At 72.3% G+C, this 55668-nt stretch carries 55 protein-coding genes, 1 pseudogene and 1 riboswitch (1 of these 57 running past the window's edge); of the genes and pseudogenes, 25 read left to right on the top strand and 31 right to left on the bottom strand.

Going from position 1 to position 55668, the window contains the following annotated elements:
• The 3 genes from GTY47_RS11875 to GTY47_RS11865 all read right to left on the bottom strand — a co-directional run.
• On the bottom strand, positions 1-619 hold the 5' portion of the coding sequence (locus tag GTY47_RS11875) for a hydroxyurea phosphotransferase (RefSeq protein WP_010036013.1). It extends 269 nt beyond the left edge of the window; 619 of the gene's 888 nt are visible here — the first part of the coding sequence; the start codon lies at positions 617-619; the stop codon falls past the left edge of the window.
• Positions 620-710: 91 nt separating this feature from the next.
• Positions 711-1691 (bottom strand): zinc-binding dehydrogenase, encoded by a 981-nt coding sequence (locus GTY47_RS11870; RefSeq protein WP_010036012.1) that lies wholly within the window; start codon positions 1689-1691, stop codon positions 711-713.
• Between the two features lie 43 nt (positions 1692-1734).
• Entirely contained in the window at positions 1735-2895 is a 1161-nt protein-coding gene (locus GTY47_RS11865) for an FAD-dependent oxidoreductase (RefSeq protein ID WP_010036010.1), read from the bottom strand.
• A 140-nt stretch (positions 2896-3035) separates the two neighbouring features.
• On the opposite strand from GTY47_RS11865, the gene GTY47_RS11860 reads away from it, so the two are divergent.
• Positions 3036-3728: a pentapeptide repeat-containing protein gene (locus GTY47_RS11860; RefSeq protein ID WP_231911157.1), complete on the top strand. Its 693-nt coding sequence runs from the start codon at positions 3036-3038 to the stop codon at positions 3726-3728.
• A gap of 95 nt (positions 3729-3823) precedes the next feature.
• Here GTY47_RS11860 and GTY47_RS11855 read toward each other — a convergent pair whose 3' ends face one another.
• Positions 3824-4324, bottom strand: coding sequence for a hypothetical protein (locus GTY47_RS11855; protein ID WP_010036006.1), 501 nt, complete (start codon positions 4322-4324; stop codon positions 3824-3826).
• 7 nt (positions 4325-4331) lie between these two features.
• On the opposite strand from GTY47_RS11855, the gene GTY47_RS11850 reads away from it, so the two are divergent.
• Entirely contained in the window at positions 4332-5753 is a 1422-nt protein-coding gene (locus tag GTY47_RS11850) for a M1 family metallopeptidase (RefSeq protein ID WP_063738894.1), read from the top strand.
• Positions 5754-5760: 7 nt separating this feature from the next.
• On the opposite strand, the gene GTY47_RS41605 is transcribed toward GTY47_RS11850, so the two are convergent.
• Both GTY47_RS41605 and GTY47_RS11840 read right to left on the bottom strand, forming a co-directional pair.
• Positions 5761-6285, bottom strand: coding sequence for a GNAT family N-acetyltransferase (locus GTY47_RS41605; RefSeq protein WP_010036001.1), 525 nt, complete (start codon positions 6283-6285; stop codon positions 5761-5763).
• Between the two features lie 92 nt (positions 6286-6377).
• Entirely contained in the window at positions 6378-6953 is a 576-nt protein-coding gene (locus GTY47_RS11840; protein WP_010035999.1) for a TerD family protein, read from the bottom strand.
• A 146-nt stretch (positions 6954-7099) separates the two neighbouring features.
• Here GTY47_RS11840 and arfB point away from each other — a divergent pair, with 146 nt between their 5' ends.
• Positions 7100-7537, top strand: a complete 438-nt coding sequence (arfB, locus tag GTY47_RS11835; RefSeq protein WP_029180907.1) for an alternative ribosome rescue aminoacyl-tRNA hydrolase ArfB — start codon at positions 7100-7102, stop codon at positions 7535-7537.
• On the opposite strand, the gene GTY47_RS11830 is transcribed toward arfB, so the two are convergent.
• Complete coding sequence (locus GTY47_RS11830; RefSeq protein ID WP_010035991.1) at positions 7534-8028, bottom strand: GNAT family N-acetyltransferase; 495 nt, start codon at positions 8026-8028, stop codon at positions 7534-7536. The two genes, arfB and GTY47_RS11830, sit on opposite strands and share 4 nt — an antisense overlap.
• A 45-nt stretch (positions 8029-8073) precedes the next feature.
• A complete protein-coding gene (locus tag GTY47_RS11825) occupies positions 8074-8658 on the bottom strand; it encodes a flavin reductase family protein (RefSeq protein ID WP_029180906.1) in 585 nt (194 codons plus the stop codon).
• A gap of 372 nt (positions 8659-9030) precedes the next feature.
• On the opposite strand from GTY47_RS11825, the gene cdgB reads away from it, so the two are divergent.
• Positions 9031-10692 carry a diguanylate cyclase CdgB gene (cdgB, locus tag GTY47_RS11820; protein ID WP_010035985.1) on the top strand — a complete coding sequence of 554 codons (1662 nt, stop codon included), beginning with the start codon at positions 9031-9033 and terminating at the stop codon, positions 10690-10692.
• 119 nt (positions 10693-10811) lie between these two features.
• Positions 10812-11762 carry a hypothetical protein gene (locus tag GTY47_RS11815; RefSeq protein WP_010035983.1) on the top strand — a complete coding sequence of 317 codons (951 nt, stop codon included), beginning with the start codon at positions 10812-10814 and terminating at the stop codon, positions 11760-11762.
• 151 nt (positions 11763-11913) lie between these two features.
• Here the strand turns inward: GTY47_RS11815 and GTY47_RS11810 are convergent, their stop codons facing one another.
• The 3 genes from GTY47_RS11810 to GTY47_RS11800 form a co-directional block, all read right to left on the bottom strand.
• Positions 11914-12843 (bottom strand): 1-phosphofructokinase family hexose kinase, encoded by a 930-nt coding sequence (locus GTY47_RS11810; RefSeq protein ID WP_010035980.1) that lies wholly within the window; start codon positions 12841-12843, stop codon positions 11914-11916.
• Between the two features lie 123 nt (positions 12844-12966).
• Positions 12967-14178: an N-acetylglucosamine-6-phosphate deacetylase gene (gene nagA / locus GTY47_RS11805; protein WP_029180905.1), complete on the bottom strand. Its 1212-nt coding sequence runs from the start codon at positions 14176-14178 to the stop codon at positions 12967-12969.
• Positions 14178-15119, bottom strand: a complete 942-nt coding sequence (locus GTY47_RS11800; protein ID WP_029180904.1) for an ROK family protein — start codon at positions 15117-15119, stop codon at positions 14178-14180. Before GTY47_RS11800 ends, nagA begins: the two co-directional genes overlap by 1 nt.
• Positions 15120-15252: 133 nt before the next feature.
• On the opposite strand from GTY47_RS11800, the gene GTY47_RS11795 reads away from it, so the two are divergent.
• Both GTY47_RS11795 and GTY47_RS11790 read left to right on the top strand, forming a co-directional pair.
• Complete coding sequence (locus tag GTY47_RS11795) at positions 15253-16506, top strand: extracellular solute-binding protein (RefSeq protein WP_010035967.1); 1254 nt, start codon at positions 15253-15255, stop codon at positions 16504-16506.
• A 35-nt stretch (positions 16507-16541) separates the two neighbouring features.
• Positions 16542-16793, top strand: coding sequence for a DUF3263 domain-containing protein (locus GTY47_RS11790; protein WP_010035965.1), 252 nt, complete (start codon positions 16542-16544; stop codon positions 16791-16793).
• 19 nt (positions 16794-16812) lie between these two features.
• On the opposite strand, the gene otsB is transcribed toward GTY47_RS11790, so the two are convergent.
• The 3 genes from otsB to GTY47_RS11775 all read right to left on the bottom strand — a co-directional run bounded on the left by otsB (position 16813) and on the right by GTY47_RS11775 (position 20074).
• Entirely contained in the window at positions 16813-17661 is an 849-nt protein-coding gene (gene otsB / locus GTY47_RS11785; protein ID WP_010035964.1) for a trehalose-phosphatase, read from the bottom strand.
• Between the two features lie 6 nt (positions 17662-17667).
• Complete coding sequence (locus GTY47_RS11780) at positions 17668-19056, bottom strand: trehalose-6-phosphate synthase (RefSeq protein ID WP_010035961.1); 1389 nt, start codon at positions 19054-19056, stop codon at positions 17668-17670.
• A 73-nt stretch (positions 19057-19129) separates the two neighbouring features.
• Complete coding sequence (locus GTY47_RS11775) at positions 19130-20074, bottom strand: glucosyl-3-phosphoglycerate synthase (RefSeq protein ID WP_010035959.1); 945 nt, start codon at positions 20072-20074, stop codon at positions 19130-19132.
• A gap of 155 nt (positions 20075-20229) precedes the next feature.
• Positions 20230-20385, top strand: a riboswitch (SAM riboswitch).
• An 18-nt stretch (positions 20386-20403) separates the two neighbouring features.
• Between GTY47_RS11775 and thrC the strand changes: the two genes are divergently transcribed.
• The 6 genes from thrC (at position 20404) to GTY47_RS11745 (ending at position 27795) form a co-directional block, all read left to right on the top strand.
• A complete protein-coding gene (gene thrC / locus GTY47_RS11770) occupies positions 20404-21690 on the top strand; it encodes a threonine synthase (protein WP_010035957.1) in 1287 nt (428 codons plus the stop codon).
• 128 nt (positions 21691-21818) lie between these two features.
• Positions 21819-22094, top strand: a complete 276-nt coding sequence (locus tag GTY47_RS11765; RefSeq protein WP_010035955.1) for a ubiquitin-like small modifier protein 1 — start codon at positions 21819-21821, stop codon at positions 22092-22094.
• Between the two features lie 447 nt (positions 22095-22541).
• Positions 22542-22745 carry a cold-shock protein gene (locus GTY47_RS11760; RefSeq protein WP_010035953.1) on the top strand — a complete coding sequence of 68 codons (204 nt, stop codon included), beginning with the start codon at positions 22542-22544 and terminating at the stop codon, positions 22743-22745.
• Positions 22746-23213: 468 nt separating this feature from the next.
• Complete coding sequence (groL, locus tag GTY47_RS11755) at positions 23214-24836, top strand: chaperonin GroEL (RefSeq protein ID WP_010035948.1); 1623 nt, start codon at positions 23214-23216, stop codon at positions 24834-24836.
• A gap of 180 nt (positions 24837-25016) precedes the next feature.
• Complete coding sequence (locus tag GTY47_RS11750; protein WP_010035946.1) at positions 25017-26144, top strand: NADH:flavin oxidoreductase; 1128 nt, start codon at positions 25017-25019, stop codon at positions 26142-26144.
• A 100-nt stretch (positions 26145-26244) separates the two neighbouring features.
• On the top strand, positions 26245-27795 hold the full coding sequence (locus GTY47_RS11745) for a carboxylesterase family protein (RefSeq protein WP_010035944.1): 1551 nt from the start codon (positions 26245-26247) through the stop codon (positions 27793-27795).
• A gap of 3 nt (positions 27796-27798) precedes the next feature.
• Here GTY47_RS11745 and GTY47_RS11740 read toward each other — a convergent pair whose 3' ends face one another.
• The gene (locus tag GTY47_RS11740; protein ID WP_010035942.1) at positions 27799-28371 is read right to left on the bottom strand and encodes a hypothetical protein; all 573 of its coding nucleotides are present in this window, start codon (positions 28369-28371) and stop codon (positions 27799-27801) included.
• A 216-nt stretch (positions 28372-28587) separates the two neighbouring features.
• Here GTY47_RS11740 and GTY47_RS11735 point away from each other — a divergent pair, with 216 nt between their 5' ends.
• Entirely contained in the window at positions 28588-30672 is a 2085-nt protein-coding gene (locus GTY47_RS11735; RefSeq protein ID WP_010035940.1) for a hypothetical protein, read from the top strand.
• Between the two features lie 82 nt (positions 30673-30754).
• Here GTY47_RS11735 and GTY47_RS11730 read toward each other — a convergent pair whose 3' ends face one another.
• Complete coding sequence (locus tag GTY47_RS11730) at positions 30755-31372, bottom strand: TetR/AcrR family transcriptional regulator (protein ID WP_010035938.1); 618 nt, start codon at positions 31370-31372, stop codon at positions 30755-30757.
• A gap of 105 nt (positions 31373-31477) precedes the next feature.
• Between GTY47_RS11730 and GTY47_RS11725 the strand changes: the two genes are divergently transcribed.
• Positions 31478-32407, top strand: a complete 930-nt coding sequence (locus tag GTY47_RS11725) for an alpha/beta hydrolase (RefSeq protein WP_010035935.1) — start codon at positions 31478-31480, stop codon at positions 32405-32407.
• A 7-nt stretch (positions 32408-32414) separates the two neighbouring features.
• On the opposite strand, the gene murQ is transcribed toward GTY47_RS11725, so the two are convergent.
• Entirely contained in the window at positions 32415-33347 is a 933-nt protein-coding gene (gene murQ / locus GTY47_RS11720) for an N-acetylmuramic acid 6-phosphate etherase (RefSeq protein ID WP_010035933.1), read from the bottom strand.
• Positions 33348-33401: 54 nt separating this feature from the next.
• Positions 33402-34364 (bottom strand): MurR/RpiR family transcriptional regulator, encoded by a 963-nt coding sequence (locus GTY47_RS11715; protein WP_029180900.1) that lies wholly within the window; start codon positions 34362-34364, stop codon positions 33402-33404.
• A 55-nt stretch (positions 34365-34419) separates the two neighbouring features.
• Between GTY47_RS11715 and GTY47_RS11710 the strand changes: the two genes are divergently transcribed.
• Positions 34420-34803, top strand: a complete 384-nt coding sequence (locus GTY47_RS11710; protein ID WP_010035929.1) for a hypothetical protein — start codon at positions 34420-34422, stop codon at positions 34801-34803.
• Positions 34800-35075, top strand: a complete 276-nt coding sequence (locus GTY47_RS11705; protein WP_010035927.1) for a DUF4031 domain-containing protein — start codon at positions 34800-34802, stop codon at positions 35073-35075. Before GTY47_RS11710 ends, GTY47_RS11705 begins: the two co-directional genes overlap by 4 nt.
• 60 nt (positions 35076-35135) lie before the next feature.
• Here GTY47_RS11705 and GTY47_RS11700 read toward each other — a convergent pair whose 3' ends face one another.
• On the bottom strand, positions 35136-36176 hold the full coding sequence (locus tag GTY47_RS11700; protein WP_010035925.1) for a GNAT family N-acetyltransferase: 1041 nt from the start codon (positions 36174-36176) through the stop codon (positions 35136-35138).
• A 34-nt stretch (positions 36177-36210) separates the two neighbouring features.
• Complete coding sequence (locus GTY47_RS11695) at positions 36211-36873, bottom strand: hypothetical protein (RefSeq protein ID WP_010035923.1); 663 nt, start codon at positions 36871-36873, stop codon at positions 36211-36213.
• 47 nt (positions 36874-36920) lie between these two features.
• On the opposite strand from GTY47_RS11695, the gene GTY47_RS11690 reads away from it, so the two are divergent.
• Together GTY47_RS11690 and GTY47_RS11685 are read left to right on the top strand one after the other, a co-directional pair.
• Positions 36921-37601: a maleylpyruvate isomerase family mycothiol-dependent enzyme gene (locus GTY47_RS11690; RefSeq protein WP_040902667.1), complete on the top strand. Its 681-nt coding sequence runs from the start codon at positions 36921-36923 to the stop codon at positions 37599-37601.
• 102 nt (positions 37602-37703) lie between these two features.
• Entirely contained in the window at positions 37704-38396 is a 693-nt protein-coding gene (locus GTY47_RS11685; RefSeq protein ID WP_010035919.1) for a copper homeostasis protein CutC, read from the top strand.
• Positions 38397-38499: 103 nt separating this feature from the next.
• Here GTY47_RS11685 and GTY47_RS11680 read toward each other — a convergent pair whose 3' ends face one another.
• On the bottom strand, positions 38500-40539 hold the full coding sequence (locus tag GTY47_RS11680) for a UvrD-helicase domain-containing protein (protein ID WP_010035916.1): 2040 nt from the start codon (positions 40537-40539) through the stop codon (positions 38500-38502).
• A 267-nt stretch (positions 40540-40806) separates the two neighbouring features.
• Between GTY47_RS11680 and GTY47_RS11675 the strand changes: the two genes are divergently transcribed.
• Complete coding sequence (locus GTY47_RS11675; RefSeq protein ID WP_010035914.1) at positions 40807-40995, top strand: hypothetical protein; 189 nt, start codon at positions 40807-40809, stop codon at positions 40993-40995.
• A 33-nt stretch (positions 40996-41028) separates the two neighbouring features.
• Here GTY47_RS11675 and GTY47_RS11670 read toward each other — a convergent pair whose 3' ends face one another.
• Positions 41029-42672 carry a DNA repair helicase XPB gene (locus GTY47_RS11670; protein ID WP_010035909.1) on the bottom strand — a complete coding sequence of 548 codons (1644 nt, stop codon included), beginning with the start codon at positions 42670-42672 and terminating at the stop codon, positions 41029-41031.
• Between the two features lie 199 nt (positions 42673-42871).
• Here GTY47_RS11670 and istB point away from each other — a divergent pair, with 199 nt between their 5' ends.
• Complete coding sequence (istB, locus tag GTY47_RS11665; protein ID WP_010035907.1) at positions 42872-44113, top strand: IS21-like element helper ATPase IstB; 1242 nt, start codon at positions 42872-42874, stop codon at positions 44111-44113.
• Here the strand turns inward: istB and GTY47_RS11660 are convergent.
• The 3 genes from GTY47_RS11660 to GTY47_RS11655 all read right to left on the bottom strand — a co-directional run bounded on the left by GTY47_RS11660 (position 44091) and on the right by GTY47_RS11655 (position 47216).
• A complete protein-coding gene (locus GTY47_RS11660; protein WP_010035905.1) occupies positions 44091-44279 on the bottom strand; it encodes a hypothetical protein in 189 nt (62 codons plus the stop codon). The two genes, istB and GTY47_RS11660, sit on opposite strands and share 23 nt — an antisense overlap.
• Positions 44280-44377: 98 nt before the next feature.
• Entirely contained in the window at positions 44378-44509 is a 132-nt protein-coding gene (locus GTY47_RS41600; RefSeq protein ID WP_267880833.1) for a hypothetical protein, read from the bottom strand.
• Positions 44510-44681: 172 nt separating this feature from the next.
• The gene (locus tag GTY47_RS11655) at positions 44682-47216 is read right to left on the bottom strand and encodes a helicase C-terminal domain-containing protein (RefSeq protein ID WP_010035902.1); all 2535 of its coding nucleotides are present in this window, start codon (positions 47214-47216) and stop codon (positions 44682-44684) included.
• 153 nt (positions 47217-47369) lie between these two features.
• On the opposite strand from GTY47_RS11655, the gene GTY47_RS11650 reads away from it, so the two are divergent.
• Together GTY47_RS11650 and GTY47_RS11645 are read left to right on the top strand one after the other, a co-directional pair.
• Positions 47370-48386: a membrane protein gene (locus tag GTY47_RS11650; RefSeq protein WP_010035901.1), complete on the top strand. Its 1017-nt coding sequence runs from the start codon at positions 47370-47372 to the stop codon at positions 48384-48386.
• A 43-nt stretch (positions 48387-48429) separates the two neighbouring features.
• Positions 48430-49053 carry an HAD family hydrolase gene (locus GTY47_RS11645; RefSeq protein ID WP_029180899.1) on the top strand — a complete coding sequence of 208 codons (624 nt, stop codon included), beginning with the start codon at positions 48430-48432 and terminating at the stop codon, positions 49051-49053.
• Here the strand turns inward: GTY47_RS11645 and GTY47_RS11640 are convergent.
• The gene (locus GTY47_RS11640; RefSeq protein WP_010035898.1) at positions 49032-49280 is read right to left on the bottom strand and encodes a hypothetical protein; all 249 of its coding nucleotides are present in this window, start codon (positions 49278-49280) and stop codon (positions 49032-49034) included. The genes GTY47_RS11645 and GTY47_RS11640 overlap by 22 nt on opposite strands.
• 164 nt (positions 49281-49444) lie before the next feature.
• On the opposite strand from GTY47_RS11640, the gene GTY47_RS11635 reads away from it, so the two are divergent.
• A complete protein-coding gene (locus GTY47_RS11635; RefSeq protein WP_010035896.1) occupies positions 49445-49828 on the top strand; it encodes a cold-shock protein in 384 nt (127 codons plus the stop codon).
• A 7-nt stretch (positions 49829-49835) separates the two neighbouring features.
• Here the strand turns inward: GTY47_RS11635 and GTY47_RS11630 are convergent, their stop codons facing one another.
• The 4 genes from GTY47_RS11630 to GTY47_RS11615 all read right to left on the bottom strand — a co-directional run bounded on the left by GTY47_RS11630 (position 49836) and on the right by GTY47_RS11615 (position 53482).
• Complete coding sequence (locus GTY47_RS11630; protein ID WP_010035891.1) at positions 49836-50723, bottom strand: 1,4-dihydroxy-6-naphthoate synthase; 888 nt, start codon at positions 50721-50723, stop codon at positions 49836-49838.
• Positions 50713-51489: a futalosine hydrolase gene (locus GTY47_RS11625; RefSeq protein WP_078602762.1), complete on the bottom strand. Its 777-nt coding sequence runs from the start codon at positions 51487-51489 to the stop codon at positions 50713-50715. Before GTY47_RS11625 ends, GTY47_RS11630 begins: the two co-directional genes overlap by 11 nt.
• A gap of 23 nt (positions 51490-51512) precedes the next feature.
• Positions 51513-51986 carry a DUF2771 domain-containing protein gene (locus GTY47_RS11620; RefSeq protein ID WP_173937278.1) on the bottom strand — a complete coding sequence of 158 codons (474 nt, stop codon included), beginning with the start codon at positions 51984-51986 and terminating at the stop codon, positions 51513-51515.
• Positions 51987-52048: 62 nt separating this feature from the next.
• The gene (locus GTY47_RS11615) at positions 52049-53482 is read right to left on the bottom strand and encodes an MFS transporter (protein ID WP_010035888.1); all 1434 of its coding nucleotides are present in this window, start codon (positions 53480-53482) and stop codon (positions 52049-52051) included.
• Between the two features lie 282 nt (positions 53483-53764).
• Here GTY47_RS11615 and GTY47_RS11610 point away from each other — a divergent pair, with 282 nt between their 5' ends.
• Complete coding sequence (locus tag GTY47_RS11610) at positions 53765-54679, top strand: DUF3027 domain-containing protein (RefSeq protein ID WP_010035886.1); 915 nt, start codon at positions 53765-53767, stop codon at positions 54677-54679.
• A 27-nt stretch (positions 54680-54706) separates the two neighbouring features.
• On the opposite strand, the pseudogene GTY47_RS11605 reads toward GTY47_RS11610, so the two are convergent.
• Positions 54707-55418, bottom strand: a pseudogene (locus GTY47_RS11605) (hypothetical protein).
• Positions 55419-55668 lie beyond the last annotated feature (250 nt).

Raw genomic sequence — 55668 nt, 5'->3', positions numbered from 1 at the left:
GGTCGGAGGCGAGGACGTTCTCGTCGTGGAGGTCCCAGTGGAGGAGCCGGTCGCCGGGTTCGTCGACGACCTCGCGTACGGCGGCGGCGCAGTCGGCGACGAGGCGGCGGGCCTCGGGGTCGGGGATGCGGTCGAGTGCCCACGGGGTCTGGTCGACCATGGCCCGGGCGATGTCGCCGAGGCGGCGCATGCCGGGCGGGGCGGGGAAGGAGGTGAGGTGGGCGAGGAGTTCGGCGATGGTGACGACGGCCTGGTGGGTGTCCGGGACGTGGGACAGCATCCGGGTCTCGTCGAGACGCTCCAGCAGCATCGTGCCGGTGGGCTCGTCGTGGTCGAGGAGACGGACCGCTCCGTCGCCGTCCCAGACGCGCAGCGCGACCGGTTCGCCCTCGCTCTCCTCGTCGAGGATCTGGAGCTTGAGGACCGCGGTGCTGCCGTCGGCGCGGCGGACCGGGAGGACCAGGGCGGACACGCCGTGCATGGGCTGCCCGTCGGGCTCCAGTCCCCAGCGGTCGAGGAAGCAGGCCGTCAGGTCCGGCAGTTCCTCGATGAAGGCGCGGCCCGCCTCGCCGTTGTACTTCTCCTGTGACGCTGCCAGTGCCCTGGGAATGTCGATCACTCTGGGCACGGTAGTGGGGTGCGCCGGGCGGGTCATGTGAATTAAGCCCGGCTGGAATGCCCAGAGCCGGCCGGTCCGGCCGGGCGTCGCGTCACGGCTCCAGGACCACCTTCCCGATCGTCCCCCGGGTCTCCAGCGCCCGGTGCGCGGCCGCGGCCTCGCGCAGCGGGAAGCGTTGTACGGCCGGGGTGAGCCGGCCGGCGGCGGCCTGGGTGAGGGCGCGCAGTTCGAGGGTGCGTACGGGGTCGGGGCCGCCGGCCTTCCGGAGCATCACGGGCCCGAGGACCTGTTCTGAGACGCCGTCGACGAGGTAGGGGCCGCCGTCCTGGATGCCTTCCGCGGACCAGCCGAAGACGATGTGCCTGCCGCCGGGGCCGAGCAGGGCGACGGCCTCGCGGGCCACGTCGCCGCCTACGCCGTCGAAGACCACGGTCGCGGCCCGGCCGCCGAGGTGGGCACGGACCTTCGCGGGCCAGGCCGGGTCCTTGTAGTCGACGGCGAGATCGGCGCCGGCCGCCTGCACGCGGGCGACCTTCTCCGGCCCGCCCGCGAGGCCGACGACGGTGGCGCCGGCGTTCTCGGCGTACTGCACGAGGAGCGTGCCGATGCCGCCGGCCGCGGCCGGGACGATGACCACCGAGTCGGGGCCGAGCTCGGCGAACTGGAGGATCCCCATCGTCGTACGGCCCGTGCCGATCATGGCGACGGCCTCGGCGAAATCCAGGTTCTGCGGGATCTCGTGCAGTCGTTCGACCTCGGTGACGGCCAGTTCGGCGTAGCCTCCGGGGACGAAGCCGAGGTGGGCGACGACCCGCTTGCCGAGCCACAGGTCCGCGACGCCCTCGCCCAGGGACTCGACGACGCCGGCGACCTCGCGGCCCGGGATGGTGGGCAGCGGCGTCGGCTCGGGCGCCGGTCCCTTTCCGCCCTCGCGCAGGGCGGTGTCCAGGAGGTGGACGCCCGCCGCCCGTACGGCGACACGGACCTGGCCGGGGCCCGGCCGCGGGTCCTCGACCTGCTCGTAGGTGAGGTTCTCGGCCGGGCCGAAGGCGTGCAGGCGTATGGCGTGCATCGGGGCTCCTCGTGTCGTAGCGGTCTGAGGCCAGCCTTCAACCTCAAGCTTGCTTGAGGTCAAGCTCCCGCCGGCCGAGGGCCAGGGACACCGCCGTCAGGGCGCTGTTGAAGGAGACCTCCGACAGCACGCCCGGGGCCGCGACCTGGTCGCCGGCGAGGTAGACACCGTCGCCCCGGTCCACGGAGGGCCGGTCGCGCCAGCTGGTGCCGGGCAGGTCCACCGCGCCCGTACGGCCGTTCGCGACGGCCTCGCGCCGCCAGGTGACGCGCTCGCGCCAGCCCGGGAAGCCCAGGTCGAGCAACTGCTCGGCGCGGGCGGTGCCGTCGGCCTTGGACTCGTGCGGGGCGATGGGGAGGTGCCCCTGGATCAGCTGCTCGTCGGCCGGGGCGAGGCTGCGGTCCTGGGCGGTGAACCGTTCGAGCCAGCCGGGCGCGTCGAGGTCGGAGACCACGAAGGCGTCCCCGCGCCGGGTGCGCACGGCGAGGTCGACGAGGACGGCACGGCCGCTCGGCCAGGTCAGCGAGTCGTCGCCGAGCAGCCGCCGGGCGGCGTCGAGGGAGGTGGCGACGACGACCGGCGTGTCGGTGGGGAGCGTGTCGACGCGGGACAGGGTCTCGATCCGCACGCCCAGGTTCCAGGCGCGGGCGGCCATCCGGTCGATCAGGGTGGCCCAGCCCCCGCGCGGGTAGTGCGCCTCGGGCGGCAACTTGGTGGCGCGGCGCAGGCGCTCCTGCACGAACGCGGCCGACAGGGAACCGGGGTCGTGGTGGAAGAGGGCGACGGCCGAGTAGTGGGCGGCGGCCCGGGCCCCCTCCTCGCCGGCGATGCCGGTCGCCCAGGTCAGGAAGTCGGCGTCCACGGGCGCCTGTTCGGCGGTCCGGCGCAGCAGCTTCAGCATCGGGAAGGGCGGGGTGCGGCGCAGCGCGCCGTGGTGCCGCAGCCGCAGCCGGGCGGCCTCGAGGGGCGGGAGCGGGGCGAGCGGCCCTATGAGGTCGCGCTGCTTGAGCCAGGCCCAGTGCGGGCCGCCGTTGTAGAGGGCGTGCGGGCCCTCGTTCGTGCGGTAGGGGCCCTCGGCGGTGCGGGCCCGGCCGCCGAGGGTGTGGTGGGCTTCGTGGATGGTGACCTTGGCGCCCGCCTCGGCGGCGGTGATGGCGGCGGTCAGGCCGGCGAAGCCGCCGCCGACGACGGTGATGCGGTGCATGGCTGGAGGTCTCCCTGGGCTCGACGACACTCTTCGGCACTCTTCTGGGAGTACGACCGCCCGACGGCCCCGGAATGTGACATGGCCCGTTGCCTCCCAGGTCAGGGGCTGGTGTCAGTGGCGTGATGCAGCATGGGCGCATGGTGAGGAGTACGGCGGGCGGCAGGGGCGCGGGCGGTACGCGGGTGAAGGCGGCGCGGCGACCGGAGATCCGGCTGCCGGCGCTGGAGCCGTTCACGGGCGGCGGGCTGGAGCCGGACGGGGACCACGACGGCCTGGAGTTCCAGGGGGCGGATTTCGCGGGGCAGGACGGGTCGGGGTCCCGCTTCCTGGACTGCGCCCTGAGGGAGTGCGCGCTGGACGAGGTCCGGCTGCGGCACGCCTCCGTCCTGGACTCGGTCCTCACGGGTGTCCGGGGCGTCGGCACCGACCTCGCCGAGGCGACGCTGCGCGACGTCGAGCTGATCGACGCCCGCCTCGGGGGGACGCAGATGCACGCGGCGGTGCTGGAGCGGGTGCTGATCCGCGGCGGCAAGATCGACTATCTGAACCTGCGCATGGCCCGGCTCAGAGACGTCGTCTTCGAGGGCTGCGTCCTCGTCGAGCCGGACTTCGGCGGTGCCCGCCTGGAGCGCGTGGAGTTCGTGGACTGCGCGCTGAAGGGCGCCGACCTCCAGGCGGCGACCCTCAAGGACGTCGATCTGCGCGGGGCCGTGTCACTGGAGATCAGCCGGGGGCTGGACCGGCTGTCCGGGGCGGTGATCAGTACGGGCCAGCTGCTGGACCTGGCGCCGGTGCTGGCCGTGCAGTGGGGGATCAGGGTGGAGGACTGACGGCCCGGGGCGAGCGGCACCCGACTCAGCGGCGGCCCGCACGGGGCCCCGGGAGCAAGGGTGACGGAAGGCGGATCTTCACGGAAGGCGGGTGCTCACGGAAGACGGGGGAAACGCGCCTGGAGCGTCCAGATCGCCGGGTTCTCGGCGAGATCCTCGTGCAGGTCCGTGAGGTCGGCCAGGAGGTCGTGCAGGAAGTCGCGGGCCTCGCGGCGCAGTTCGGCGTGGGAGAAGGTCAGGGGAGCCTCCTCCGCCGGCATCCAGTCGGCCTCGATGTCCACCCACCCGAAGCGGCGCTCGAAGAGCATCCGGTCGGTCGACTCGGTGAAGTCCAGCTCCGCCCGCTGCGGCCGGGACGCCCGGGAGCCCGCCGGGTCCCGGTCGATCCGCTCCACGATGTCGCACAGCGCCCACGCGAAGTCCAGCACCGGCACCCATCCCCAGGCTGTGGACAACTCCCGGTCCTGTTCGGTGTCCGCCAGGTAGACGTCACCACAGAACAGGTCGTGCCGCAGGGCGTGGACGTCCGCACGGCGGTAGTCGGTCTGCGGTGGGTCGGGGAAGCGGTTGGAGAGGGCGTAGCCGATGTCGAGCACGGGTGTGATGGTGTCACGCGCCCATAAGATCGCGATCGTGGCCCGAACTGTACGTCTTGTCCCTGCCCTGCTCGTCTGCACCCTCGCCGTCACCGCGTGCGGCGGCGGAGTGCACGGCACCCCGGGCGGCTCCGGCGTACGCGACCCGTACTTCCCGAAGGCCGGCAACGGCGGCTACGACGTCACCCACTACGGCCTGCGCCTCGCCTACGACCCGGACGCACACCACCTCACCGGCACGGCCACCCTCACCGCCCGGGCCAACGAGACCCTCTCCGCCTTCAACCTCGACCTGCTCGGTCTGAAGGCCGGGAAGGTCACCGTCGGCGGCCAGACCGCCCGCTGGAACCGTGCCGGGCAGGAGCTCACCGTCCGGCCGCGCGAGGATCTCGGTCAGGGCGAGACGTTCCGCGTGACCGTCGAGTACTCCGGGGCGCCCGAGACCGTCACCGACCCGGACGGCTCCCAGGAGGGCTGGCTGCGCACGACGGACGGGGCGCTCGCGCTGGGCGAGCCCACCGGGTCGATGGCCTGGTTCCCCGGCAACCACCACCCGTCCGACAAGGCGGCGTACGACCTCACGGTGACCGTGCCGCACGGGCTGCGGGCCGTGTCCAACGGGGAGTTGCGCGGCGAGAGGACCGCGCGGGGCCGGACGACGTTCATCTGGCACACCGCCGAGCCGATGGCGAGCTACCTCGCGACACTCGCCATCGGCGACTTCGACATCAGCCGCTCCACCGCCCGGGACGGTCTGCCCTCGTACACGGCCGTCGACCCCGCGGAGAAGGAGGAGAGCCGCGCGGTCCTCGCGCGCATCCCCGAGGTCCTGCGCTGGGCGGAGCGGCGGTTCGGCCCGTACCCCTTCTCCTCCACCGGCGCGATCGTCGACCGGGTGGCCGACGCCGGCTACGCCCTGGAGACCCAGACGCGCCCCGTCTTTCCCGGCGCCCCCGGCATCACGCTCCTCGTCCACGAGTTCGCCCACCAGTGGTACGGCGACTCCGTGACGCCGGAGAGCTGGCGGGACATGTGGCTGAACGAGGGGTTCGCGACGTACGCGGAGTGGATGTGGCAGGAGGACCACGGCGGGAAGAGCGCGCAGGAGACCTTCGACGCGCTGTACGACCACGGGGAGAGGACCTACGAGGACCTCTGGTCCTTCCCGCCCGCGGAACCCCCGGACGCCGCGCACCTCTCCCGAGCGCCCGTCTACCAGCGCGGCGCCATGGTCCTCCACAAGGTCCGCCAGACGGTCGGTGACGAGGCGTTCGGCGACATCCTCCGGGGCTGGGCGGCGGCCCACCGCCATGGGAACGCCGACACAGGCGACTTCACGGCGTACGTCGAGAAGCAGGCGCCCGGGAAGGACTTCCACGCGATCTGGGAGGACTGGCTGTACGGGGAGGGCAAGCCGGAGCGGCCCTGAGGGCGCGCTAAGGCGCGCTGAGTTCCTTGCGGAGCACCGCACACGGGCGCTTCATCTGCAGGTCCTCGCGATGGTCGATGACCTCGTAGCCGAGGGCGGTCCAGAAGGCCAGCGCCTGCGGGTTGTCGTCGAGGACGGCGAGGCGGGCGGCAGTGCGGTCCGCCGCGCGGAAGCGGTCCTCCACGAGGGTGGCCAGGCGGCGGCCGTGGCCCTGGCCGTGCCGGCTCGCGTCCACCATCAACAGGCCGATCCAGGGGTCCGGGTCGGCGGGGTCCGGGTGGTGGGCGAGGGTGATCGCGATCCCGGTCAGGCCGCCGAAGCTGCGGGCGAGCAGCACCTCGGTGCCGGGCTGGGTCCACTCCTCCGACAGGGCGTGTGCCACCTGCTCCGGGCGGATGTGGTGCGGGTCGGGGAAGTCGCCGGTGAGGGTGTGGAACGCGTGGTTGGAGGCGTAGAGGGCCGTGAGCTCCGCGAGGAGGGGTTCGGGGAGGGAGTCGCCGGGGGGTGGCGGGAGAAGGGGGTCGAGGATCACGTCGGGAACGTATCGCGGGCGGGCCGGGGACGGGGAAGCCCCCGGGCCGATGGACCGGCGCCGGGGACTTCCGCCACGGGTGAGGGCGTCCGTCAGACGTTCACGCCGAAGTCCTGGGCGATGCCGACCAGACCCGAGGCGTAGCCCTGGCCGACCGCGCGGAACTTCCACTCCGCGCCGTTGCGGTACAGCTCGCCGAAGACCATGGCCGTCTCCGTGGCGGCGTCCTCCGACAGGTCGTAGCGGGCGATCTCGGCGCCGCCGGCCTGGTTGACGATGCGGATGTAGGCGTTGCGCACCTGGCCGAAGTTCTGCGAGCGGTTCTCGGCGTCGTAGATGGACACCGGGAAGACGATCTTGTCGATGTCGGCCGGGAGGGCGGCGAGGTTGACGTTGATCGCCTCGTCGTCGCCGGCGCCCTCACCCGTGCGGTTGTCACCGGTGTGGACGATGGAGTTGTCCGGCGTCTGCTTGTTGTTGAAGAAGACGAAGTGGGCGTCCGAGTAGACCTTGCCCTGCGTGTTGACCGCGATCGCGGACGCGTCGAGGTCGAAGTCCGTGCCGGTGGTGGTGCGGACGTCCCAGCCGAGGCCCACGGTGACGGCGGTCAGGCCCGGAGCCTCCTTGGTGAGCGAGACGTTGCCACCCTTGGACAGGCTTACAGCCATTGTTGGGAGTCCCTTCCCTCGTTTACGTACGGCAAAGAAGCTACAGCTACCCCCATGAACGTGGAGAGGGGTCCGCGAGGTTCCAGGTCCTTTACTTTCTTTACCCGCGATTATTCGGGTGACGTGGACCGGACAGGAGCGGGAACATGGACGGCATGTCTGGTCCCCACGTCATCCGCGGCTCCGTCTCCCTGCCCGAGGCCGAGCTCATGTGGCGTTTCTCGCGGTCGTCGGGGCCGGGCGGGCAGCACGTCAACACCAGTGACTCGAAGGTCGAGCTCAGCTTCGACCTGGCGAGGACCGAGGCGCTGCCCGAGGTGTGGAAGAAGCGGGCGCTGGAACGGCTGGCCGGGCGCCTGGTCGACGGGGTCGTCACCGTACGTTCCTCCGAGCACCGCTCCCAGTGGCGCAACCGCGAGGCCGCCGCCGTACGCCTCGCCGCGCTCCTGGCCGAGGCCACCGCGCCGCCGCCCAAGCCCCGCAAGCCGACCCGGATCCCCCGGGGCATCAACGAGCGGCGCCTGCGCGAGAAGAAGCAGCGCTCGGAGACCAAGCGGGGCCGCTCGGCGCAGGGCTGGAGCTAGGACCTGTCTGACGATTCCCGTCTGCCTTTCAGCTCCAGCACTCCGACCGTCTGGCCGCCGCTGGTCTCCCCGTTCCGGCGGAAACCGAGCCCCAGGTAGAAGTCCTCCGGGCCCTCGGGGCCGGGGTGCCAGGTGACGTAGAGCTGCTCGGTGCCGCGCCGGCGCAGCTCGGCGGCGACGGAGTCCACGGCGAAACGGCCGTATCCCCGGCCCTGCTCCCCGGCCGCGATGTTCAGCCGCCACAGGCCCGAGCGGCGGACGCTGCCGTCCTCGTACCAGTCGATGTCGAGGAAGGCCATGAGGAAGCCGACCGGGCGGTCGCCGTCGACGATCAGGCGGGGCCAGGCGACGCCCGGATGGACGTAGGCCTCGGCGAGTGACTTCACGACCGGGGAGACCGCGTGCTCCTGGTCGGGACGGACGGCGATGCCGAGGGCGGCGTCGAGGTTCGCGGGGGTGATCTCTTCGAGACGCGGGCCTGTCGTGGTCATGCGCGCACCCTAGGAGGGCCGATCACCGCCGGGCCACCGGTTTCCTCAGCCCAACTGCCGGTAGCGGCCCCGGAAATACGTCAGCGGGCCCCCCTCCGCGCTCGGGACGCGGGCCGTCAGGACGCGGCCGATGACGAGGGTGTGGTCGCCGGCCCGGACCCGCTGCTCCGTGCGGCACTCCAGGACGGCCAGGGCGCCGCCGACCAGGGGCGCCCCGGTGTACTCGCCGCGCGTGTACGGGATGTCCGCGAAGAGCAGGCGGTCGCTGACGCGGCCCTTCATGGCGAAGCGGCCCGCGATGTGGCGCTGGCTCTCGGAGAGGACCGAGACCGCCCACAGGGGCTGCTCGTCGAGCAGCTCGTCCATGCGGGAGCCCTCGCGCAGGCTCACCAGCACCAGGGGCGGGTCCAGGGACACCGACATGAAGGCCGTGGCCGTCATGCCCACGTCCTCGCTGCCCGGCGCCGAGGGGTCGTCCGGGTCGAGCGGCGGCTCCTGCGCGGTCACCAGGACCACGCCCGAGGCCAGCCGGGACATGGCGGCGCGGAACTCGTCGTTGCTCACCCCCTCAGCATGCCCGGAGGCGGGCGACGGAATGATCGGGGACGTGGCAGCGGGAGTGTTCGGCACGCCCGAAACGCTAGTCACCGCCCCGGACGCCCCGCATCGGGCTCCCGCCCGATCACGGTCCTAGGACTCCCGACGGGCTCCCGACGGGCCACTGACAGGGCCCCTGACGGGCCACTGCCGGGCCCCTGACGAACGCTGGGGGATATTTGTGCGCAACCTGGCAAAGTTTGCGTTCGGTAGCCGCACGTGAAGAACGCAGAAACTCCACTCAATTGTTCAGGTTTGCCTGTGACTTGAGTCACAAGGGGCGGGAATTGTTGACCCTGTGTACCGAGTGGGCAGCGCGCTGTGATTCAGTGGCTGGGAAGCTGCCAGGACGATACGCCGATGAGAACCCTTGATTCGCTGCGAGGTCTCGGGGGGAGGGCGAGCATGGAGACCGAGTCGGAACCCTACGTCCGCCTTGCGTCCCTGCGGCAACTGCACCAGGTCATGGCCGACATGAACACGGCCCGCAGCCTGGCGGACACACTGCAGACCGTCGCGGAGGGCGTGGTCGCCGCCCTCGGGTACGAGCTGGCGTGCGTGAACCTCGTACGGCCCGACGGCGACCTCGTCGTCGCCGCGTTCGCCGGGAACCCGGCCGCCGAGGCCCTCATCACCGGCCGCGTCGGCTCGCGCGAGTCCTGGGAACGCCGCCTCGGCATGGGCGAGCACTGGGGCGACCTCGTGTTCATACCGCACACCGAAGGCTGGGTCCTCGACGACGACGACGTCCCGCAGTGGTACACCGACGGCCCCGCCCCCCGCTTCGAGGACGAGTGGCACCCGGCCGACCGGCTCTTCGCGCCGATGTACGCACCCGGCCCGCAGGGCAGCGCGGCCTGCGGCGAGCTGATCGGCGTGCTGTCCGTGGACCGGCCGCGCAACGGCCGCCGCCCCGGTGCCTGGGGCCGCGAGGCGCTCCAGATGTACGCCTTCCAGGCCGCCATCGCGATCAGCAACGCCCGGCTGCGCGCCAACATGCAGCGGGCGCTCGTCCGGCTGGAGCGCGAGCAGCAGGCGCTGCGGGCGAGCGAGGAAAGCTTCAGGCAGGCCTTCGAGTACGCCCCGTCCGGGATGGCCATCGCCGAGATGGGCGGCGACCAGCACGGCCGGATCCTGCGCACGAACGACGCCCTGTGCCGGCTGCTCGGCCGCCCCGCGTCCGCGATGCGCCGCTACTCGTTCTCCGACCTGGTCCACCCCGAGGACATAGGCACGCTCCTGCGCACCTCCGCCGAGGGCGGCCGGGCCGAGCTCCGCCTCGGGCGCCGGGACGGCACCTACGTCTGGGTCAGCCTGCGCAACAGCGTCGTCGCGGACGCCGCCGACGGCCCGCGCTTCCTGCTCACCCACGTCGAGGACATCGAGGAGCGCAAGCGCCGCGAGCTCCAGCTCGCCCATCGCGCCTCCCACGACTCGCTCACGGGCCTGCCGAACTCCGCCGAGCTGCGCTCCCGCCTGTCCGCCCGGCTGTGCCAGCGCGCGGCGCCCGCGCACCCCGGCATCGTGGAGTCGCACGACGCGGCCTACGGCCACCCCGCCTTCGACGCGATCGGTCACGCCTTCGACTTCGGAGCGGGCACCGAGCCGTTCGACGCCTACGACCACCATGTGCACACCGTCGCCCCGGACGGCGACCACGACGACGGCACCAAGGGCCTCGCCGTCCTCTTCTGCGACCTCGACGGCTTCAAGTCGATCAACGACCGGTTCGGGCACAACGCGGGTGACGCGGTCCTCATCGAGGTCGCCCGTCGGCTGAGCAACGGCGTCCGCGACGGCGACACCGTCGCCCGGCTCGGTGGTGACGAATTCGTCATCCTCGCCGACGGGCTGGGCCGCGCCGACGCACAGGACCTCGCCGTACGGCTGCGCAACGAGATCATCCAGCCGATCCGGGCCGAGGGGCGGGCCGTCCGGGTCGGCGCCAGCTTCGGCATCGGATGGGCACATTGTGGAATGACGGCGGACGAAGTGTTGAAATCCGCTGACGAGCGGATGTACGTCGAGAAACGATCTCGTCCCAAACAACACAGACGCGCCGGGTGAGCCCGAGGTCAGCGAGTTGATGCGGTCTGAGTCACCCGTTTGGGTCACTGGGAGCGGGTAGGCTCGCTCTCTCACGACCCGTACCGCATTGCACTGCACCTGACTGAGGAGACCAAGGGATGACGCCCGGCAACAACGGCGCGAGCACGCCCGAGGACGACGACCCGTTCGGCTATCTCTACGCCGACGGGCAGGCCAACGGGGCCCAGCCGCCGTCCGGGGGTTACGGCTACCCGAACTCGGTCAACCGGGTGCGGGCGGTCGGCACACGCCAGTACGGCCAGCAGCCGCAGAACACGCAGACGGCGCCCTATGGGCAGGTCCCCCAGCAGCAGGGCGGCTACAACCAGCCGAACGCGCACTACGCGGCACCGGAGACGCTGCCCGGCGGTGCGCCCACCGCGCAGCAGCAGGTGCCGGGCGGCGGTGGTGGCCGGGGTGGCCGCGGGCCGAACACCAAGGGCCTGCTGATCGGCGCGATCGCGGTGGTCGCCGCGGTCGTTATAGGCATCGGCGTGGCCATGCTGGGCGGCGACAAGGACCAGAACGACTCCGGCGACCAGGCGGGCACGACCCCGACGCAGTCCCAGGAGCCGAAGCCGAGCCCTTCGAGCAGCAAGAGCGGGGCGGCCCAGGAGGAACTCCCGAAGATCGACGCCAAGGCGCTTCGTCTCGGCGGTGGCGCGGCCCTCGCCCAGGACGTCAAGGGCGCCCAGTCCGACGGCGGCATCTACGTCGGGAACCTCAACCAGGTCGGCTCCTCGGTCACCTGGACCGTCAACGGTGTCCCCAAGGACGGCGCCTACACCGTCTTCGCCCGCTACAGCACGGTGGACGAGGATCAGGAGATGACCCTCACCGTCAACGGCAAGCCGTTCGGCAACAAGCTCAACCTGGGCAACTTCACCCACACCTCGGACGGCGACTTCACCAAGGGCTGGACGAAGACCTACGCCTGGCCGACCCTCAACAAGGGCACCAACACCATCACGCTGTCCTGCGAGGAAGGCGACAAGTGCAACGTCCTCCTGGACCAGCTGTGGCTGAAGGCGGGCCAGGTCAAGGACTAGTCCAGGAGCATCTGCGTCATCTTCAGCGCTGTCGGATTCGTCCGGCTTCGACACACATGGCAGCGACCCAGCCGGTCTTGCCGGCCCACTTGACCTTGAGCCAGTCGTTGTCTGAAGGGTCACCGCACAGGTGAGTTTCGGCGTACCCGACTCAGGCCGCGCTGACCTCCCCCGAAACCGTCACCCTCCCCAGCAGGTCCTCGTACACCCCCCGGTCGAACTCCCCGGCCACCGGCGCCTGCACCGTCGCCGCCGACAAGGCCGTCGCCCGGGCCAGGCGGTCCGGCCAGGGGAGGTGGTCCAGCAGGCCCGACAGCAGGCCCGCGACCACCGAGTCGCCCGCGCCCGTCGGGTTGCCCGGTACGGAGGTCGGTGGGGTGGCTCGCCAGCGGCCCTCTCGGGTGGCGGCGAGGAGGCCCTCGGGGCCGAGGGATGCCACGACCGCGGCCGCGCCCCGGCGGCGGGCGTCCTGGGTGGCGCGCAGGGGCTCGTGGGAGCCGGTCAGTTCCGCCAGTTCGTCGGCGTTCGGCTTGATGATGTCCGGGCGGGCCGCGACGCCCCGGCGCAGGGGTTCGCCGCTGGTGTCGAGGAGGACCGGGACCCCGAAGGACCGGGCCGTCCGGACCAGGCCCGCGTAAGCCCCCACCGGCACGCCCGGCGGCAGGCTGCCGCACAGGGCCACCGCTGAGGCGGACGGGAGCAGGTCCTCGTAGGCCTCCTGGAAGGCCGACCACTCGGCGGGCGTGATCGTGGGGCCCGGTTCGTTGAGCTGAGTCGTGTCGCCGGTCTGGGAGTCGGCCACGGCTATCGTGCGGCGGGTCGCGCCCCTGACCGGCACCAGGGCGTCCGCCACCCCCGGGACCGCCGCGAGCTTCTCCTGCACGACCCGCCCCGTCGCCCCGCCCGTGAAACCGGTCACCGTCACCTCGTGCCCGAGCGCCGCGAGCACCCGGGCCACGTTGACGCCCTTGCCGCCGGGGCGTTCCGTCACCTCGGAGACGCGGTGGGAGGCGTGCGGCCGGAGAGACGGTACGCGGTACGTGATGTCGAGAGCGGTGTTCAGCGTGACCGTGAGGATCACCTGGGCCGACCTCCCTCGAGAATGCGCTTGCTGCCATGGACGTTCCGGAAGCTCGATCATGCCAAAGAGACGGCGGTCGGCCCAGTCCTGGAGTCGGCCACCGTCTCTCGACTGCGGGACGGATCAGCGCAGTTGGGGACCGACCACCCATTCGCCCCGGCGCATCACGCCCGTCAGCTCGAAATCGGCGTCCAGCAGGACCAGGTCCGCGTCCTTGCCGGGCTCCAGGGAGCCGATCCGGTCGTCCATGCCGAGGAGGCGGGCCGGGGTGGCCGAGAGGGCCGTCACCGCGTCCTCGACGGACAGGCCGTCGACCGTGACCGCCCGCTTGAACGCGCGGTCCAGCGTGAGGGTCGAGCCGGCGATCGTGCCGTCCGCCAGCAGGCGGGCCACGCCGTCCGCGACCTCCACCTCCAGCGGGCCCAGCCAGTAGCGTCCGTCACCGAAACCGGCCGCGTCCATCGCGTCCGTGATGAACGCCACCCGGTCCGCGCCCGCGCGGTGGAACGCCAGCTGGAGCGCGGCGGGGTGCAGATGCGTGCCGTCGTTGATCAGCTCGACCGTGATCCGGTCGTCCTCCAGGAGCGCGGCGATCGGGCCGGGGGAGCGGTGGCCGAGCGGCGGCATGGCGTTGAAGAGGTGGGTGGCGACCGTCGCGCCCGCGTCGATGGCCTCGACCGTCTGCTCGTACGTCGCGTCGGTGTGGCCGATCGCCGCGATCACGCCGTGTTCGGCCAGGAGGCGTACCGAGTCGGTGCCGCCGGGCAGTTCCGTGGCCAGCGTGACCATCCTCGCCCTGCCCCGGGCCGCGTCGATCAGCTTGCGGACCTCCGCCGGGTGGGGGTCGCGCAGCAGGTCCTCGGAGTGCGCGCCCTTGCGGCAGGGGGAGATGAACGGTCCCTCGAAGTGGATGCCGGCGATCTCGCCCTGCTCGGCCAGCTCGCTCAGCAGGCCCGCGCGCTGGGTGAGGAAGTCCATGTCGCCGGTGACGGTCGAGGCGACCAGGGTGGTCGTGCCGTGCAGGCGGTGGGTGTGGATGCCCTTGAGGATGTCCTCGACCGAGCCGGAGGTGAAGGAGGCTCCGCCGCCGCCGTGGTTGTGGATGTCCACGAAGCCGGGGATCACGTAGTGGTCTGTTACGTCGATGACCTGGGCGTGTTCGGGGGCTGTGGGGGCGATCCGGGTGCCGTCGACGGTCACCTGGCCGTGTTCGACGGTTCCTGTGGGGAGGACGACGGTTGCGCCGGTGAGGACCGTGGGGTGTTCGGCCGTTGCGGGGTGCGGGTGGTTTGTGGCTGGTCGCGCAGTTCCCCGCGCCCCTGGGGGCGTTGCCATCAGGTGGTTACCTCCGAACGGTCGGTCGATGCCAGAAGATCCCAGGCCAGCAGCCCCGCCCCCAGGCAACCGGCACCGTCGCCCAGCGCCGCCGGGACGAGTGACGGCTGTCTCTGGAAGGTGATCCGGTGCCGGATGGCCTCCCGCAGCGGCGTGAACAGGGTCTCTCCCGCCTCCGCCAGACCGCCGCCGATGATCAGGACGCGGGGGTCCAGCAGGGTCAGGGCCGTCACCAGGCCGTCGGCCAGGGCGTCGACCGCCTCCTGCCAGACCGCCCGGGCTCCGGGGTCGCCGGAGTCCACCGCCTTCGCGCAGTCCGCCGCGTCCGCGCCCGGGGTGCCGGAGGCCGTCGCCCAGGCCTCGCTCACGGCCGCTGCCGAGGCGAAACGCTCCAGGCAGCCGCGCTGGCCGCACGGGCACGGGGCTCCGCCGGGGCGTACGACGATGTGGCCGATCTCGCCCGCGAAGCCGTGCGCGCCCGCCTCGACCCGGCCGTCCAGGCCGATGGCGCCCGCGATGCCGGTGCCCAGCGCCACGAACAGGAACCGGTCGGCGCCCCGGCCCGCGCCGACCCGGCCCTCGGCGAGGCCGCCGGTGCGCACGTCGTGGCCGAGGGCGACCGGGACGCCCAGCCGCTCCGCCAGCAGGTCGCGCAGCGGGACGTCGCGCCAGCCGAGGTTCGCCGCGTAGGCGGCGACGCCCCGCGCCTCGTCGACGATGCCGGGGACGGCCACGCCGGCGGCCGACGCGGGCGTGCCGAAGTGCTCGGTGCCGTACGCGCGCAGCTCGGCGGCGAAGTCGAGGATGCCCGCGACGACGGCCTCCGGCCCCTGCTCGCGTCCGGTGGCCCGGCGGGCCCGGTGCAGCACCTCGCCCCGCGGACCGGCCAGAGCGGCCTTCATCCCGGTGCCGCCCACGTCGAGGGCGATGACATGTCTCACGGAGAACAGTGTGTCCCGGGGACCCGCAAGAGGTCTAGTCCACTCACGTGGTGTAGACCTTGTTCCGAATATCGAAAACTTTCGTTGGCGGCGACGCCAGGGTTGGGGAAGAACAGCGGTGCAGCGGCGGCGGATGGCAGGAACGATCGCGGTGGTGTCCGCACTGGGCATGACGGCGGTCCTCGGCGGCTGCGGCGTCACGGGCGGCTCCGCCGACGTGACCCTGAAGCTGGTCGCCGCCGACTACGGCGACAGTGCGGCCAACAGCTCCCGGAAGTACTGGGACAAGCTGGTCGAGGAGTACGAGGCCGACCACCCCGGCGTGAAGATCGACGTCAGCGTCTACTCCTGGAACGACGTCGACCGCAAGGTCAGGGAGATGGTCGCCGCCGGTGACCCGCCGGACATGGCGCAGATCGGCGCGTACGCCGACTACGCGGCGCAGAACCAGCTCTACAAGGCGGACGACCTGCTCTCCATACCCGTGCAGGCCGACTTCGTCGGGCAGCTGGCCTCCGCGGGACAGGTCAAGGGCGTGCAGTACGGCATGCCGTTCGCCTCCTCCACGCGCGTGCTCTTCTACAACAAGAGCCTCTTCGCCAAGGCCGGCATCACCCCGCCCAAGTCCTGGGACGACCTGGCCGACGACGCCGCGGCACTCAAGGACGAGGGCGTGAAGTACCCCTACGCGCTGCCCCTCGGCCCGGAGGAGGCCCAGGCCGAGACCATGCAGTGGATGCTCAGCGGCGGGGGCGGCTACACCGACACCGTCGGCAGCTACGGCATCGACTCCCCGGAGAACATCGACACCTTCTCCTGGCTGAAAAACGAACTGGTCGGCAAGGACCTGACCGGGCCGGTCGCGCCCGGCGAGCTCAATCGGGCCGCCGCGTTCGCCGCGTTCGCCAAGGGCGAGGTCGGCATGCTCAACGGCCACCCCTCCCTGATGAAGATGGCCGCCAAGCAGGGCGTCGAGTACGGCATGGTGCCGACGCCCGGCAAGGAGGGGGCGAGCAAGTCCACGCTCGGCGTCGCCGACTGGATGACGGCCTTCCGGAAGAACGGCCACCGCGACGAGGTCGGCGACTTCCTCGACTTCGTCTACAGCGAGAAGAACGTGCTGGCCTTCTCCCGCGAGTACGACCTGCTGCCGGTCACCAGCTCCGCGTCCGGGACCATGGCCGCCTCCCGCCGGGACCGGCACCTCAAGCCGTTCCTGGAGGAACTGCTGACCTCCGAGCTCTACCCGGTCGGCAAGACCTCCTGGGCCGACGTCAGCTCCCAGGTCAAGAAGCAGATCGGCAAGGCCGTCGCCCCCACCGGCAGCCCCTCGGGCGTCCTGGGCCACCTCCAGGCGGTGGCGACCCGGGCGGAGAGCGCGGAGTAGTCCCGCTGTCGGTGGCGGGCGTTACGGTGCCTGGCATGGACGAGGACACGGGTGACGAGCGGCTCGGGCGCAGGGAGCGGGACATCCTCGCGCTCGAACGCCGAGGCTTCTCCGGGCCCGGTGCGAAGGAGCGGGCCGTACGGGAGGAGCTGGGCCTCGCCCCCGTGCGCTACTACCAGCTCCTCAACGCCCTGCTGGACGACCCCCGCGCCCTGGCCCACGACCCGGTGACGGTGAACCGGCTGCGGCGGATACGGGAGACGCGCCGGGCGGAGCGTCAGGACTGAGTCAGGACCGCGTCAGGCCTCAGCCGATCCGGTCCGCCAGGTCGCGCAGCAGGCGTACGACGCCCTCCGGGCCGTCCACCACCACGTCCGCCCGCTCCCTCAGCTCGGTCACCTCGTCGCTGCCGCTGCACACCAGCAGGCCCGGGGTGCCGTCCGAGCGGAGCTTGTCGACGGCCGAGTAGGCGGGCAGGTCGCCCAGGTCGTCACCGGCGAAGAGGACCGACCCGGCGCCGATCTCCCGGGCGAACCCGGCCAGGGCGGCGCCCTTGTCCATGCCGGGCGGGCGGAGTTCGAGGACCATGCGGCCGGGCTCGACGATCAGGCCGTGGCGGCCGGCCAGGCCCGCGAGCGGTTCGCGCAGGGAGTCCAGCGTGGCCTGCGGGTCGGCGGCCCGGCGGGTGTGCACGGCCACGGACCGGCCCTTCTCCTCGATCCAGGTCCCCTGCGACGCGCCGAGCCGTTCGAGCAGCTCGGGCAGCTCGGCGCGGACCGCGGCGACGCCGGGATGCGGCTCGGGGGCGCTGACCTCACCGGTCCGGGCGTCCCAGCGCTCGGCGCCGTAGTGGCCGAGGACCACGAGGTGCTCCAGGCCCGGGACGTCCGCGAAGCCGCCGTTGCGCACGGCGACCTCGGCCGGCCGCCCGGTGATCACCGCCACGGCGGCCACCTTCGGCGCGAGCGCGGCCAGCGCGGGTACGGCCCCCGGATGGGCCCGGGCCTTCTCGGGGTCGGCCACGATCGGCGCGAGCGTCCCGTCGAAGTCGAGGCCGATCAACGCCGTACCCGGGCGGGTGAGGAGAGCGTCCAGACCCTCCTGCCCGGCTTTCGTGGCGGGTGCCGGCGTCGGGGAGTCCTGGGAACCGGTCATCGGTGATCAGCCCTTCAACGCGTCGAGCTGGTCCAGGAACCACTGCCCCGGCGGCAGCGCGGTCGCCGCCGCCGCCAGCCGCTTGCTGCGCTCGGCCCGCTCCTCCGGGCGCATCGACAGCGCCTCGTGCAGGGCCACCGCGGTGCCCGTGATGTCGTAGGGGTTCACCGTGATCGCGTCCTCGCCCAGCTCCTCGAACGCCCCGGCCTCCCGGGACAGCACCAGCGCGCAGCCCGCGTCGGAGACGACCGGGACCTCCTTGGCGACGAGGTTCATGCCGTCCCGGATGGGATTGACGAGCGCCACGTCGGCCAGCCGGTACGCGGCCAGGGAGCGGGCGAAGTCGTCCTTGAGGTGCAGGACGACCGGGGTCCAGCCCGGTGTGCCGTACTGCTCGTTGATCTCGTCCGCGAGCCGCCGCACCTCTGCCATGTACTCCCGGTACACCGCGAGGTCCTGCCGCGACGGATACGCGAAGGCCACGTGCACCACGCGCTCGCGCCACTCGGCGTGCGAGTCGAGGAGCCGGCGGTAGGCCAGCAGGCCGCGCACGATGTTCTTCGACAGCTCGGTGCGGTCGACCCGGACGATGGTGCGGCGGTCCTCGCCGATCTCCTCCCGGAGAGCGGCCATCCGCTCCTCGACGTCCGCCTCGTGCGACCGCTTCCGCAGGAAGTCCGCGTCGGCGCCCAGCCCGTGCACGCCGATCCGGGTGCTCCCGAGCCCGCCGGCGAACTGCTCGGCGCACGCGGTGAACGCGTCCGCCCAGCGCTGCGTGAGGAAGCCCAGCCGGTCCGCGCCGAGCATGCCGCGCAGCACCTGCCCGGCCACGTCGTCCGGCAGCATCCGGAAGTACTCGGGCGGCGCCCACGGCGTGTGCGAGAAGTGGCCGATCCTGAGGTCCGGCCGCAGCTCGCGGAGCATGCCCGGCACCAGCGTCAGGTGGTAGTCCTGCACCACCACCGCCGCACCCTGCGCCGCCTCCTCGGCCAGCGCCTCGGCGAACGCCCGGTTGTACGTCTCGTACGACGTCCACTGGCGCCGGAACTCGTCGTCGAAGACCGGCTCCAGGGGCGTCTGGTAGAGCATGTGGTGCACGAACCACAGCACCGAGTTGGCGATGCCGTTGTACGCGTCCGCGTGCACGTCGGCCGGGATGTCCAGCATCCGCACGCCGTCCTCGCCGACGCCCCGCCGGACGGCCTCCCGGTCGCCGTCGGACAGCGCCGAGCACACCCACAGGGCGTCCGCGTCCGAGCCGATCGCGGACAGCCCCGAGACCAGCCCGCCGCCGCCCCGCTTGGCGTTCAGCGAACCGTCCTCGCCCACCGCGTACGAGACCGGACCGCGGTTGGACGCCACCAGGACCTGTGCAGCACCGTACGTCGAAGCCATACGCCTCAACCTAGCCCGGCCCGGAAACGCTCAAACGTACGGCCCTGCCCCACCCGGCCGAAAACGACCCCGGTCAGGCCGCCCTACGCGCCTGGTACTCGGCGATCTCCACCATCGGCGGACGCTCCTCGGTGTCCACGGAGTACGTCCGCGGCTCGAAGCCGTCGCCGCCCCGCTCGAACTGCGTCAGGGACGGCCGGATCAGATGCCCGCGGGCCAGCCGCAGCTGGGCCGTGCGGTAGATCGCGGCGGCCATCCGGCCCAGCGCCTGCCCGTCCTGGTGCCGGTGCTTGCGCACCCCGACGTCCACCTGGGCGAGGGCGTCCAGGCCCACCAGGTGCAGCGCGTCGACCAGCATCCCGAGCTCGACGCCGTACCCGACGGGGAACGGCAGCTGCTCCAGCAGCGAGCGGCGGGCCGCGTACTCGCCGCCCAGCGGCTGCACGAAGCCGGCCAGCTGCGGCCAGTGCATGTTCAGCAGCGGGCGGGCCATCAGCTCCGTGACCCGGCCGCCCTGCCCGGCCGCACCGCCGAGCGGACGGTCGTACATGCCCTTCACCAGGGCGATGTCGGGGTCGGTGAGCAGCGGGCCCACGATCCCGGAGACGAAGTCGGACGAGAAGTCCCTCAGGTCCGCGTCGACGAAGCAGACGATGTCCCCGCGGGTGACGAGCAGCGACCGCCACAGCACCTCGCCCTTGCCGGGCACGGCCGGGATCCCCGGGAGGATCTCGTCGCGGTGCACCACCGTCGCGCCCGCGGCGGCGGCCACCTCCGACGTACGGTCGGTCGAGCCCGAGTCGACGACGACGAGCTCGTCGACGAGCGGCACCTGCCGCATCAGGTCGTGACGGATGACGGCGGCGATGTCACCGACCGTCTCCTCCTCGTTGAGCGCGGGCAGCACCACACTCACCGTCTGGCCCGAGCGCTGCTTGGCGGCCAGGATCTGGTGGAGCGGGCGATCGGTCGCTGACCAGGAACGGGTGCTCAGCCAGCGCTCGACTTCTTCCAGCACCGTGGCGGCTCCTCTGCGTACTCTCGGCGGGACGGACTGTGACCCATCTCGCGGTTCGGACGACTATCTCAACTGTCCTGGTCGTCGGTTACAGTCTTGAACAACGCGGATGACCATCGCATGTCCGGGGTCAGCCGTCGTTTACAACCACATACAGCTCATCCAGAGGGGCAGAGGGAAACGGCCCGATGAAGCCCCGGCAACCCTCCAGCCGATACTCGTAGGTCACTGTCGACCGCTCCGCGAGGCTCCCGGCTCGGGAAGGTGCCAAATCCGTCTCACGGCGAGATGCGTCGTGAGGAAGATGAGGAGAAAGGGCCTCGCCTCACATGGCTGTGCAGACTGTTGCAAGCACCACTGACTCCACCGTAGACCTCGGCCCCGCCGCCGCCCTGAGCTGCCGCGAGTGCGGCCACCGCGTACCCCTCGGCCCGGTCTTCGCGTGCGAGGAGTGTTTCGGCCCGCTGGAGATCGCCTACGACTTCTCGGCCTACGACACCGAGGAACTCCGCAAGCGGATCGAAGCGGGACCCGCGAACATCTGGCGCTACGCCCCGCTGCTGCCGGTCCCGGCCGACGTGGCGACCAAGCCGAACATCAACCCGGGCTGGACCAAGCTCGTCAAGGCCGACAACCTCGCGCGCGAGCTGGGGGTCGACGCCGGCAAGCTCTTCGTCAAGGACGACTCCGGCAACCCGACGCACTCCTTCAAGGACCGGGTCGTCGCCCAGGCCCTGGAGGCCGCCCGCGCCTTCGGCTTCACCACGCTGTCCTGCTCCTCCACCGGCAACCTCGCCGGCGCCGTGGGTGCCGCGGCGGCCCGCGCCGGCTTCCGCTCCTGCGTGTTCATCCCGCACGACCTGGAGCAGGGCAAGGTCGTCATGGCCGCGGTCTACGGCGGTGAGCTCGTCGGCATCCAGGGCAACTACGACGACGTGAACCGCTTCTGCTCCGAGCTGATCGGCGACCCGGCCGGCGAGGGCTGGGGCTTCGTCAACGTCAACCTGCGGCCGTACTACGCCGAGGGCTCCAAGACCCTGGCGTACGAGATCTGCGAGCAGCTGGGCTGGCAGCTGCCCGACCAGATCGTGGTGCCGATCGCCTCCGGCTCGCAGCTGACGAAGATCGACAAGGGTCTGCAGGAGCTGATCAAGCTCGGGCTGGTCGAGGACAAGCCGTACAAGATCTTCGGCGCGCAGGCCGAGGGCTGCTCGCCGGTGTCGACGGCGTTCAAGGCCGGGCACGACGTCGTACGCCCGCAGAAGCCGGACACGATCGCCAAGTCGCTGGCGATCGGCAACCCGGCGGACGGGCCGTACGTGCTGGACATCGCCCGGCGGACGGGCGGTTTCGTGGAGGACGTGACGGACGAGCAGGTCGTTGACGCGATCAAGCTGCTCGCCCGGACCGAGGGTGTCTTCGCGGAGACCGCGGGTGGGGTGACCGTGGGCGTGACCAGGAAGCTGATCGAGAACGGGGTGCTCGACCCCGCCAAGACCACCGTCGTTCTCAACACCGGGGATGGTCTCAAGACGCTGGATGCGGTGGCCGGGACCGGGCTCACCGCGACCATTCGGCCCAACCTGGAGTCGTTCCGGGAAGCCGGTCTGGTCTGACCATCGTTCGCTGCGGGCCGGTGGGGGCTGGTCGCGCCCACGCGGCGCAGCCGCACATCGACCCGGCCCCGCGCCCCTGGGGGCGCGCCCCCAGCCGTAGCTCAATCGAAACCGGAGGTCACATCCCGATGAGCGTCACCGTTCGCATCCCCACCATCCTGCGTACCTACACCGGCGGCCAGGCCGAGGTCGCCGCCGAGGGGGCGACCCTCGGCGAGGTCATCGCCGACCTGGAGAAGAACCACACCGGGATCGCCGCCCGGGTGCTGGACGACCAGGGCAAGCTGCGCCGGTTCGTCAACGTGTACGTCAACGACGACGACGTGCGGTTCGAGCAGGGTCTGGAGACGGCGACTCCGGACGGCGCCGGTGTGTCGATCATCCCCGCCGTCGCCGGTGGCTGAACCGGTCGACCGGCTTGATTGTTACCTTCGGTAACGGCGGTTACTGAGAGTTCAGCGAATTGCCCCCTCCGTGAGAGAAGCGGAGGGGGCAATTCTGTGTGATTGAGCGCGGTACAGTTGGGGAACACGGCGCCGATCCCCTGATCGGGAGCCCTGAATTCCTGCCGCACGCCCGACAAGATGTAGCCAAAGTGTGTGCGTCTTTCGCGGCTTTTGTTCCTTTTGTGTGGCCCGACTTGCCCTGAATTCAGGCGAATTCTCCCCACATTCCGGACCCTGCGCGTCCAGAATTCTCGTCCGATTGACCTGTTGCAGACGGCAGTTGGACAGATACATTCAGCCGCGGTCGACGCGTTCCGGCGCACGCCCCCAACCGTGGGGGGTGAGGTCTGACCCGGGTCCGCGAAGTGTGGATCTGTGCAAGGGCCAGTAATAGGGGAGTTAGGCATGGCTCAGGGCACCGTCAAGTGGTTCAACGCGGAGAAGGGGTACGGCTTCATCGCGGTCGACGGTGGTGCGGATGTTTTCGTCCACTACAGTGCGATCCAGATGGACGGCTACCGCACCCTGGAAGAGGGCCAGCGGGTCGAGTTCGAGATCTCGCAGGGCCAGAAGGGGCCGCAGGCCGACATGGTTCGCGTCTCTGCCTGAACGCGCACCACGACCAAGCGCAAGCGACCGGTCTTCTCTGAAGGGCCCGCACCCCCCGGGGTGCGGGCCCTTCGGCCTGCTCGGGGGTTGGCGGCCGGCGTGACGGGTGCGCCCGCCGGGCGACCGCCCGCGTCGTCGCTCTCGTCTCGCCGCGACGGGCCGGGGGCCAGGCTTTTCTCTGCTCGCCCGATCCGCCGCGGCGCTGCCCGTGGCCTGCGGGCCGAGCCGGATGCCCGCTGTTCGCCGGGGGCTGAGCACCCGCTCGAACCGTGGGAGTCGCTTGCACTCGCCATGCCCGAGTGCTAATCATTGCGTTAGCACTCTGAAGGTGAGAGTGACAACGTAAGGACCGGGTCGGTGAGGCCCGCAGGCCAGGTGGGGAAGGAACCACGAGGCCGGCGAGCCGTCCGTCGCGGGCGCGGGCGCGGTCCGAAGGAATCACCCCCAGTCCTGGAGGGACCACTTCACATGGCCAAGATCATCGCGTTCGACGAGGAGGCGCGGCGCGGCCTCGAGCGCGGCATGAACCAGCTCGCGGACGCCGTCAAGGTGACCCTCGGCCCCAAGGGCCGCAACGTCGTCCTCGAGAAGAAGTGGGGCGCCCCCACGATCACCAACGACGGTGTCTCCATCGCCAAGGAGATCGAGCTCGAGGACCCGTACGAGAAGATCGGCGCCGAGCTGGTCAAGGAAGTCGCCAAGAAGACGGACGACGTCGCCGGTGACGGTACGACCACCGCGACCGTTCTCGCCCAGGCCCTGGTCAAGGAAGGCCTGCGCAACGTAGCCGCCGGTGCCAACCCGATGGCCCTGAAGCGCGGTATCGAGCGCGCCGTCGAGGCCGTCTCCGCCGCCCTGCTGGAGCAGGCGAAGGACGTCGAGACCAAGGAGCAGATCGCCTCCACGGCCTCCATCTCCGCCGCCGACACCCAGATCGGCGAGCTCATCGCCGAGGCGATGGACAAGGTCGGCAAGGAAGGCGTCATCACCGTCGAGGAGTCCCAGACCTTCGGTCTGGAGCTGGAGCTCACCGAGGGTATGCGCTTCGACAAGGGCTACATCTCGGCGTACTTCGCCACCGACATGGAGCGTATGGAGGCCGTCCTCGACGACCCGTACATCCTGATCGCCAACTCCAAGATCTCCAACGTCAAGGACCTGCTCCCGCTCCTGGAGAAGGTCATGCAGTCGGGCAAGCCGCTGCTGATCATCGCCGAGGACGTCGAGGGCGAGGCCCTGTCGACGCTGGTCGTCAACAAGATCCGCGGCACCTTCAAGTCCGTCGCCGTCAAGGCTCCGGGCTTCGGTGACCGTCGCAAGGCGATGCTCCAGGACATCGGCATCCTCACCGGCGGCGAGGTGATCTCCGAGGAGGTCGGCCTCAAGCTGGAGAACGCCACGCTCGACCTCCTGGGCAAGGCCCGCAAGGTCGTCATCACCAAGGACGAGACCACCATCGTCGACGGTGCCGGCTCCGCCGACCAGGTCCAGGGCCGGGTCAACCAGATCCGCGCCGAGATCGAGAACAGCGACTCGGACTACGACCGCGAGAAGCTGCAGGAGCGCCTGGCGAAGCTCGCCGGCGGTGTCGCGGTCATCAAGGCCGGTGCCGCCACCGAGGTGGAGCTCAAGGAGCGCAAGCACCGCATCGAGGACGCCGTGCGCAACGCCAAGGCGGCCGTCGAGGAGGGCATCGTCGCCGGTGGTGGCGTGGCCCTGCTGCAGGCCTCCCAGGTCTTCGAGAAGCTGGAGCTCGACGGTGACGAGGCGACCGGCGCCAACGCCGTGAAGCTCGCGCTGGAGGCCCCGCTGAAGCAGATCGCCGTCAACGGTGGTCTCGAGGGCGGCGTCGTCGTGGAGAAGGTCCGCAACCTCCAGGTCGGCCACGGTCTGAACGCCGCGACCGGTGAGTACGTCGACATGATCGCCGAGGGGATCATCGACCCGGCGAAGGTGACCCGTTCCGCGCTGCAGAACGCCGCCTCCATCGCCGCGCTGTTCCTCACCACCGAGGCCGTCATCGCCGACAAGCCGGAGAAGGCCGCCGCGCCCGCCGGCGGTGGCATGCCGGGCGGTGACATGGACTTCTGATCGACCTGGTCGATCAACGTCCTTGCCGAGGGCGGCACTCCCTGTTCCGACAGGGGGTGCCGCCCTCGGGCGTGTCCGGGATCACAGCGCGGGCGGGATGGCCCGGGCGGGGCCGGATGGTTGACACGTACGTCCTATGCGTATGCACATACTGTCCGGTATCCGAAGAGGAGCCCCCACGTGACCGTCGCCGCCTCCGCCGCCTCCCGCGCCGCCGAAATCCTGTCCCGGCCCGTATCGCTGGGCGGCCTGACCGTTCCGAACCGGATCGCGATGGCGCCGATGACCCGCATGTTCTCCCCGGGCGGTGTCCCCGGCGACGACGTCATCTCGTACTACTCCCGCCGCGCCGCCGCCGGCGTCGGTCTGATCGTCACCGAGGGGACCTACGTCGGCCACGAGTCGGCCGGGCAGAGCGACCGGGTGCCGCGGTTCCACGGCGAGGAGCAGCTCGCGGGCTGGGCGAAGGTCGCCGAGGCGGTGCACGCCGCGGGCGGCACGATCGTGCCGCAGCTGTGGCACATCGGCATGGTCCGCAACCAGGGCGAGCCGCCGGTCGCGGACGCCCCGGCCGTCGGCCCCTCCGGCCTGCGCATCGGCGCCACCGAGCCCACCGGCAAGGCCATGACCCAGGCCGACATCGACGCCGTCATCGGCGCGTTCGCCGAGGCCGCTGCCGCCGCCGAGCGCATCGGCTTCGACGGCGTGGAGATCCACGGCGCCCACGGCTACCTGCTCGACCAGTTCCTGTGGGAGGGCACCAACCGCCGCACCGACGCCTACGGCGGCGACCCGGTCGCCCGTGCCAAGTTCTCGGCGGAGATCGTCGCGGCCGTCCGCGAGACCGTCTCGGCCGACTTCCCCGTCATCTTCCGCTACTCGCAGTGGAAGCAGGAGGCCTACGACGCCCGCCTCGCGGAGACGCCCGAGGAGCTGGAGGCCATCCTGACCCCGCTCGCCGCGGCCGGTGCGGACGCCTTCCACGCCTCCACCCGCCGCTACTGGGTGCCCGAGTTCGACGACTCCGACCTCAACCTGGCCGGCTGGACCAAGAAGCTCACGGGCAAGCCCGCCATCACCGTCGGCTCGGTCGGCCTGAACGGCGACTTCATCAAGGCCTTCCAGGGCGAGGGCGCCGAAGTGGGCGACCTGGACAACCTCCTGGACCGCTTCGAGCGCGACGAGTTCGACATGGTCGCCGTCGGCCGCGCCCTGCTCCAGGACCCGCAGTGGGCGCAGAAGGTCCTGTCCGGCCGCTTCGACGAGCTGGCGCCCTACGACCCGGCGGCGCTGAAGACGCTCAGCTGACCCCACCGGGTCCGTCCCCGGGCCGCCCTGGATTCACTTGCGTCAGTCAAGGACACTGGCGGAGCGCCTGTTCACCGGCACCCCGTGAGGAGATCCAGAGATGACGACGACCGAGTCCCACCCCCCGACCGGCGCCTCAGCCGGGCAGCCCGCACCGGTGGTGCGCACCACCGCCGGTGCGGTACGCGGCCGCAGGGAGGAGGGCCTCGCCGTCTTCCGCGGCATCCCCTTCGCCGCACCCCCCGTGGGCGAGGCCCGGTTCCTGGCCCCGCGCCCCGCCCACACCTGGGACGGCATACGGGACGCGTACGCCTTCGGCCCGCCGCCCCCGCAGGACCTCGGCAACCTGGGCGGCCCGGGTCTGGTCGACGTGCCCGAGGGCGACGAGTGGCTCACGGTCAACGTCTGGACCCCCGAGCCCGCCCCGGGCGCCCGCCGCCCGGTGATGGTGTGGCTCTACGGCGGCGCCTACAAGCTCGGCCACTCCGGCAGCCCCGGCTACGACGCCCGGCGCATCGCGGCCGACGGCGACCTCGTGGTCGTGTCCCTCAACTACCGCGTCGGCATGGAGGGCTTCGCCCACATCGAGGGGGCGCCCGCCAACCGCGGCCTGCTCGACCAGGTGGCCGCGCTGGAGTGGGTACGGGACAACATCGAGGCGTTCGGCGGCGACCCCGGCCAGGTCACGGTCTTCGGCGAGTCGGCGGGCGCGGGTTGCGTCGCCTCGCTGCTGGCCATGCCGAGGGCGGCGGGCCTGTTCCGGCGGGCGATCGCGCAGAGCGTGCCGGGGACGTTCTTCTCGGACGCGCTGGCCCGTGACATCGGTGCCGCTCTCGCCGCCGAGGTGGGGCTGCGGCCCACGGTCGCCGACCTGGCGACGGTCCCGCCGCGCGAACTGACCTCGGCGGGTGAGTCGTTGAGCGCCAAGATGCCCCAGTACCTCGACCGCTGGGGCCAGGCGGCGCCGACGGTCACGCCCTTCTCGCCGGTCGTCGACGGCGAGGTCCTGCCGACCACGCCCTGGCAGGCGCTGGCGGCCGGTGCGGCGAAGGACGTCGACCTGCTCGTCGGCCACAACCGCGACGAGTACCGCCTCTTCGTCGCCATGGCGGGCCGGCTGGGCCGGATAACAGAGGAGCGGGCGGCAGCGGCCCTCCGCCTCTTCGCCCCCGGGGATGAACAGGCGTACCGCGCCGCCTTCCCGGACGCCTCGCCGAGCGAGCTCTACGAACGCGTCCAGACGGACTGGCTGTTCAACATGCCGTCCCTGCACCTGGCCGAGGCCCAGCGCGCGGGCGGCGGCAGCGCGCACCTCTACGAACTGACCTGGCCGGCCCCCGGCAACGGCGGTGCGCTCGGTGCCTGCCACGGCCTGGACATCCCGCTGCTGTTCGGCACCTACGGGGCGGACCTGGGACTTCTGCTGTTCGCGGGCGCGGAGCCGTCCGCTGAGGCGCTTTCGCTGTCCTCCCGTTTCCGAGCGTCCTGGACGTCCTTCGCGAGGACCGGCGACCCGGGCTGGCCGGCGTACGACGACGAGCGGCGGCTGGTGCAGGTGCTGGATGCGGAGCCGGTGGTCACGGCGTATCCGGAGGAGCGGTCGCGGCGGCTGTGGGAGGGGTACGAGTTCCTGCCCCTGCCACTGCTGTAGGGCCTACAGGTTGCCCATCGGCTCGATGTCGACCCGCACGGGCGTCCCCCACACACGCAGCACCTCGTAGTCGGTGAACTCGTGCACGAGCCGGTACGCCATGGCGGCCCGGGGAGCCTTGCGCTGCGCGGCGATGAACAGCTCGGCCTCGCGGCGGTCCCGGCGCGGGGTGCCGCACAGCTGCCAGGTCTGACCGTTCCACAGCTCCGGCAGCCAGCGCTGCTGGGGCTGGGGGCGGTCACCGCGTACGCCGTAACGGGACTGCACGGGCTCCGTGGGCTGCGGGGGGTGCGGGGCGGGCCCGTTGAACTCGGCCCGGCGGGCGGCCCGGCGCCGCGTCTCGCACAGCAGGCATCCGTCGGGCGCGCCCTCGTCGACCGGGCCGTTCGGGTGCTCGGGGCAGCGCGTGGTGGGCGGGGCGCTGCCGACGCTCTCCTCCAGCAGGTCCAGGGCCCTCCGCAGATCCGCCTTGACCTCGTGCAGCTTGGCGTCCGGGGTGTCGCCGGTGAGGGCCTCCCCGTGCTCCCCGAGGAGTCGGAGGGCACGGCCTAGGGCGGTGAGCTGGGCGTGGTTCATGGATCCATTGTCGTCGGTCGGCAGCGGGCCGCCCGCCGTGGGCGGTGGCCGTTTCAGGGGAACGGGAGTTGAGGGCAAGGTGACGTGAAGGTGACGCGCGGGCGTACAACCATTCGCCCGTTGTCGTCGTCGAACTGGCGTACCGCGCGTACAGCGGCGTACGCCCCACCGCACGCCATCCCGGAAGACACCTCCTTTCCCAGAGGAATCCTGTTCATGACGCTCCGTTGGTTGTGCGGTGTCCTGCGCGTGCGCGGGAAGACCGATCTGCTCCTCGTGCTGCTCTTCGCCGCCGGTTTCGCCGCACTGCCCGTCTTCGCGCTGCGGCCGTCGCTCTGGGGCTTCGCCGTGGCCTCGGCCGTGACGTACGCCGCGGACGAGGTGCTGCACGCGCGGGCGCCCTCCTTCGTGCGGCGGCTGGCCGCGTTGCAGCTGACCCGCACGATGCGGTTCACCGTGCGGACGGTGATGCTGCTCGCCCTGGCCGACCGTATGAACGCCTCGGACGCGGTGCTGGTGACCGCCCTGGCGGTGTTCAGTGCCCACTTCGCGCTGGTGACGCTGTACACGGCGGTGCATCACGCCATCCGGCGGCGGCGCACGCTCCCGGTGGTGGTGCGCAACCTCGACATGAGCGGGGCGGGCATTCCGCAGTCCCCGCCCGCCCTCCTCTACCGGCGGTTCCTGCGCAAGCTGCTGCACCTGGACCTGCCGGCCCACGCGGGACTGCTGGCCGCCCTGGCGGCGGGGGCGTGGCAGCCCGCCGGTGTCGGTTTCGCGCTGACCGCCGGGCTCGCGGTGGCCGCCGTGCTGGCGCTGCTGGCGCAGTTGCGCCGGGCCCGCCGGATGCCGTCGCGGGACGAGGTGATCGCGGAGGTCAACCGGCAACTGTCCGGCTACCGGCCGGAGGTGGCGCTGTACTTCAGCTTCGCGTCCGTGTCGCGGGACTTCATGTACCAGGTCAACATGTGGATCGAGACGCTGGAGCAGCTCGACCGGCGCCCGCTGATCATCCTGCGGGAGCGGGCCTCGTTCCGTTATCTGAGCCGTACGCGGCTGCCCGTGGTGTGCCTGCCGAAGGCCGACGACGTGGCGCAGCTGGAGCTGCCCGAGCTCCGGGTCGTCCTCTACCCCGGCAACGCGGGCAAGAACGTGCACATGCTGCGCGTCGCCGAGGCCAAGCACGTCTTCATCGGGCACGGCGACAGCGACAAGCTCGCCAGCAGCAACCGGGTGAGCAAGGTGTACGACGAGATCTGGGTGGCCGGGCGGGCCGGGCGCGACCGCTACCAGCGGGTGCGGCACGCCATCGACGACCGGGCGATCGTCGAGGTGGGCCGCCCGCAGCTGTCGTCGATCCGGCTGCACGCGGACCACGTTCCCGGGCCGCTGCCGACCGTCCTGTACGCACCGACCTGGGAGGGCTGGAGCGACGACGACTGCCACACGTCCCTGATCCCGATGGGCGTGACGCTGGTCGAGAAGCTGCTCGCGGAGAACGTGCGCGTCATCTACAAGCCGCACCCCCTCACCGGCAAGCGCTCCCGCGCCGCGGCCGAAGCCGACCGTGCCATCAGGGAGTTGCTGCGCGCCGACAACGAGCGGCGGGACAAGGAGCGGGGTGACAGCGACGGCGTGGAGGCCGCCATCACCGCAGCCCGGCCGCGGCTCGCGGAGATCCAGGCCCGCCTCGGGGAGCTGGCGGGACGGCTCGGCGGCGACGACGCCCAGCAGACCCGGGAGGCGCGCGTCCCCGACCCCGGTGGTGAGGCCGAGTGGCACGAGCTGCGTGCCGAGTGGCACCGGATCTTCTGGGAGAGCCGGGGCTCCGTCCGACACCAGGTGATCCTGAAGCAACTGCCCACGCTGTACGAGTGCTTCGACCAGGCCGACATGCTCATCAGCGATGTGTCGTCCGTGGTCGCGGACTTCGTGGCGAGCCTCAAGCCGTACGTCCTGACCAACGCGAACGACCTGCCCGACGGTGAGTTCCGGGCCGCGTACACCACCGCCGGGGGCGCCTACCTCCTCGACCGGGAGTGCGTCCGGCTGCCGGAGATCCTCCGCTCGGTCCGCGCTCCGCTGCACGACCCGATGGCACCCGAGCGCCGCGTCCTCAAGGAGTACGTCCTGGGCCCGGACCGGCCCACCTCGATGGAGCGGTTCAACGCGGCCGTCAACGCCCTGGCCGACAGGGCCGCGGCGGAGCAGGAGGAGCGGCACGCGGAGCAGGACGAGCGGCACGCGGAGCAGGACGAGCGGCATGCGGAGCAGGGGGAGGCGGTCGCCCAGCTGACATGACGCGCCCAGCCGACGTGACGGCCCTCGCGGGCACTCCCTGGCAGGGCCGCCGGGCCCGGTGCCGCCGCGCACCCGTTTCTTTTCAGTCCGGCCGGATCCGGGACGCCAGCCCCTCGAAGTAGCTGCGGTGCAAGGCGGTCAGGTCCACCTGCTCGGGGTCCAGGAGCCACAGCAGGTGGGCCCCTTCGAGGAACGCCGCCGTCTCCGCTGCCAGGAGGGCGGGGTCCAGGTCGGCGCGGGCCGAACCGTCGGCAGCGGCGCGCGTGAACAGGGCGACCAGATGGGCCCGCAGCGCCCGGCCGCGGTCCCGGAACCAGGTGTGGAGCCCGGAGCCGGGATCGAGGTTCTCCGCGGTGAGGGTGGTGTGCAGGGCGGCCAGTTGCCGTGCGGTGGCGGCGGTGTGCTCGGCGTCCCGGACGAACCAGTCGAACGCCTCGTCCAGGGTGGGTTCGGCGTCCTTCGTGGCGGACAGCCGTTCCAGGGCGCGCCGGTCGGCCTCTTCCAGGACGGCTCGGACGAGGCCGTCCTTGCTGCCGAAGTGGTGGATGAGGGCGGACGGGGTGGTGCCGACGCGCTCGGCGATCGCGGCCACCCCGGTGCCGCGCACCCCCTGACGCGCGAACAGCTCGATCGCCGCGTCGACGATGGCGCGGCGGCGCTCCACGCCACGCTTCTGCACCTGTCCCTTGACACCCGCCATGGGGTCAGCGTGCCCGGACGGGCCCGGGGCGTCCAACCCGCACCCGCACACACGTGCCCGGAAAACAGGTGTGCGCTCGCCTCCGAGCCATTAACCTGAACGACCATGCAGGAAAATAAGACGGAGAACGAGTACCTGACGGGCCGCGAGCGGATGGTCCCTGCGGGCGGACTCGAGCTGTGGACCGAGGAGTTCGGCGACCCCGCCCATCCGACGGTGCTGCTGGTGATGGGCGCGCAGGCGCAGGGCATCCAGTGGAACGACGGCATCGTCCGCCGCCTTGTCGACGGGGGCCGCCGGGTCATCCGCTACGACCACCGGGACACCGGACGCTCGTCCACGGTCGACTTCGCCCAGCAGCCGTACACCGTCGCCGACCTGGCCTCCGACGCGCTCGCCGTCCTGGACGCGCTCGGGGCGGAACGCGCTCACGTGGTGGGCGCGTCCCTCGGCGGCATCATCGGCCAGCGGCTGGCCGTCACCCACCCGGGCCGGGTGCTGACCCTGACGAGCCTGTCGTCCCAGCCGCTCGGCACCGACACGGCGGCGGCCGTGCAGCGTGCCATGGAGGGAGCACCTCCGCTCCCCGGTGAACTGCCTGCGCCCAGGCCCGAGCTGCTGGCCGCGCTCGCCTCGGCGTTCCCGGAGCCGCAGGCCGGCCTGGAGGACTACCTCGCCGCCCGGCTGCCGCTGTGGCGTGTGCTGCACGGACAGGTGCTGCCGTTCGACGAGGACGAGTACCGTGCGATGGAGCGCCGGGCGTACGAGCGGGCGCGTGATCCGTGGGCCGCGCTCAACCACGCGCTCGCCGGGGCCGCCCCGGTGGGCTCCACGGCGGAGCTGGCCTCCGTCACGGCGCCGTCGCTGGTCCTGCACGGCACCGAGGACCCGATGTTCCCGCCCGCCCATGCCGAAGCCACCGCCGCCGCCCTCCCCGGCGCCCGCCTGGTCATGATCGAGGGGATGGGCCACACCCTGCCCAGGGCACTGGACGACCACCTGGCCGACCGGATCCTGCAGCACACGACTGCCTGACCAGGCCCTACGGGCGTGCCTCCAGGGCCGCTCGCAGGTGCCCGCCGGATTCCTCCAGCAGGCGGGCCGCCGTCGGGCCGTCCACGCCGGCCAGGAGGGTCAGGATCGCGTTCTTCACCTCTCCGTCGGTGGCGGCCAGGGCCCGTTCGATCTCCTCGTCGCCGGCGCCGGTGGCGAGGGCGACGATGCGGTGGGAGCGGGCACGCAGTTTGTCGTTGGAGGCGCGGACGTCGACCATCAGGTTCCCGTAGGTCTTGCCCAGGCGGATCATGGTGATCGTCGACAGCATGTTGAGCACGAGCTTCTGTGCCGTGCCGGCCTTCAGTCGGGTGGAGCCGGTGAGCAGTTCGGGGCCCACGACGATCTCGATGCCGTGCTCGGCGGCGGCCGCGAGCGGGCTGCCCTGGTTGCAGGCGAGGCCGATGGTGAGGGAGCCGCGGGCGCGGGCGTACTCGACGGCGCCGATGGCGTACGGGGTGCGGCCGGAGGCCGAGATGCCGACCACCGTGTCGTCCGGGGTGAGGCCGAGGGGCTCCAGGTCGGCCTGGGCCAGTTCCCGGGAGTCCTCCGCGCCCTCCACCGAGGTGACCATGGCCTGGGGGCCGCCCGCGATCAGCCCGACGACCCGGGAGGGGTCGGTGTTGAAGGTGGGCGGGCACTCGGAGGCGTCCAGGACGCCCAGCCGGCCGGCCGTGCCGGCCCCCGCGTAGACAAGGCGGCCACCCCGGGCCATCCGCTCGGCCAGGGCGTCGATCGCGTCGGCGATCTCCGGCAGCCGGGCCGCGACCGCCCCGGCCACGGTGCCGTCCTCGCCGTTCATGAGCCGCGCGATGTCGAGGGTGGGCAGCCGGTCGATGCCGGCCAGCTCCGGCCGGAACGCCTCGGTGGTCAGGGACTCCAACTCGGCTCTGAGCTCACGGGGGTTGGAGGTGGAGGTCATGGGACGGCTCTTTCCGTGTCTTTCCGTGTCTTTCCGGTGCCGGCCGGGGCCGGTTCAGGAACGATGCCGGTGGGCCAACGCCTCGTACGACGCCGAGAGCGCCGGCGCCGCCGTCTCGTACGTCCGCTGCGCCACCCCCACGAACAGGCAGTCCACCACAAGAAGCTGTCCGGTCCGGGACGACATCGCCGCGGGACGCAGCTCGCTCTCCCGCGCCGTGGACGTGGTGAGGACGTGGTCGGCGTACTGCGAGACCGGGCCGTCCGGGCGGCCGGTGATCGCCACCGTCGTCGCCCCGCGCTCGAAGGCGACCCGCAGCGGCTCGATGACGTCCCCCGTGGACCCGGAGTGCGTGATGGCGATCGCGACATCGCCCGCGCGCAGCTGCACGGCGTTGGTGACGGCCAGGTGCGGGTCGCTGTGGGCGTGCGCGACCAGCCCTATGCGCAGCAGCTTCTGCGTGAGGTCCTGGGCGACCAGGCCGGACGCCCCGACGCCGTACACGTCCGTGCGCCGGGCGCCGGTCAGCGCCGTGACGGCCGCGCCCAGTTGGACGGTGTCGAGGCCGGCGGCGGTGTCGGCGAGGGTCTGCTGCTCGTCGTAGGCCAGCTTCGCGACCACGTCGGCGATCGGGTCGTCGACCGCGATGTCCGTGGTGATGGCGGGGGCGCGGCCGGACTGCTGCTGGGCGGCGAGGCCGGCGAGGGCCAGGCGCAGGTCCCGGTAACCCGGATAGCCCAGCAGCCGGGCGGTGCGTACGACGGTCGCCTCGCTGGTGCCGGTGAGTTCGGCGAGGCCGGTGACCGTGAGGGCCGCGCAGCCGGCCGGGTCGCCCGCGACGGCCTCGGCGACGCGCTGCATGGAACGCGTCATCGACGGGCCCAGCGTACGGACCTTGGCCGCGAGGGCGGCGGGGGCGGGCGGGGTGCCGAGCGTGGCGGCCATGGCACCCGTGCCGCCCGTGCCGCTCGCACCGCCGCGTTCGCTGGCGAAAATTTCCTTCACTCTTCGGGTCACCCTTGAAAGATATTTTCGGCTCGGCGTTGTGGTCAAGAGTGCGCACAATGGGGGCATGGACCCCATCAGCCCCCTGGAGCAGGCACTGCACGCCGCGCGCGCCCTCGTGCTGGCCGACCTCGTCGCGGGACGTGTCGCCGAGGCGGACGTCGTCTCCCTGGTCGAGGAGTCCGTCGTGCAGCGGCGGTGGTGGGTCGAGCAGTGGCCGGAGGGCGCGCAGTACGTCGCCGGTCTGGTCGCGCAGGACGTGCAGGACGCCCTGCTGGAGCGCTACGGCCGCTGGCCGCTGTGCCCGGTGTGCGGCACCGGCGACCCGCACGCGCTGGACGTGCAACCGGAGTTGGGGCCCGACCCGCACTGGGTGTGCAGCGAGGCGGGCGTGAAGGTCGCCGCGGTCGGGTCGCTGGGCGAGGCCCTCGGCGGAGCGGCGTCCTCGTGACCGTCTACATCGACCCGCCGACCTGGCCCGGCCACGGCCGCATGTGGTCCCACCTGGTCAGCGACGTCTCGTACGAGGAGCTGCACACCTTCGCCGAACGCCTCGGCGTGCCCCGGCGGGCCTTCGAACGCGACCACTACGACATCCCCGAGCAGCGGTACGCGGACGCGGTGAGCGCCGGGGCCGTGGAGGTCAGCAGCCGCGAGGTGGTGCGGCTGCTGCACGGGGCGGGGCTGCGCCGGCCCAAGGGGCGGACCCAGCTGCGGGGTTAGGGGGCTTCTGATGGATCTCCGCGGCGTCGCGACGCCCGGTACGCAGTCTCGCCGCACCCCCTAGCGCAGCTCGTAGGTGACCTGCTCGGTGTCCTCCGCGACGGCCTCGAACCCGGCACGGGCGAGGACGCGGTGCGAGGGCGCGTTGTCCCGCTCGACGTTCGCGACGACGGTCCGTACCGCGTCCCGGGACAGCGCCCACGCCGACAGCGCGCGCAGCGCCTCGGTGGCGTAACCGTGGCCACGGGCCGCTTCGACCAGGTCGTAGCCGACCTCCACCCGCCCCGACTCGTCCGGCACGCTGTGGAAGCCCATGGCGCCGAGTGCGCGGCCGTCCTCGCGCCGGACCAGGACGTACATGCCCCACTCGGGCCGGTGGACGCCGTCCTCGTACTGCTTGAACACCAGCCCGGCGCCGACCCGGGTGCCCTCGACCGGACCGCCGTCGAGCCACTCGAAGCCGCCGTCGCCGACCGTGCCGAGATCGCCCGCCGCCGCCGGGGTGACGCCCTGGAGAGTGAGCCGGTCGGTGGGGATCACCAGGTTGTTGCTCCACCGCCACTCGGTGAGCGGCTCGCGGCCGGGCAGCTCACCCCGGCCCGTGGCCCACAGCAGGGTCCGCCACGGGGTGGGACCGGGCTGGACGTGCGGGAAGATCCGGGTGAGGACGAAGTCGCACAGCTCGGCGGCCGGTTCGTACGCCACGCCCAGGCCCTCGGCCACGTCGTGGGTGTGCAGCAGCACCTCGGCCACGCCCATCGCGGCGAACCCCTCGCGGTTCGCGCTGCGGAACGGATACGGATGGAAGGCCCGCACCTCGCGCGGGGTGGTGCGGATCGCGGCGGCGAGCAGGACGCCCATCGTGCGGATCACCTGCACCGCACCGGCGTTGTCCGTCCCCTCCTCCAGCGAGATCTCGAACGGCGTGTAGGCCTCGGGCCCGCGCCCCGCCAGCTGCCCCGCGTACGCGATGAGGTCCTCGGCGATGTGCACCGCCGTCTCCCGGCAGCTCCACTCCAGCCGCCCGGCGCGCACCGCCTCCCAGTCCCGGTCGGTGACCGCCCCCAGCACGCCCACGCACTCGGCGACGGCCTGCTCCACCTGTTCCGCACCCGATGTCCACATGCCGGGCAGGTTACGAGGGGTCGGCGGGTGGAAGCGACAGCATTTCCAGCTCGGAGGTGAGGTTGTAGCGGGCCGTCGCCTCCCACTCCGACGCTCCGTACGGCGTCCTGAACAGCCCGGGCAGATCGAGGAGTTGGCGCAGGACCGCCGCGCGGCCCGTGCGGAAGGCCTCGTTCGGGACGAAGTGGTACTCCTCGCGGACGGCGGCGGTGTAGGCGGCGTACGCCGACGGGGGCGAGGCGAGGATCGCCAGGTCGGCGTCGCACAGGACCTGGCCGTCGGGGTCGTCGTCGGCGGGGTCGTGGCCGACGGTGAGGCGGACCAGGCGGGCCACCTCGGCGGTCCTGGCCGCGGGCACGCCGGCCTCGGGCAGGGCCCGCTCGGCGAGGCGTGCGGAGCGTTCCTCGTTCTCGGAGCGCTCGGGGAGGTAGACCGCGTCGTGGAACCAGGCGGCCAGCCGGACCACGTCCGGGTCGTGCGCGTACGTCTCCAGTACGTCGATGTGGTCCAGGACCGCCGTGAGGTGCCCGACCGTGTGGTAGCGGCGCTGCGGCTCCTGCCAGCGGCCGAGCAGGTCGTCGGCGTACGGGACCGGGTCCGGGCCACCGGCGGGGCCCCGGGCCGCCTCCAGGGTGCGGACGAAGCGGGCACGGAGGGCGTCGAGATCGGCCATGGGGGCATTCTCCCGCTCAGCGGGGTGTGACACCTAGCGTGGGTCCCATGACGACTCCTGCTGATGTGCACGACGTACGGGACCCCGAGCAGCCCGGGCGGCTGCTCACGATCGAGCGTGACGCGCTGATCCCGCTGCTGCGGGGCAGGGCCGACGACGACTTCGCGCTGCCGGTCGCCGCGTGCCCGGGCTGGTCGGTGCGGTCGGTGCTGGCGCACTGCTCGGCCGCGCTCACCCGGGTGGTGGAGAACCGGTTCGAGGAGGGGGTGTTCTCGCCCGAGACGAACGACCGGGACATCGCCGAGCGGGACGGCTGGAGCAACGCCCGGGTGGTCGACGAGCTGGAGCGCGGGATGACCGAGGCCGGGCCGGTGATCGCCGGGGCGGGCGGGAAGCTGGACGGTCTCGCGCTGGGGGAGTGGGTGCACGCCGGGGACGTGCGCGACGCCTTCGGCGAGCCGGGGGCGTACGGCGGGGCCGGGCTGCCGGACGCGCTGGCGCTGCTCGCCCGGATCACCCGCGAGCGGGGGCACGTGCCGCTCCACGCCGACCTCGACGACCTGGACGAACCGCTGCGGCTCGGGGAGAGCGGCGGGGAGCGGCCCCCGGGGCGCTTCATCGGGGACGGACCGACCCTGGTGCGGCTGTACACGGGGCGGCCGGTCGACCGGGCTCCCGATTTCGAGCTGGTCGGGGTGGAGGCGAAGGACCTGAACATCTTCGGGTGAGTCGTGTCCCCGGGGCGTGGGGTGCGGCGGGAGCGGGCAGCGTAGTCTTGATTGGACTAGACCTGTTGCCGAACGCCGACGCCATGCCGACGAAGGGGCCCCATGAGCAAGCGTGCAGTCCTGGAGGTGATCGCCCTCGGCGTCGAGGACGCGGTCGCCGCCCAGGCCGGAGGCGCGGACCGCCTTGAGCTGGTCACCGACATGGCGGCCGACGGGCTCTCCCCGTCGGCCGCCACCGTCGCCGGGATCCGCCGGGCCGTGGACATCTCCCTGCGGGTGATGCTGCGGCTCGCCGACGGCTTCGCGGCCGGGGACGTCGACCGGCTGGCCGGCGTGGCCGCCGGGCTGCGGGAGGCCGGGGCCGAGGAGTTCGTGCTCGGGTTCCTCGACGCGGACGGCGCGGTGGACCTGGCGGCGGTGGAGCGCGTCGTCGGCGTGCTGGACGGCTGTCCCTGGACCTTCCACCGGGCCATCGACCGGGCCGCCGACCGGGACGCCCTGCGCAAGCAGCTGGACGGGATGCCCGGGCTGGACACGTACCTGACGGCCGGGTCGGCGGACGGGGTCGACGACGGGCTCCCCGTGCTGCTCACCGAGGCGGGGCGTGCCGGGGAGCCGGGGTACGAGCAGCGGTTGCTGGTGGGGGGCGGGCTGCGGCTGGAGCACGTGCCGGTGTTGCGGGGCGCGGGGGTCGACGCGTTTCACATCGGTGGGGCGGTGCGGCCGGGGGGTTGGGGGGAGCCGGTGTCGGTGGAGGCCGTCGCCGAGTGGCGGGCTGCGGTGGACGGTTCATGAGGGGGGCTCGGCGTCGGGACTGGGGGCGGGTGGGTGCGCAACCCGGCGGTGCGGGGTGCCGCTGCGCCCACCGGTGCAGCCCCAGCGGCACGACTGCCCGCAGCTAGGACAGTTGCGGCGGCAAGGGTGCCTTATGCGTCACCGTCAGGCCCGATACCGCTCGCGTCAGTGCCACGTACAGACGCCGCAACCCGGTCCGCTCGTCCGGCTCGCCGTCGACCACCGCGCTGGGCTCGTCCAGGACGACGTAGTCGTACTCCAGACCCTTCGCGAGCGACGCCGGGACCAGGGTCAGACGGGTCTGCAGGGTCGTCTCCTCACCCGGGCCGAGGTACGGGACACCGGCCTCCGCCAGCGCCGCCGCCAGTTCCGGGATCCGGGCGTCCGCCGCGATCAGGGCCGTGGAGCCCTCGTTGCGCAGCGACTCGCGGCAGGCGTCGAGCACCTCGGCGGTGCCGGTGACCTCCCGGACCTCGAAGTGGCCCGGGTTCTCACGGATCGACACGACCGGGGTGAGCCCCGGGGCGATGTGCGGGAGCAGCCGGGACGCGTAGGTGATGACGTCCGTCGGCACACGGAAACCGGCCGTCAGCTCCTCCACGACCGCGTCCGGCTTGCCCAGGTGGGCCAGCGCCTCCTGCCAGCCCCGGGTCGCCCACGGCGTGGTGCCCTGCGCCAGGTCGCCGAGGACGGTCGCACTGCCGGTCGTGCAGCGGCGGCCGACCGCCCGGTACTGCATGGGGGAGAGGTCCTGCGCCTCGTCGAGGACGACATGGCCGAGGGAGTGCGTGCGCTGGATCAGGTCGGTGGCCTCGTCGATGAGGACGGCGTCAGCGGCGGACCACTTGGCGGACCTGACGCTGCGTGCCGGTCTCGCCCACAGCACCGCCTTCTGCTCCTCCTCGCCGAGGATCCCCTCCGCGTGCTCGGCGAGGAAGTCCGCGTCGGACAGCAGGCGCAGCACGAGTTTCGCCGGGTCGACGGCCGGCCAGATCGCCTTGACGGCCGCCTTGACCGCGCTGTTGCGGGCCACCGCGTCCTGCACCCGGTCGTCCGGCGCCTCCCCCGACCGCTCCATCTGCACCAGCACGGCGTGCGCGATGCGCTGCGGCAGGGCCTCGCGGGCGGCGCCGTAGCGGATGTCGCGGGCGAGCAACTCCCGGACGATGTCCTCCAGTTCGTACGCAGGGACGCGCCAGCGGCGGGAGCCGCGCACGACCACGACCGGCTCGGCGGGCATCGTGACGTGCGCGTAGAGGGCCCTGCGCAGCACCTGCGCCATGCGGGCGTCGCCCTTGACGACCGCGGCCGTCGCGTCGTCCGTCCCCTTGATCTCCACGTGCGCCACCAGGTCCTCGACGGTGGCCTGGCGGACCGACAACTCGCCGAGGGCGGGCAGCACCTGCTCGATGTAGTGCAGGAAGGACCGGTTCGGTCCGATGACGAGCGTGCCGGTGCGGGCGAGGCGCTCGCGGTGGGCGTAGAGGAGATAGGCGACCCGGTGCAGGCCGACGGCGGTCTTCCCGGTGCCCGGGCCGCCCTGCACGCACACCGTGCCGGAGAGTCCCGACCGGACGATCTCGTCCTGCTCCGGCTGGATCGTCGCGACGATGTCCCGCATCGGGCCGACGCGCGGCCGTTCGATCTCCTGCTGGAGCAGCTTGCTGGTGCGGGCCGCCTCGGCGGGGTCCGACAGGTGCTCGTCCTCGTACGCCGTGAGGTCGCCGCCCGTGTAGCCGAAGCGGCGCCGCAGCGCGATGTCCATCGGGTCCTTCTTGGAGGCCCGGTAGAACGGCTGCGAGACGGGTGCGCGCCAGTCGATGACCATCGGGTCGCCGTCGGCGTCGTGTACGTGCCGCCGCCCGATGTAGAAGCGTTCCCCTTCCGCGCCCTCGGCCTGCTCGGCACCCGGTGCGCGCAGATAGTCGAGCCGGCCGAAGAACAGCGGGGTGTCGCTGAGGTCGGCCAGGGCCTTGATGCGCTCGTCGATCTGGTGGGCCAGGACTTCGGCGTTGACCCAGTTCGCGGTGACGTCGCTGATGTCGAGGGCCTCGACGTCCTCGCGCATGGCACGCAGGGCGGAACGGGACGCGGCGAGGTGGGAGCGCTCACGGGAGAGCGGGTCGTCGACGGGCGTGGACAAGGGGGTGCCTCCGGAGGACCTGCTGAAGGGACGGCGGTGAGATGCCGGCCGGTTTCCGTCCGGTCGGCGGCACTCCGTGAGGGAGGCGGGCAAGAGCGGAGATCTTAGAGGAGCGGGGGAGTCGGCCGCCAACGATTTTCTCATCCCCTAGGGGACCAGGCCCTCCTTCCTGAGGGGCAGGAGTCGGTCCGCAGGCGTACGGGTGGAGCACGCGGGTTCGGCCCTCAGGCCGACGCGGACTCACGTGCGGAAAAGCACGATGGAGACATGAGCGCAGCAACCATCTCCCCCGCCCCGGCACCCGGCCGCCCGCCCGGCGCCACCGCCGTGACGGGCAGCTCCGGTCATCGTTTCGGCGATGCCCTGCGCGCCGTCAGGGTCTTCGCGGGCGCCGCCTTCGACGTGATCATCCTCGGTCGGTACGGCGAGGAAGCCGGCGTGGTCCGCCGCAAGTGAGCGGCCCCGCCGTCCGCGAGCAGCCGGCCTGCCTCAGCTCTCCGCGAGCAGCTCGTCCGCGTCCATGATCCGGTACGCGTACCCCTGCTCCGCCAGGAAGCGCTGGCGGTGCGCGGCGAAGTCCTGGTCGATGGTGTCCCGGGCGACCACCGAGTAGAAGTGGGCCTGGTGGCCGTCGGACTTGGGCCGGAGCACCCGGCCCAGCCGCTGGGCCTCCTCCTGGCGCGAACCGAACGTGCCGGACACCTGGATCGCGACCGTCGCCTCCGGCAGGTCGATCGAGAAGTTCGCGACCTTGGAGACGACGAGCACGCTGATCTCGCCCTCCCGGAAGGCGTCGAACAGTTTCTCCCGCTGCGCGTTCGACGTCTCGCCCTTGATCACCGGCGCGCCCAGATGCTCACCCAGCTCGTCGAGCTGGTCGATGTACTGCCCGATGACGAGGATCTGCTGCCCGGCGAAGCGGCGGACGATCGCCTCCGTGACCTTCCGCTTGGTGTCCGTCGTCGCACAGAAGCGGTACTTCTCCTCCGCCTCGGCCGTGGCGTACGCGAGCCGCTCCGCGTCCGTCAGGTTGACCCGGACCTCCACACAGTCGGCGGGCGCGATGTAGCCCTGCGCCTCGATCTCCTTCCAGGGCGCGTCGAACCGCTTGGGCCCGATCAGGGAGAACACGTCCGACTCGCGCCCGTCCTCCCGCACCAGCGTGGCCGTGAGGCCCAGCCGCCGCCGCGCCTGGAGGTCCGCCGTGAACTTGAACACCGGCGCCGGCAGCAGGTGCACCTCGTCGTAGACGATCAGTCCCCAGTCCCGGGAGTCGAACAGCTCCAGGTGCGGATAGACGCCCTTCCGTTTGGTCGTCAGCACCTGGTACGTGGCGATCGTGACGGGCCGGATCTCCTTCTTCGTCCCGCTGTACTCGCCGATCTCGTCCTCGGTGAGCGACGTCCGCCGCACCAGCTCGTGCTTCCACTGCCGGGCGGAGACCGTGTTCGTGACCAGGATCAGGGTCGTCGACTTCGCCTGCGCCATCGACCCGGCGCCGACCAGTGTCTTGCCCGCGCCACAGGGCAGGACGACCACGCCCGACCCGCCGTGCCAGAAGTTCTCCACGGCCTGCTTCTGGTACGGCCTGAGCGCCCAGCCGTCCTCGGCCAGCTCGATCGGGTGCGCCTCGCCGTCGACGTACCCGGCGAGGTCCTCGGCCGGCCAGCCCAGCTTCAGCAGCGTCTGCTTGATCTGCCCCCGCTCGGAGGGGTGCACGGCGACCGTGTCGGGGTCGATCCGGGCGCCGACCAGCGGCGCGATCCGCTTCGACTTCAGGACCTCCTCCAGCACCGGACGGTCGGTGGTCGTCAGGACCAGCCCGTGCGCCGGGTGCTTGGACAGCGTGAGCCGCCCGTAGCGGTCCATCGTCTCGGCGATGTCCACCAGCAGCGCGTGCGGCACCGGATAGCGGCTGTACTGCACCAGCGCGTCCACGACCTGCTCGGCGTCATGGCCCGCCGCCCGGGCGTTCCACAGGCCCAGCGGCGTCACCCGGTAGGTGTGGATGTGCTCCGGCGCCCGCTCCAGCTCCGCGAACGGGGCGATGGCCCGACGGCAGTCGCCGGCCTGCTCGTGGTCGACTTCCAGGAGCAGGGTCTTGTCGGACTGGACGATCAGCGGACCATTCACGCGTGGCACCCTTTCCCGCGGCCGGACGGCTCGGACGGCTCGAACGACTCGGCCAAACGTCCAGTGTGCCTGATCGTCGCCGTCCCGAGGGTGTGATCTGCGCGGGACCGGACCGGCTCCGGTCCTACTGAATGCCTTTTCATCCCAACGTGTGGTGTGAATTCAGTTTTTCCACGGCGGCCCCGAAGAATGGCGAACCGTGCGGAACCCAACGACCACCACGCTCGGATACGCCCTGTTCGCCACCCGCTGGCTCCAGGCCCCGCTGTACTTCGGGCTGGTGGCCGCCCAGGGCGTCTACGTCTACAAGTTCTTCAAGGAGCTGTGGACCTTAATCCTGATGTGCCTGAGCGGGCACGCCACCGAGACGTACGTGATGCTCGCGGTGCTCAAGCTGGTCGACGTCGTGATGATCGCCAACCTGCTGATCATGGTGATCGTCGGCGGCTACGAGACCTTCGTCTCGCGCATCGGCCTCCAGGGCCACCGTGACCAGCCCGAATGGCTCTCGCACGTCAACTCCAACGTGCTGAAGGTCAAGCTCGCCACGGCCATCGTGGGGATCTCCTCCGTCCATCTGCTCCAGATGTTCGTGGACGTCCACCACACCTCCCGGCACGCCCTGCTGTGGGGGACGGTGATCCACATGGCATTCATCGGCTCCGCGGCGATCCTCGCGTACATGTCGGGTCCGATGGCCGCGCAGGCGGACCGCGGGCACGCGGACCGTTCGCCGGCCGGCCGGTCCCAGGACGAACACCCGCACACCGGCCGCGTTCCCGCCGCGCAGCCCGAGGCGCCTGAGCCCCAGGCCCCGGCCACCACCCCCGTCCTGCCCCGGCAGACCTCCCCGGACGCCGACGCCGAGGCCCGGATCCGTGCGGCCGGCTTCCCGGTCCGCAAGCTGCTGGAGGACTTCGACGAGCAGCATCCCCGGGGCTTCGACCGGGAGACCCTGGCCCGGCTCGGCAAGGCGGAGTTCGTCGCAGCCCGGCGCAACGTGGTTCTCGTCGGCCCGCCCGGCACCGGCAAGACCCACCTGGCCATCGGCCTCGGCGTGCGGGCCTGCCAGGCCGGGCACCGGGTGCTGTTCGCGACCGCCGCCGAGTGGGCCGCCCGGCTCTCCGACGCCCGGGCCGCCGGCCGGCTCGACGCGGAACTGGCCGCCCTCGACGAGCACCCCCTGCTCATCGTCGACGAGGTCGGCTACACGCCCTTCGACGCGGCGACCGCCGGGCTGTTCTTCCGGCTGGTCGCCCACCGCTACGAGCGTGCCTCGCTGATCGTGACCAGCGACCGCCCGCTCGGCCGCTGGGACGAGGTCTTCGGCGGCGCCTCCGCCCCGGCGATGGTGGACCGCCTCGCCCATCACGCCGAGATCGTCCGGCTGGAGGGGGACAGCTACCGGACGCGCCGCGCTACTTCAGCGTGGGCAGACTGACGTTGTTGATCAGCGGTCCCTCGACACCGATCCCCTCGGAGATCAGGGGCTCGACCCCGGCGGCCGGCAGGGGAAGCGGCAGCGCGGGGGCCGCGGCGGCGGAGGGCGCGAGCACGCCCACGAGGGCGACGGCGCAGAGGGCGACGGCGGGGAGCTTTTCACGCATGAGGACGAAAGGGCCTTTCACGTAGTGAGAGACGAGGGACACCCCACCGCGGGCCGGCCCCGGGACGCCGGGGCCGGCCCGACGGGTACGCGGGCGGATCAGACCTGCGGTGTCTCGACGACGAGGCCGGCGACATCGATGCTCACCGCGGCGGCCGGAGTGGCCAGCCCGCCGAGCGTCATCAGGGCGGCGGTGGCCAGGACGGCGGCGAATCGACGGACAGCGCGCATGCTGGGACTTCCTTTCGGCAAGGGCTCACAGGACACCCGGTGGCTGCCCCCGCGCTTACCGCGGAATGCGGCACGCCCGGCAAGGTCGCCCAAGGGTGGGACATCCCCGGCGTGGCGTGCATGAACGCCGGCGTGCACCCGAACGGGTGAGACACCCGGCAGCCCCCGCGGTTCAGCCCGCGTCGTCGGCGAGCTCCGCGACCCCGGTGATCCGGTGCAGCGGGTACGTACGGACCTCGTCCGCCGTGTGGTCGTACGCCGTGACGAAGCCGCCCTCGACGCGGATCGGTGCGATGACCCGCTGGCTCGCGGCGCCCTCGGCGTTGACGTAGCCGATCCACAGGGCCTCGCCGGTCAGGACGGCGGCCTGCATGGTGGCGAGGGTCTCGGCGGAGCCGGTGCGGGGCAGTTCGCCGTCGACCGCCGGAGCCGTGCCGGGCTTGCGCGGGGTGGTGGAGGCGAGATCGCCGGCCCGGATGGCGCGCAGCGCCGCAGCGAGGAGCGTGTCGTCGGGCACCGGCGGGCCGTCCGGCACCGGCTCGGGCGCCGTACGGGGCGGGGTGCGGTGCGCGTGCGCCCGGGTGATCAGCACATCGCCCTCGGCGGACTCGGCGGCCGGTGCGAACCCCATCGCCCGCAGGCCCTCCAGCAGCCCGGCCGGGTCGGTCTGCGCGGCCAGCACCGTCGGGGCGAGCCGGCGCAGCCCCAGGGCGGCGGCCCGCTTGTCGGCGAGGATCTCGCCCAGCACCGCGTCGTCGTCGCAGCGGACGTAGGCCGAGGCCGCGCCGACGCGCAGGTGCCCGTGTCTGCGGGCCACGTCGTCGATCAGGTACGTGAGCGGCTGCGGCACCGGCGTACGGGAGTGCGCGGCGAGGAAGGCGTGCAGGTCCGATGCGCTCTGTCCGGCGTCGAGGGCGCGCCGCACCGAGCCGGGCGTGAAGCGGTAGACGGTGGCCCCGCCCTTGGACTCGACGTCCGCCAGCACGCCCAGCACGTCGGCCAGCGGGCGCTGCAAGGGCCCGGGCGCCACCGCCGTCAGGTCGGCCTGGAGCAGCACGTGGTCCAGCGGCTCGGGCAGCAGGGGCGTGAGCAGCCGGGCCGCGGCGGCGGAGGCGACGGCCTGTTCGGTGGCGGAGAGGGTGGGGACAGGCGTGGGGCGGTGGTGGACGGGGAGCTTGTCCCCTGGACCGGAGGGCTCCGCTTCCGGGCTCCTCGCGGGAGCCGCGGGCGCGCCCAGCAGGGCCCGGCCGTGGGCCGACAGCGCACCCCTGCCGGTCACGCCCAGCAGTTCCGCCTCGGACAGGGCCCACTCGGCGAGCCGACCGCGCAGGTCGTCCTCGCGCTGCACACCCCGTAGCGGGCGCTCCCAGCGCAGCCGCGTCAGCACCGACTCGGCGGCCGGCGCGGCCCCCTGCGGCAGCCCGGCCAGCAGCGCCAGCACCCGGTGCCGTACCTCCGGCGCCGCCGAACGGTCCAGACCCGGCCCGAGCGCCGACAACGTACGGTCCTTCGCGTCCCGCCCGCCCACCAACCCGGCCGTCCGGGTCGCCGCGAGCCACGCCGTGACCAGCCGCGACCAGCGCTCGGCGGCGGGCAGCTCCGCCCACTCGTCGTACGCCGGGGTCGCCGCGTACCGCTCGTCGGCCTCCCCGTCCGGGGCGATCAGGCCCGCCGCGTACGCCAGCTCCACCCAGAACGCGGCGACCGGCTCGGGCACGTCGAGGGCGACGGCGGTCCGCTTCAGGTCCCGCACGCTCAGCCCGCCGGCCCGCAGCACCGCCGGCCCGCCCTCGTCCCAGTCCTTCAGCAGCTCCTCGACGGTCGCGAGCGCGGTGTACGCCTGCCCGGCCGCGGTGCCGTCCACAACCTGTGGACGATGAACGGCGGTCACCTCGACCGCCGGCGGCACCGGCTCGGGCGCCCGGTGCGCCAGCCCGCGCCGCAGGTGCAGGGCGACCTCGCGCGGCAGCACGACCGTCCCGGGCGCCGTCGGCAGCAGCAGCCCCCGGTCCAGCAGCCAGCGCAGCCGGGGCGCCGGCTCGGCCGTGACCTGCCCGTACGGCGGCCCCCACACCAGCCGCTCCAGCACGTCGAGGGAGTCGGCCGGGGCCTCGGCGAGCAGCGCGGCCATCCGGCCCCGGTCCGTGAACAGCTCGGTCAGGGCGGTCACCGCGGAGACCGAGTCGTGGGTCGAGGGCAGCCCGGCGGTCGTGACGATCTCCTGGATGCGCCCCGGGGACATTCCGGCGGTGGCCTCCTGGACCGTGGGGCCGAGCCCCGTCGGCGACGGGTGCTGCGGCGAGGGGGCCAGCAGCTCACGGGCCGTGCGGACCAGCCGCAGCCGGTCGTCGCCGCCCCAGACCAGGGCCTGCTCGCGCAGGATGCCCAGGGCGTGCGGCAGGGCCTGGGCGACGGCCGGGTCGGCGTCGTCCCCGGCCATGAGCCCGAGCAGTTCGTCGTACGTCGCCGGGTCCGCCGCCACGGCCAGCGCCTGCGCAGTCTGCAGCGTGAAGCGGTCCAGCCGCTCCAGGGCCCGCACGACCGAGGCCCGGGTGCCGGCGCGGGTCGCGAGCTGCGTGAGGTCGGTGGGCACGGGCGTGATGAGATCCGGACGGCTGCGCAGGAGCGCGCCCAGCGAGACGTCGTCCCGCCCGCGGAGCGCTTCCGCGAGGGAACGGGGGGCCGCAGGCCTGTCCTCGGTGCTCATCCGGTCCACGGTAGCGGGTCGCCTCCGGCGGCCGGGGCGACTGTGCGCGGGCGGCCGGGGCCGGCGCCGGGCGGGCGTGTGGGTCACCCGCCCGGACTCGCGGTACCGTCGACCGACGGCGTCAGCCAACGCACACGCCCCGGAGGGGACTTCGTGGGGATTGAGAGCGACCAGGTCGTTTACGAGTATCTGAGCCGCGTCGGCGACGTGGCCCAACAGCGGCAGTTGTCGTCGGCCACCCGCATGCGTCTGGTCGCGGACCTGCGCAACGAGATCGACCGGCGCCGCGCGAAGGCCACCGTCGACTCGCCCGCCGCCGTCCGCCGCATCCTGTCCCGCCTCGGCAGCCCCGACGACATCGTGGCGGCGGCCGCGGACGGCACGGGCGGCGGCGGTACGACGGGGAGCGCCCCCGCCGCCGTGCCCGTACAGCCCGAGGCCCGTGAACCGGACGAGCCGGGCGAGCGGCCGAAGGGGGTCCTGCGGCGCGTCGTGCCGCGTCCCCGCCCGGCCCGGCCCGCCGAGGAGCCGCGTCCCGCCGCCGAGGGCGCGGCCCCGCCGCACCTGGCCGCCGGGCACGAGCTCGGGGACAGCGCCGTCCAGCCGGACTGGTGGCGGGTGGACGGCAGTCCCTTCGGGCCGGGCGACGACGTGCCGGGCTTCGTGGGCGGCGTGGAGCTGCCGGACTTGCTGAAGCCGCCGAACCCGAGGAAGCCGCAGTCGGCGGAACCGGCGGCCGACGAGGAGACGGCCCCGGCTGTCGAGGCCGCCGGGGAGCCGGAGGAGACGGCGGGCAAGGCGACCCGCCGGCGTCTGCCGGGCCTGCCCGAGGGCGGCTGGAGCAACCCCCTCCTCCTCATCGCCGCCGGTCTCCTCGTCGTGGGCGCCGTACTCGGCAACTGGTTCGTGCTGATCCTCGGCTGGCTCATCGCCTACGCCTCACGCCGACTGACCCCGGCGGAGACCAAGTGGGCGGTGGTGATCCTCCCCGGCCTCTCCGTCGCGGCCGGCGTTCTCTGGCTGTGGGGCCGGATGAACGACCGCTGGGGCACCCCGATCACCGAGGGCCACATGAACGACGCGGTGGCACAGACCTGGCCGTGGGTCGTCAGGGGCGCGGCGGTGGCGTCGGCGCTGTTCCTGGTCTGGCGCTCACAGCGCTCCCGCTAGCCGATCACAGGGTGGCGTCTGCCGTTCACAGCGCCTGGGCACAATGGCCCATATGGCTATCACCGTCGGCTTCGACCTCGACATGACCCTCATCGACTCCCGCCCCGGCATCCGCGCCTGCTACCAGGCACTGTCCGAGCGGACGGGGACGTACATCGACGCCGATCTGGCGGTGACGCGGCTCGGACCGCCGCTGGCCGAGGAGCTGATCAACTGGTTCCCGGCCGAGGAGGTCGCGACCGTGGCCGATGTGTACCGGGAGATCTACCCGTCCATCGCGATCGCCGCGACCCCCGCGCTGCCCGGCGCCCGGGAGGCCATCGCGGCCGTACGGGAGTCCGGGGGACGCGCGATAGTCGTCACGGCGAAGTACGAGCCCAACGCCAAACTGCACCTCGCCCACCTCGGCGTCGAGCCCGACGCCGTCATCGGCGACCTGTGGGCCGAACAGAAGGCGGAGGCGCTGCGCGAGCACGACGCGGGTGTCTACGTCGGCGACCACGTCGGCGACGTACGCGGCGCCCGGGCGGCCGGGGCGCTGTCGGTCGCGGTGGCCACCGGCCCCTGCCCCGCGGAGGAACTGCGCGCGGCGGGCGCGGACGTCGTCCTCACCGACCTGACGGAATTCCCCGGGTGGCTTTCGGACTACCGTCCCGCACGCGCCTGACGCCGGCCCGCCGCCACGGAACGCAGTACTCCCGCGCCGGCCATCAGGAATCCGACCGCCATGAGCATGCTCAGGCCGAACATGTACGTCGGAAAGGGCGTCGTCCCCAGGAACAGCGGGGCGACCGTGACCAGTGTGGCCACGGCGCCGATGAAGAAGACGATGGCACCGGCACGGACCAGACGGTCACCGGGAGCGGCGGAATTCGTTTGGGTTTTGTCACGCACCCGACCAGGGTAGTTCCCAGCGCGAAGGAACAACCGGGTGACGTCTTGTCACCGGCCTGAAGACCATTAGCCTGGGTACCGGCGGGTCCGTACGACCCGCCCGAGTGCTATCAAGAGCCGTTTCCAGAAGCAGTTTTCCGACGAGTACGAGGACGAGGACAGACGTGCCTACCGGCAAGGTCAAGTGGTTCAACAGCGAGAAGGGCTTCGGCTTTCTCTCCCGCGACGACGGCGGTGACGTCTTCGTCCATTCCTCGGTCCTCCCCGCCGGAGTCGAGACGCTCAAGCCCGGACAGCGGGTGGAGTTCGGGGTCGTCGCCGGACAGCGCGGCGACCAGGCGCTGTCCCTGACGATTCTGGACCCGACCCCCTCGGTCGCCGCCGCGACCCGCAAGAAGCCGGACGAGCTGGCCTCCATCGTCCAGGATCTGACGACCCTCCTGGAGAACATCACGCCGATGCTGGAGCGGGGCCGCTACCCCGAGAAGACCGCCGGCAAGAAGATCGCCGGCCTCCTGCGCGCGGTCGCCGACCAGCTGGACGTGTGACCTCCGCTCAGGGGAATGCGAGCGCGTTCGGGCCGAGGGGTGGCACCAGCCCCTCGGCCGCCGCGCGGGTCAGCAGCCCGCGTACGGCGGCGTAGCCGTCCTCGCCGAGGTCGGCGGTGAACTCGTTGACGTACAGCCCGATGTGCTGGTCGGCGACGGCCGGGTCCATCTCCTGGGCGTGCTCCATGACGTACGGCCGGGACGCCTCGGGGTCGTCCCAGGCGGCCCGGACGGAGGCCCGGATGGAGTCGGCGAGCAGCCGCAGCCGCTGCTCGCCCAGCGACCGCTTGGCGATGATCGCGCCCAGCGGGATCGGCAGCCCGGTGGTGTTCTCCCAGTGCTCGCCCATGTCGGCCAGCTTGTGCAGTCCGTAGTTCCGGTACGTGAAGCGCGCCTCGTGGATCACGAGCCCCGCGTCGACCTTCCCGTCCCGCACGGCCGGCATGATCTCGTGGAACGGCATGACGACGATCTCGCCGATCCCGTCGCGCACGGTGTCCGCGGCCCACAGCCGGAACAGCAGATAGGCGGTGGACTTCTCACTGGGCACGGCGACCGTACGGCCGGTGAGTCTCCCAAGCTCTCGGCTTCGCTCGAGCAGGGAGGTGCCCCCACCCTCCGGCTCCCGCGTCAGCACCAGCGGCCCGCACCCCCGCCCCAGCGCACCCCCGCACGGCAGCAGGGCGTACTGCTCCAGCACGTACGGCAGCACGGCGTACGACACCTTCAGCACGTCGAACTCGCCGCGCTCGGCCATGCCGTTGGTGATGTCGATGTCGGCGAAGGTCACGTCGAGGGCGGGGGCGCCGGGGACGCGGCCGTGGGCCAGGGCGTCGAAGACGAAGGTGTCGTTCGGGCAGGGGGAGTAGGCGATCTTCAGCTGCTCAACTGTCATGCCGGTTCCAACTCTCCAGTACGGGCACGAGCTTCCCGAAACCCTCGGTGAGGGCCGCCAGGGCGTCGGGGATACGCCAGGCGGCGCGGTCGCGCGGCCCGACGGCGTTGGAGATCGCCCGCACCTCCAGCACGGGTACCCCGTGCGCGGCGGCGGCCTCGGCCACCCCGAAGCCCTCCATGGCCTCGGCGAGGGCGGTGGGGTGACGCTCCCGGAGCACGGCGGCCCGCTCGGCGGTCCCGGTCACGGTGGACACGGTGAGCACGGCCCCCGTACGGGCCCCGAGGGCGTCGGCGACCAGCCGCACGAGGTCCTCCGGCGGGTGGTGACGCACGGTCCCGAACCCGAGCTCGGTGACCGACAGAAACCCGTCATCGGTCTCGGCCCCGAGATCGGCCGCGACGATCTCCTCGGCGACGACGAGCGACCCCACACTCGCCCCGGGCTGAAACCCCCCACCGATCCCGGCGGAAACGACGAGGTCGTAGGGGGTGCCGTCGAGGGCGGCGGCGGTCAGGGCGGAGGCGGTGGACGCAGCAGCAAGAGCGGGCCCGACACCGGCGGAGATCACTTGGATGTCGAACGCATCCGTGCCGCACCCGGCGGTGGGCAGCCGGTCTGCCTGGCCGTGGGCAGTCGTTCCGCTGGGGCGGAACGGGTGGGCACGGCCTGCAACGCCGAGTGCCGTTCCAACGGACCCTGGCGACAGCTCAAGCGCCTTCGCCACCGCGTCCCGTTCAACAGCAACCGCGGTGGCGACAAGCACCCTGCCCAGCCCAGCGGCAGCGATTACGCGTCCTTCTCCAGCTTGAAGTTCCACAACCCGGACGTGTCCTTCTCGCCCTCCTTGATGGACACCAGCGTCGAGTTGCCCTGCGCCCCGTACTGCGCGTTGAAGAACACGCTGCCCGGAATGGTGCGGTACGTCTTCGTGCTGGAGTCGGTCAGCGGCTGACCGTTCATCAGGATCGTCCAGCCCTTGTCCGCGATCTCCGGGTCGACACCGAAGCGCACGGTCTCGTCCGGGTCGACGGAGATGGTCTTGACGCCCTTGTCCTTCAGGCACTGGGTGAGATCGGACGGCTTCAGGGCATCGCCCTCGCCGCCACAGGTGGCCTCGGAGTTCACCGAGTCGTGGCCCACGGTGACCGTGGCCATCGGCGTCGGCTTGTCACAGGCCGAGAGGACGAGCAGTCCGGCGGACACGACGCCGGCGGCGGCGACGGCGCGGCGGCGTCGCACAGCGGATTGCAACCTGGTCATGGGCGAAGGCTATCTGGCCCGCCGCCCGCCCCGCCCACGCGGGGTACGGCGTGCCCCTACGGCTACGCGACGCGCGGCCGTGCCGCACCGCCGCGCCGGGCCGAGGCGATCAGCCCCCGTACGGTCGTCAGCCAGCCCGTGCCGACGATCGCGGCGCCCACCGCCAGCCCGAGCGTGCCGATCAGCGGCATCGCGATGCCGACCGCCCCGCCGAGCACCCAGGACATCTGGAGCAGTGTCTCGGAGCGGGCGAAGGCCGACGTCCGGACCAGTTCGGGCACGTCCCGCTGGATCAGCGCGTCGAGCGACAGCTTGGCCAGGGCCTGCGCGAAGCCGGCGATCGCGGCCAGGCCGGCCACCAGGACCGCGCCGAAGAACAACGCTGCCGTGATCGCCGCCCCCAGCACACACGCCACGACCGTCACGATGATGATCTCCGGCGCCCGGGACCGGAGCCACGCCCCCACGGCCGTACCGAGCGCGTTGCCCGCGCCCGCCGCCACGCCCACTGTCCCCAGGGACACGGCGGCGCTCTGGCCGGAGATCGGATGCTCGCGCAGCAGGAAGGCGAGGAAGAAGATCAGGAAGCCGGTGAGGCAGCGGATGGCGGCGTTGGCGGCCAGGGCGTGGGTGACGGCCGGGCCGACCGTGCGCAGCCCGGGGCGCTTGACGGGACGGCGGTGCGGCCCGTGCAGGTGCTCCTCGTCCGCGGCCAGCAGCGCGGTGTCCTCGCCCTTCGCGGAGTCGACCTTCGGCGGCAGCGTGAACGACAGGATCGTCCCTGCCACGAAGATCACGAAGGCGCCGTAGAGCGGCCAGCGCGGCCCGATCTGCTGGAGTCCGGCACCGATCGGCGCGGCGATGCCCGTGGCGAGGAGCCCGCCGAGGGTGACCCGCGAGTTGGCCTTCACCAGGGAGAAGCCGGGCGGCAGCAGCCGGGGCACGACGGCGCTTCTGACCACCCCGTACGCCTTCGACGCGACGAGGACGCCGAGCGCCGCCGGATACAGCTGGAGGCTGCCGCTGACGACCGCGCCGGACAGGATCAGCGCGAGCAGCGCCCGGGCCAGCATCGCCCCGGCCATCGCGGCCCGGCGGCCGTGCGGGAGGCGGTCGAGCAGCGGGCCGATCACCGGCGCGAGGAGGGTGAAGGGCGCCATGGTGATGGCGAGGTACAGCGCGACCCGGCCCCGGGCCTCGTCGGTCGGCACGGAGAAGAACACCGTGGACGCGAGGGCGACGGTGATCATCACGTCTCCGGCGCCGTTCACACCGTGCAGCTCGATCAGCTTTCCGAGGCCGGACTCGCCGGCGCCGTGCGCGTGGGTGGCCTTGCGGATGCCGCGGGCGGTGCCGGTGAACGGGAGGTGCAGGGCACGGCCGACCGCGCGGAGGGAGCCGCCCAGACGGCCCGGCCCGCTCAGTCGGCTGCTTCCCTTGACCCCTTTCGACCCACCGGTCCCGGTGGTGCCCTGGGGCGTCCTCGCGGCTGCCACGACGTCATAGTGCCCCGAGATGGCAGTGGGTAGTGCCATTACCGCTTGTATAGGGCCTGTGGGGTGACTGTCCGGGTTGCCGGGGAGCGGTCGACACGGTCGTCGGAACCGTCGGTCAGGACCGTCGGTGTACGCGAAGTGGGGCGGAAGGGTAGCGTGCGTATCTCAGCCATCCCGCAAAATGGATGAAGGACGTCGACGCGGTCCCCTGGTCCGCTCCGTCCGCCCCCGGCGCTGGGAGTGGCGCACACGTGAGACGGCGTATGGAGAGAAGCGATACCTGTGAGCGCAGCGACAACGCGAAGCCGCACCCCTGACCGTCTGTGCGCCGAGGCCGTCGACCTCGCACGGGGCGCCGCCGAGGAGGCCGCGGCACCCGGCATCGTCGGCGAGCACGTGGGGCTCGTCTCCGAGGGGGATCGCGTTGTCACGCACTTCTTCGAGTGCCGGGAGCTCGGGTACCGGGGCTGGCGCTGGGCCGTGACGGTGGCCCGGGCGTCCCGGGCGAAGATCGTCACGGTGGACGAGGCGGTGCTGCTGCCCGGCCCGGACGCGGTGCTCGCGCCGGAGTGGGTGCCGTGGAGCGAGCGGCTGCGCCCCGGTGACATGGGCCCGGGCGATCTGCTGCCCACCGACGCGGAGGACCTGCGTCTGGAGCCCGGCTGGACCGGCGAGGACGAGCCGCCGCCGAACTCCATCGTCTCCGAGGAGATGGCCGCACTGGCGGAGGCCGAGGACGCGGAGGTCACGGCGGGGCCGCCGGCCGTCCCCGCCCGCGGCTCGATCGCGGCGGTGGCCGAGGAACTCGGCGTGCGTCGTGCCCGGGTGCTGTCCCGCTACGGCCTGCACATCGCCGCCGACCGCTGGGAGGAAGCCTTCGGTCCCAAGACCCCGATGGCACAGGCGGCCCCCGCCGCCTGCGTGAGCTGCGGCTTCCTGCTCCGTATCGGTGGTTCCCTGGGCCAGGCCTTCGGCGTCTGCGCCAACGAGTTCTCCCCGGCCGACGGCCGCGTCGTCTCCCTGGCCTACGGCTGCGGCGGGCACTCCGAGGCGGCGGTCATGCCGAAGCCGCCGCAGCCGGCTCCGCCGGTCATCGACGAGACCCGCGTGGACCCGTTCCCGCTGCGCCCGGCCCCGGACTCGGGCTCGGTCCCGGCGACGGCGGACGAGGACACGGAGGAACTGGGCCACTCGTAGCGGTGTCCCCGCCCGGCTGCGGATCGACTACTTGTCCTGCTCGTCCGCGAAGATCTCTTCGGCGGTCGGGGCGGTGGCGGCACGGATGAGCCATTGGTCCAGGATCTCGGGGTCGTCGCAGTTGGTGATCCGTTCGCGCATCTGGTCGGGGACGTGGATGCCGCGCGCTTTCAGGACGGTCAGCACGTCCTTGGCCGCACGCTCTGTACGGCCTTCGTCGCGGATTTCTTCTGAGATGTACGACTTGTAGAAGGACAGGTCCACGGCCACCAGGTTCCTCCACAGTTCCGCGGCCGGGTGCTTGCCCAGGCCTTGTGCGATGAGTTCGACGATCGGGTCGGCGATGGGGTGCGGTGTGTCCCGCAGGACGGTTGTCACTGCTTTGAGTATGGCCCCGATGTCCTGATGCCTGACGTGGCTGATGGCGGACAGCGTGGCGAGCGCGAGGTCTTTGCGCACTTCGGCCGGGTCGGTGAGCACCGGCATGTTGTGCGGTCCCGCGACCAGCGGGCGCAGGGTGAGCAGGAGCCACTGGGGAGGGCCGAAGCTGACCGGGCGCGCCGCCCATTCCGCGGTGGCGCGGTCCTGGCAGACGACCAGGAGCAACGGCTGGAGGTGTCGACGCGGCGTTCGAGGTGGGTGGGGCGAAGTCGATGCCCAGTACTTCGGAGACCCGGGAGAACAGCCCGGGGTGGTCCTGGAAGATGCGGTGCATCGCCTCGTGGGGCGAGCTGACCATGGGGTGTCAGGCCTTTCGTCGGGTCGCGCCGAGAGTAGGGCCGACAATCAGGCGCCACGCCAACCGAGTTGGGGATGTTCACCCGGGCGGGTGAGCGGATGCCGGGGCGGGAGGGGCGGGGTTTGGCGGGGCCCTTCACTGTCGTTGTTCGGGTGCGACGGAGGGATACGGCATGACGGTCGAGGCAGGGGCGGGGCGGCTCAGGACCGAGGCGGACGAGCCGGGTTGGGAGGTGGACCCGGACGACGAG

The sequence above is a fragment of the Streptomyces sp. SID5464 genome (genome assembly GCF_009862985.1).
Taxonomy (GTDB): Bacteria; Actinomycetota; Actinomycetes; order Streptomycetales; family Streptomycetaceae; genus Streptomyces; species Streptomyces chartreusis_D.
Note: the sequence above shows the minus strand (reverse complement) of the source record. Positions and strands in the feature narration are given on the sequence as shown.

Coding starts and splice junctions, on each gene's coding strand:
- GTY47_RS11745 (WP_010035944.1), top strand. CDS start 26,245: ATGACGACGACCGAGTCCCACCCCCCGACCGGCGCCTCAGCCGGGCAG.
- thrC (WP_010035957.1), top strand. CDS start 20,404: ATGGCTGTGCAGACTGTTGCAAGCACCACTGACTCCACCGTAGACCTC.
- GTY47_RS11850 (WP_063738894.1), top strand. CDS start 4,332: ATGGTGTCACGCGCCCATAAGATCGCGATCGTGGCCCGAACTGTACGT.
- GTY47_RS11710 (WP_010035929.1), top strand. CDS start 34,420: ATGGACCCCATCAGCCCCCTGGAGCAGGCACTGCACGCCGCGCGCGCC.
- GTY47_RS11740 (WP_010035942.1), bottom strand. CDS start 28,371: ATGAACCACGCCCAGCTCACCGCCCTAGGCCGTGCCCTCCGACTCCTC.
- GTY47_RS11735 (WP_010035940.1), top strand. CDS start 28,588: ATGACGCTCCGTTGGTTGTGCGGTGTCCTGCGCGTGCGCGGGAAGACC.
- GTY47_RS11675 (WP_010035914.1), top strand. CDS start 40,807: ATGAGCGCAGCAACCATCTCCCCCGCCCCGGCACCCGGCCGCCCGCCC.
- GTY47_RS11760 (WP_010035953.1), top strand. CDS start 22,542: ATGGCTCAGGGCACCGTCAAGTGGTTCAACGCGGAGAAGGGGTACGGC.
- GTY47_RS11730 (WP_010035938.1), bottom strand. CDS start 31,372: ATGGCGGGTGTCAAGGGACAGGTGCAGAAGCGTGGCGTGGAGCGCCGC.
- GTY47_RS11695 (WP_010035923.1), bottom strand. CDS start 36,873: ATGGCCGATCTCGACGCCCTCCGTGCCCGCTTCGTCCGCACCCTGGAG.
- otsB (WP_010035964.1), bottom strand. CDS start 17,661: ATGACCGGTTCCCAGGACTCCCCGACGCCGGCACCCGCCACGAAAGCC.
- GTY47_RS11860 (WP_231911157.1), top strand. CDS start 3,036: ATGGTGAGGAGTACGGCGGGCGGCAGGGGCGCGGGCGGTACGCGGGTG.
- cdgB (WP_010035985.1), top strand. CDS start 9,031: ATGGAGACCGAGTCGGAACCCTACGTCCGCCTTGCGTCCCTGCGGCAA.
- GTY47_RS11660 (WP_010035905.1), bottom strand. CDS start 44,279: ATGCGTGAAAAGCTCCCCGCCGTCGCCCTCTGCGCCGTCGCCCTCGTG.
- GTY47_RS11630 (WP_010035891.1), bottom strand. CDS start 50,723: ATGACAGTTGAGCAGCTGAAGATCGCCTACTCCCCCTGCCCGAACGAC.
- GTY47_RS11765 (WP_010035955.1), top strand. CDS start 21,819: ATGAGCGTCACCGTTCGCATCCCCACCATCCTGCGTACCTACACCGGC.
- groL (WP_010035948.1), top strand. CDS start 23,214: ATGGCCAAGATCATCGCGTTCGACGAGGAGGCGCGGCGCGGCCTCGAG.
- GTY47_RS11780 (WP_010035961.1), bottom strand. CDS start 19,056: ATGGCTTCGACGTACGGTGCTGCACAGGTCCTGGTGGCGTCCAACCGC.
- GTY47_RS11655 (WP_010035902.1), bottom strand. CDS start 47,216: ATGAGCACCGAGGACAGGCCTGCGGCCCCCCGTTCCCTCGCGGAAGCG.
- nagA (WP_029180905.1), bottom strand. CDS start 14,178: ATGGCAACGCCCCCAGGGGCGCGGGGAACTGCGCGACCAGCCACAAAC.
- murQ (WP_010035933.1), bottom strand. CDS start 33,347: ATGACCTCCACCTCCAACCCCCGTGAGCTCAGAGCCGAGTTGGAGTCC.
- GTY47_RS11795 (WP_010035967.1), top strand. CDS start 15,253: ATGGCAGGAACGATCGCGGTGGTGTCCGCACTGGGCATGACGGCGGTC.
- GTY47_RS11685 (WP_010035919.1), top strand. CDS start 37,704: ATGAGCAAGCGTGCAGTCCTGGAGGTGATCGCCCTCGGCGTCGAGGAC.
- GTY47_RS11790 (WP_010035965.1), top strand. CDS start 16,542: ATGGACGAGGACACGGGTGACGAGCGGCTCGGGCGCAGGGAGCGGGAC.
- GTY47_RS11690 (WP_040902667.1), top strand. CDS start 36,921: ATGACGACTCCTGCTGATGTGCACGACGTACGGGACCCCGAGCAGCCC.
- arfB (WP_029180907.1), top strand. CDS start 7,100: ATGGACGGCATGTCTGGTCCCCACGTCATCCGCGGCTCCGTCTCCCTG.
- GTY47_RS11865 (WP_010036010.1), bottom strand. CDS start 2,895: ATGCACCGCATCACCGTCGTCGGCGGCGGCTTCGCCGGCCTGACCGCC.
- GTY47_RS11645 (WP_029180899.1), top strand. CDS start 48,430: ATGGCCCATATGGCTATCACCGTCGGCTTCGACCTCGACATGACCCTC.
- GTY47_RS11725 (WP_010035935.1), top strand. CDS start 31,478: ATGCAGGAAAATAAGACGGAGAACGAGTACCTGACGGGCCGCGAGCGG.
- GTY47_RS41600 (WP_267880833.1), bottom strand. CDS start 44,509: ATGCGCGCTGTCCGTCGATTCGCCGCCGTCCTGGCCACCGCCGCCCTG.
- GTY47_RS11830 (WP_010035991.1), bottom strand. CDS start 8,028: ATGACCACGACAGGCCCGCGTCTCGAAGAGATCACCCCCGCGAACCTC.
- GTY47_RS11815 (WP_010035983.1), top strand. CDS start 10,812: ATGACGCCCGGCAACAACGGCGCGAGCACGCCCGAGGACGACGACCCG.
- GTY47_RS11620 (WP_173937278.1), bottom strand. CDS start 51,986: ATGACCAGGTTGCAATCCGCTGTGCGACGCCGCCGCGCCGTCGCCGCC.
- GTY47_RS11840 (WP_010035999.1), bottom strand. CDS start 6,953: ATGGCTGTAAGCCTGTCCAAGGGTGGCAACGTCTCGCTCACCAAGGAG.
- GTY47_RS11870 (WP_010036012.1), bottom strand. CDS start 1,691: ATGCACGCCATACGCCTGCACGCCTTCGGCCCGGCCGAGAACCTCACC.